52 protein-coding genes and 1 riboswitch (2 of these 53 only partly in view) are annotated in these 57,671 nt (G+C 55.4%); of the genes, 19 read left to right on the top strand and 33 right to left on the bottom strand.

Features of this window, described 5'->3' with window-relative positions; all coding sequences use genetic code 11:
* Positions 1-222 precede the first annotated feature (222 nt).
* The 4 genes from lpdA to pdhR all read right to left on the bottom strand — a co-directional run bounded on the left by lpdA (position 223) and on the right by pdhR (position 7,287).
* Complete coding sequence (lpdA, locus tag IM265_RS05600) at positions 223-1,647, bottom strand: dihydrolipoyl dehydrogenase (RefSeq protein ID WP_023332094.1); 1,425 nt, start codon at positions 1,645-1,647, stop codon at positions 223-225.
* Positions 1,648-1,822: 175 nt separating this feature from the next.
* Entirely contained in the window at positions 1,823-3,721 is a 1,899-nt protein-coding gene (gene aceF / locus IM265_RS05605) for a pyruvate dehydrogenase complex dihydrolipoyllysine-residue acetyltransferase (RefSeq protein WP_136486631.1), read from the bottom strand.
* Positions 3,722-3,735: 14 nt separating this feature from the next.
* Complete coding sequence (gene aceE, locus IM265_RS05610; protein ID WP_008501959.1) at positions 3,736-6,399, bottom strand: pyruvate dehydrogenase (acetyl-transferring), homodimeric type; 2,664 nt, start codon at positions 6,397-6,399, stop codon at positions 3,736-3,738.
* A gap of 123 nt (positions 6,400-6,522) precedes the next feature.
* Positions 6,523-7,287, bottom strand: a complete 765-nt coding sequence (gene pdhR / locus IM265_RS05615) for a pyruvate dehydrogenase complex transcriptional repressor PdhR (protein WP_006173806.1) — start codon at positions 7,285-7,287, stop codon at positions 6,523-6,525.
* A 263-nt stretch (positions 7,288-7,550) separates the two neighbouring features.
* Between pdhR and IM265_RS05620 the strand changes: the two genes are divergently transcribed.
* From IM265_RS05620 to IM265_RS05635, 4 genes are all read left to right on the top strand, one after another.
* Complete coding sequence (locus IM265_RS05620) at positions 7,551-7,778, top strand: hypothetical protein (RefSeq protein WP_193030304.1); 228 nt, start codon at positions 7,551-7,553, stop codon at positions 7,776-7,778.
* A gap of 46 nt (positions 7,779-7,824) precedes the next feature.
* Positions 7,825-9,195 carry an aromatic amino acid transporter AroP gene (gene aroP / locus IM265_RS05625; RefSeq protein WP_028015528.1) on the top strand — a complete coding sequence of 457 codons (1,371 nt, stop codon included), beginning with the start codon at positions 7,825-7,827 and terminating at the stop codon, positions 9,193-9,195.
* Between the two features lie 164 nt (positions 9,196-9,359).
* Entirely contained in the window at positions 9,360-10,757 is a 1,398-nt protein-coding gene (locus tag IM265_RS05630; RefSeq protein ID WP_136431061.1) for a glycoside-pentoside-hexuronide (GPH):cation symporter, read from the top strand.
* Between the two features lie 10 nt (positions 10,758-10,767).
* Positions 10,768-11,718 carry a family 43 glycosylhydrolase gene (locus IM265_RS05635; RefSeq protein WP_028015526.1) on the top strand — a complete coding sequence of 317 codons (951 nt, stop codon included), beginning with the start codon at positions 10,768-10,770 and terminating at the stop codon, positions 11,716-11,718.
* Between the two features lie 18 nt (positions 11,719-11,736).
* Here the strand turns inward: IM265_RS05635 and ampE are convergent, their stop codons facing one another.
* Positions 11,737-12,591: a beta-lactamase regulator AmpE gene (gene ampE / locus IM265_RS05640; RefSeq protein ID WP_041911235.1), complete on the bottom strand. Its 855-nt coding sequence runs from the start codon at positions 12,589-12,591 to the stop codon at positions 11,737-11,739.
* Positions 12,592-12,600: 9 nt separating this feature from the next.
* Complete coding sequence (gene ampD / locus IM265_RS05645; RefSeq protein ID WP_193030254.1) at positions 12,601-13,152, bottom strand: 1,6-anhydro-N-acetylmuramyl-L-alanine amidase AmpD; 552 nt, start codon at positions 13,150-13,152, stop codon at positions 12,601-12,603.
* An 87-nt stretch (positions 13,153-13,239) separates the two neighbouring features.
* On the opposite strand from ampD, the gene nadC reads away from it, so the two are divergent.
* From nadC to hofC, 4 genes are all read left to right on the top strand, one after another.
* Positions 13,240-14,133 (top strand): carboxylating nicotinate-nucleotide diphosphorylase, encoded by an 894-nt coding sequence (nadC, locus tag IM265_RS05650; protein ID WP_193030252.1) that lies wholly within the window; start codon positions 13,240-13,242, stop codon positions 14,131-14,133.
* A 174-nt stretch (positions 14,134-14,307) separates the two neighbouring features.
* Positions 14,308-14,745, top strand: a complete 438-nt coding sequence (gene ppdD / locus IM265_RS05655) for a prepilin peptidase-dependent pilin (RefSeq protein WP_193030250.1) — start codon at positions 14,308-14,310, stop codon at positions 14,743-14,745.
* A 10-nt stretch (positions 14,746-14,755) separates the two neighbouring features.
* Positions 14,756-16,138 (top strand): type II secretion system protein GspE, encoded by a 1,383-nt coding sequence (gene gspE, locus IM265_RS05660; protein WP_193030248.1) that lies wholly within the window; start codon positions 14,756-14,758, stop codon positions 16,136-16,138.
* The gene (hofC, locus tag IM265_RS05665; protein ID WP_193030246.1) at positions 16,128-17,312 is read left to right on the top strand and encodes a protein transport protein HofC; all 1,185 of its coding nucleotides are present in this window, start codon (positions 16,128-16,130) and stop codon (positions 17,310-17,312) included. Before gspE ends, hofC begins: the two co-directional genes overlap by 11 nt.
* 41 nt (positions 17,313-17,353) lie before the next feature.
* Here the strand turns inward: hofC and IM265_RS05670 are convergent, their stop codons facing one another.
* Positions 17,354-18,397, bottom strand: a complete 1,044-nt coding sequence (locus IM265_RS05670) for a GMP reductase (RefSeq protein WP_028015519.1) — start codon at positions 18,395-18,397, stop codon at positions 17,354-17,356.
* 228 nt (positions 18,398-18,625) lie between these two features.
* On the opposite strand from IM265_RS05670, the gene coaE reads away from it, so the two are divergent.
* From coaE to yacG, 3 genes are read left to right on the top strand one after another with little or no spacing between them, the layout of a single operon-like run.
* A complete protein-coding gene (coaE, locus tag IM265_RS05675; protein WP_028015518.1) occupies positions 18,626-19,246 on the top strand; it encodes a dephospho-CoA kinase in 621 nt (206 codons plus the stop codon).
* On the top strand, positions 19,246-19,989 hold the full coding sequence (gene zapD, locus IM265_RS05680) for a cell division protein ZapD (RefSeq protein ID WP_028015517.1): 744 nt from the start codon (positions 19,246-19,248) through the stop codon (positions 19,987-19,989). Before coaE ends, zapD begins: the two co-directional genes overlap by 1 nt.
* Positions 19,990-19,998: 9 nt before the next feature.
* A complete protein-coding gene (gene yacG, locus IM265_RS05685; RefSeq protein ID WP_028015516.1) occupies positions 19,999-20,193 on the top strand; it encodes a DNA gyrase inhibitor YacG in 195 nt (64 codons plus the stop codon).
* 34 nt (positions 20,194-20,227) lie between these two features.
* Here the strand turns inward: yacG and mutT are convergent, their stop codons facing one another.
* The 23 genes from mutT to leuO form a co-directional block, all read right to left on the bottom strand.
* The gene (gene mutT / locus IM265_RS05690) at positions 20,228-20,620 is read right to left on the bottom strand and encodes an 8-oxo-dGTP diphosphatase MutT (RefSeq protein WP_028015515.1); all 393 of its coding nucleotides are present in this window, start codon (positions 20,618-20,620) and stop codon (positions 20,228-20,230) included.
* A gap of 57 nt (positions 20,621-20,677) precedes the next feature.
* Positions 20,678-23,383 (bottom strand): preprotein translocase subunit SecA, encoded by a 2,706-nt coding sequence (gene secA / locus IM265_RS05695; RefSeq protein ID WP_049137746.1) that lies wholly within the window; start codon positions 23,381-23,383, stop codon positions 20,678-20,680.
* A gap of 58 nt (positions 23,384-23,441) precedes the next feature.
* Positions 23,442-23,945 (bottom strand): secA translation cis-regulator SecM, encoded by a 504-nt coding sequence (gene secM / locus IM265_RS05700; protein ID WP_028015513.1) that lies wholly within the window; start codon positions 23,943-23,945, stop codon positions 23,442-23,444.
* Between the two features lie 280 nt (positions 23,946-24,225).
* Positions 24,226-25,143: a UDP-3-O-acyl-N-acetylglucosamine deacetylase gene (gene lpxC, locus IM265_RS05705; protein WP_006810110.1), complete on the bottom strand. Its 918-nt coding sequence runs from the start codon at positions 25,141-25,143 to the stop codon at positions 24,226-24,228.
* A 101-nt stretch (positions 25,144-25,244) separates the two neighbouring features.
* Complete coding sequence (gene ftsZ, locus IM265_RS05710) at positions 25,245-26,396, bottom strand: cell division protein FtsZ (protein ID WP_008501978.1); 1,152 nt, start codon at positions 26,394-26,396, stop codon at positions 25,245-25,247.
* Between the two features lie 63 nt (positions 26,397-26,459).
* Positions 26,460-27,716 carry a cell division protein FtsA gene (gene ftsA, locus IM265_RS05715; RefSeq protein ID WP_006173845.1) on the bottom strand — a complete coding sequence of 419 codons (1,257 nt, stop codon included), beginning with the start codon at positions 27,714-27,716 and terminating at the stop codon, positions 26,460-26,462.
* Positions 27,713-28,555, bottom strand: coding sequence for a cell division protein FtsQ (ftsQ, locus tag IM265_RS05720; RefSeq protein WP_045259458.1), 843 nt, complete (start codon positions 28,553-28,555; stop codon positions 27,713-27,715). The genes ftsA and ftsQ overlap by 4 nt, the downstream gene beginning before the upstream one ends.
* Position 28,556: 1 nt before the next feature.
* Positions 28,557-29,477, bottom strand: a complete 921-nt coding sequence (locus tag IM265_RS05725; protein ID WP_041911244.1) for a D-alanine--D-alanine ligase — start codon at positions 29,475-29,477, stop codon at positions 28,557-28,559.
* Complete coding sequence (gene murC / locus IM265_RS05730) at positions 29,470-30,945, bottom strand: UDP-N-acetylmuramate--L-alanine ligase (protein WP_028015510.1); 1,476 nt, start codon at positions 30,943-30,945, stop codon at positions 29,470-29,472. The genes IM265_RS05725 and murC overlap by 8 nt, the downstream gene beginning before the upstream one ends.
* 56 nt (positions 30,946-31,001) lie before the next feature.
* Positions 31,002-32,066: an undecaprenyldiphospho-muramoylpentapeptide beta-N-acetylglucosaminyltransferase gene (murG, locus tag IM265_RS05735; protein WP_193030244.1), complete on the bottom strand. Its 1,065-nt coding sequence runs from the start codon at positions 32,064-32,066 to the stop codon at positions 31,002-31,004.
* Positions 32,063-33,307, bottom strand: a complete 1,245-nt coding sequence (gene ftsW, locus IM265_RS05740; RefSeq protein WP_028015508.1) for a cell division protein FtsW — start codon at positions 33,305-33,307, stop codon at positions 32,063-32,065. Before ftsW ends, murG begins: the two co-directional genes overlap by 4 nt.
* Positions 33,307-34,623: a UDP-N-acetylmuramoyl-L-alanine--D-glutamate ligase gene (murD, locus tag IM265_RS05745; protein WP_028015507.1), complete on the bottom strand. Its 1,317-nt coding sequence runs from the start codon at positions 34,621-34,623 to the stop codon at positions 33,307-33,309. The genes ftsW and murD overlap by 1 nt, the downstream gene beginning before the upstream one ends.
* A gap of 2 nt (positions 34,624-34,625) precedes the next feature.
* On the bottom strand, positions 34,626-35,708 hold the full coding sequence (gene mraY / locus IM265_RS05750; RefSeq protein WP_008501985.1) for a phospho-N-acetylmuramoyl-pentapeptide-transferase: 1,083 nt from the start codon (positions 35,706-35,708) through the stop codon (positions 34,626-34,628).
* Entirely contained in the window at positions 35,702-37,060 is a 1,359-nt protein-coding gene (murF, locus tag IM265_RS05755; RefSeq protein WP_193030242.1) for a UDP-N-acetylmuramoyl-tripeptide--D-alanyl-D-alanine ligase, read from the bottom strand. Before murF ends, mraY begins: the two co-directional genes overlap by 7 nt.
* Complete coding sequence (murE, locus tag IM265_RS05760) at positions 37,057-38,544, bottom strand: UDP-N-acetylmuramoyl-L-alanyl-D-glutamate--2,6-diaminopimelate ligase (protein ID WP_193030240.1); 1,488 nt, start codon at positions 38,542-38,544, stop codon at positions 37,057-37,059. The genes murF and murE overlap by 4 nt, the downstream gene beginning before the upstream one ends.
* Complete coding sequence (locus IM265_RS05765; RefSeq protein WP_028015504.1) at positions 38,531-40,297, bottom strand: peptidoglycan glycosyltransferase FtsI; 1,767 nt, start codon at positions 40,295-40,297, stop codon at positions 38,531-38,533. Before IM265_RS05765 ends, murE begins: the two co-directional genes overlap by 14 nt.
* A gap of 15 nt (positions 40,298-40,312) precedes the next feature.
* Positions 40,313-40,678 carry a cell division protein FtsL gene (ftsL, locus tag IM265_RS05770; protein WP_006173860.1) on the bottom strand — a complete coding sequence of 122 codons (366 nt, stop codon included), beginning with the start codon at positions 40,676-40,678 and terminating at the stop codon, positions 40,313-40,315.
* Entirely contained in the window at positions 40,675-41,616 is a 942-nt protein-coding gene (gene rsmH / locus IM265_RS05775; protein ID WP_028015503.1) for a 16S rRNA (cytosine(1402)-N(4))-methyltransferase RsmH, read from the bottom strand. Before rsmH ends, ftsL begins: the two co-directional genes overlap by 4 nt.
* Positions 41,617-41,618: 2 nt before the next feature.
* A complete protein-coding gene (gene mraZ, locus IM265_RS05780) occupies positions 41,619-42,077 on the bottom strand; it encodes a division/cell wall cluster transcriptional repressor MraZ (RefSeq protein ID WP_014882537.1) in 459 nt (152 codons plus the stop codon).
* A gap of 599 nt (positions 42,078-42,676) precedes the next feature.
* Positions 42,677-43,684, bottom strand: coding sequence for a catabolite repressor/activator (gene cra, locus IM265_RS05785; RefSeq protein WP_014168621.1), 1,008 nt, complete (start codon positions 43,682-43,684; stop codon positions 42,677-42,679).
* 179 nt (positions 43,685-43,863) lie between these two features.
* Positions 43,864-44,355, bottom strand: a complete 492-nt coding sequence (gene ilvN / locus IM265_RS05790) for an acetolactate synthase small subunit (protein ID WP_045259452.1) — start codon at positions 44,353-44,355, stop codon at positions 43,864-43,866.
* Between the two features lies 1 nt (position 44,356).
* Positions 44,357-46,081 (bottom strand): acetolactate synthase 3 large subunit, encoded by a 1,725-nt coding sequence (gene ilvI / locus IM265_RS05795; protein ID WP_048960678.1) that lies wholly within the window; start codon positions 46,079-46,081, stop codon positions 44,357-44,359.
* A 380-nt stretch (positions 46,082-46,461) separates the two neighbouring features.
* A complete protein-coding gene (leuO, locus tag IM265_RS05800) occupies positions 46,462-47,406 on the bottom strand; it encodes a transcriptional regulator LeuO (protein ID WP_041911249.1) in 945 nt (314 codons plus the stop codon).
* Between the two features lie 608 nt (positions 47,407-48,014).
* Between leuO and leuL the strand changes: the two genes are divergently transcribed.
* The 5 genes from leuL to leuD all read left to right on the top strand — a co-directional run bounded on the left by leuL (position 48,015) and on the right by leuD (position 52,874).
* Positions 48,015-48,101 (top strand): leu operon leader peptide, encoded by an 87-nt coding sequence (gene leuL / locus IM265_RS22185; protein ID WP_071993742.1) that lies wholly within the window; start codon positions 48,015-48,017, stop codon positions 48,099-48,101.
* 91 nt (positions 48,102-48,192) lie between these two features.
* Positions 48,193-49,764 carry a 2-isopropylmalate synthase gene (gene leuA / locus IM265_RS05810; RefSeq protein WP_193030238.1) on the top strand — a complete coding sequence of 524 codons (1,572 nt, stop codon included), beginning with the start codon at positions 48,193-48,195 and terminating at the stop codon, positions 49,762-49,764.
* Positions 49,764-50,855 (top strand): 3-isopropylmalate dehydrogenase, encoded by a 1,092-nt coding sequence (gene leuB, locus IM265_RS05815; protein WP_014882533.1) that lies wholly within the window; start codon positions 49,764-49,766, stop codon positions 50,853-50,855. Before leuA ends, leuB begins: the two co-directional genes overlap by 1 nt.
* A gap of 2 nt (positions 50,856-50,857) precedes the next feature.
* A complete protein-coding gene (gene leuC / locus IM265_RS05820; RefSeq protein WP_028015498.1) occupies positions 50,858-52,258 on the top strand; it encodes a 3-isopropylmalate dehydratase large subunit in 1,401 nt (466 codons plus the stop codon).
* 10 nt (positions 52,259-52,268) lie between these two features.
* Positions 52,269-52,874, top strand: a complete 606-nt coding sequence (leuD, locus tag IM265_RS05825) for a 3-isopropylmalate dehydratase small subunit (RefSeq protein ID WP_028015497.1) — start codon at positions 52,269-52,271, stop codon at positions 52,872-52,874.
* A 92-nt stretch (positions 52,875-52,966) separates the two neighbouring features.
* On the opposite strand, the gene IM265_RS05830 is transcribed toward leuD, so the two are convergent.
* From IM265_RS05830 to sgrT, 3 genes are all read right to left on the bottom strand, one after another.
* Positions 52,967-53,119 carry a Hok/Gef family protein gene (locus IM265_RS05830; RefSeq protein WP_010427008.1) on the bottom strand — a complete coding sequence of 51 codons (153 nt, stop codon included), beginning with the start codon at positions 53,117-53,119 and terminating at the stop codon, positions 52,967-52,969.
* A gap of 216 nt (positions 53,120-53,335) precedes the next feature.
* Positions 53,336-54,514, bottom strand: coding sequence for a sugar efflux transporter (locus IM265_RS05835; protein ID WP_028015496.1), 1,179 nt, complete (start codon positions 54,512-54,514; stop codon positions 53,336-53,338).
* Between the two features lie 120 nt (positions 54,515-54,634).
* On the bottom strand, positions 54,635-54,787 hold the full coding sequence (sgrT, locus tag IM265_RS05840; RefSeq protein WP_045631150.1) for a glucose uptake inhibitor SgrT: 153 nt from the start codon (positions 54,785-54,787) through the stop codon (positions 54,635-54,637).
* Positions 54,788-54,875: 88 nt separating this feature from the next.
* Between sgrT and sgrR the strand changes: the two genes are divergently transcribed.
* Positions 54,876-56,531 carry an HTH-type transcriptional regulator SgrR gene (sgrR, locus tag IM265_RS05845; protein WP_193030236.1) on the top strand — a complete coding sequence of 552 codons (1,656 nt, stop codon included), beginning with the start codon at positions 54,876-54,878 and terminating at the stop codon, positions 56,529-56,531.
* 36 nt (positions 56,532-56,567) lie between these two features.
* A riboswitch (TPP riboswitch) is annotated at positions 56,568-56,668 on the top strand.
* Between the two features lie 31 nt (positions 56,669-56,699).
* Positions 56,700-57,671, top strand: partial view of a thiamine ABC transporter substrate binding subunit gene (gene thiB, locus IM265_RS05850; protein ID WP_193030234.1) — the 5' portion only. It continues 12 nt past the right edge of the window; the window shows 972 of its 984 coding nt (coding positions 1-972); the start codon lies at positions 56,700-56,702; its stop codon lies off the right edge, out of view.
* Positions 57,659-57,671: the 5' end (the start) of a thiamine/thiamine pyrophosphate ABC transporter permease ThiP gene (thiP, locus tag IM265_RS05855; RefSeq protein ID WP_193030232.1), read on the top strand. It continues 1,598 nt past the right edge of the window; 13 of the gene's 1,611 nt are visible here — the first part of the coding sequence; the start codon lies at positions 57,659-57,661; the stop codon falls past the right edge of the window. Before thiB ends, thiP begins: the two co-directional genes overlap by 25 nt.

Genomic DNA, 57,671 nt, shown 5'->3' on the forward strand with positions numbered 1-57,671 from the left:
CCCTTTAAATATTATGTCAAACCGCTAAATCAATTTTTAGAATATTTTTCAAAAAGATATTGATATGAATTTTATATAATAATAATAAATATTGAACTCTAAAACATTTACCTAACAAATAACCGTTAAATGAAGCGCTGAATATTTAATTATATATTAATAACTAAGAATAAAATTAAAAAAAACGCCTCCGAAGGAGGCGCTTAGCAATCACAACAAAACTTATTTCTTCTTCGCTTTCGCGTTTGGCAGGTCGGTAATGCTACCTTCAAACACTTCAGCCGCCAGGCCCACGGACTCGTGCAGAGTCGGGTGCGCGTGGATGGTCAGCGCGATGTCTTCCGCGTCACAGCCCATTTCGATAGCCAGACCGATTTCACCCAGCAGCTCACCGCCGTTGGTACCGACAATCGCACCACCGATTACGCGGTGAGTCTCTTTGTCGAAGATCAGTTTGGTCATACCGTCTGCGCAGTCGGAAGCGATAGCACGGCCAGAAGCAGCCCACGGGAAGGTGGCGGTTTCGTAGCTGATGCCTTTCTCTTTCGCTTCTTTCTCGGTCAGACCGACCCATGCAACTTCTGGCTCGGTGTACGCGATAGATGGGATCACTTTCGGATCGAAGTAGTGCTTCATGCCGGCGATAACTTCAGCGGCAACGTGACCTTCGTGAACGCCTTTGTGCGCCAGCATTGGCTGACCGACGATGTCGCCGATAGCAAAGATGTGCGGCACGTTGGTGCGCAGCTGTTTGTCAACGCGGATGAAGCCACGGTCGTCCACTTCCACGCCAGCTTTGCCCGCGTCGAGATTTTTACCGTTCGGTACACGACCGATAGCCACCAGCACGGCGTCGTAACGCTGTGGTTCGGATGGGGCTTTTTTGCCTTCCATGGAAACGTAAATACCGTCTTCTTTCGCTTCAACGGCAGTCACTTTGGTTTCCAGCATCAGGTTAAACTTCTTGCTGATGCGCTTGGTGAAGACTTTAACGATGTCTTTGTCAGCAGCCGGGATAACCTGGTCGAACATTTCAACCACGTCAATGTCTGAACCCAGCGCATGGTACACGGTACCCATTTCCAGACCGATGATACCACCGCCCATAACCAGCAGACGCTTAGGAACGGTTTTCAGCTCCAGGGCATCAGTGGAATCCCACACGCGTGGATCTTCATGTGGAATGAATGGCAGTTCGATTGGGCGAGAGCCTGCCGCGATGATCGCGTTGTCGAAGTTGATAACGGTTTTGCCGTTTTCGCCTTCCACTTCCAGGGTGTTCGCACCGGTGAATTTACCCAGACCGTTAACCACTTTGACCTTACGGCCTTTCGCCATACCCGCCAGACCGCCGGTCAGCTGAGTGATAACTTTCTCTTTCCAGGTACGGATTTTGTCGATATCGGTTTTTGGCTCGCCGAAGACGATACCGTGTTCAGCCAGCGCTTTGGCTTCTTCGATAACTTTCGCTACGTGCAGCAGCGCTTTAGAAGGGATACAGCCGACGTTCAGACAAACACCGCCGAGGGTGCTGTAACGCTCTACGATGACGGTTTCCAGACCTAAATCCGCTGCACGAAATGCTGCGGAGTAACCTGCCGGGCCTGCCCCAAGTACTACGACCTGAGTTTTGATTTCTGTGCTCATCATGACCTCTTAGTTTATACCCGTCGTCCACCGGGTCGTTCTATCCGCCCGCAGTTTACAAAATTGTTAACAATTTTGAAACAACAAACGGCTCACGAATTGTCGCTTTCACCAATAACCTCATAAACACCATGAGATTATCAGAAAAAAGCCGGCCGACTGGCCGGCTTTTCGATTACATCACCAGGCGGCGAATGTCGCTCAGCATGTTGTTGATGATGGTGATGAAACGCGCACCATCAGCCCCGTCGATCACGCGGTGGTCGAAGGACAGAGAGATTGGCATCATCAGACGCGGCACGAACTCTTTGCCATTCCACACCGGCTCCATCGCGGACTTGGACACACCGAGGATAGCCACTTCCGGCGCGTTCACAATCGGCGCGAAGTGGGTGGTACCCAGGCCGCCGATGCTGGAGATCGTGAAGCAGCCGCCCTGCATTTCGCCGGCAGTCAGCTTACCATCACGCGCTTTCTTGGAGATGGTGGTCAGTTCACGGGACAGCTCGGTAATGCTCTTCTTGTTCACGTCTTTGAAGACCGGAACAACCAGACCATTTGGCGTATCAACCGCAACACCGATGTTGATGTATTTCTTCAGCGTCAGCTTCTGGCCGTCTTCGGACAGGGAGCTGTTGAAGCGTGGCATCTGTTCCAGAGCCGCAGCAACCGCCTTCATGATGAAGACCACTGGGGTGAATTTCACGTCCAGCTTACGCTTCTCGGCTTCGGCGTTCTGCTGTTTACGGAACGCTTCCAGATCGGTGATATCGGTCTTATCGAAGTGCGTAACGTGCGGGATCATCACCCAGTTACGGCTCAGGTTAGCACCCGAGATTTTCTGGATACGGCCCAGTTCAACTTCTTCGATCTCGCCGAACTTGCTGAAGTCCACTTTCGGCCATGGCAGCATGCCCGGGATACCGCCGCCAGCGGCTGCCGCAGGTGCAGCTTCGGCGCGTTTCACCGCGTCTTTCACGTAGGCCTGAACGTCTTCGCGCAGGATACGACCCTTACGGCCGGTACCTTTCACTTTCGCCAGGTTCACACCGAACTCGCGCGCCAGGCGACGAATCAGCGGAGTCGCGTGGACGTAAGCGTCGTTTTCAGCGAACTCTGATTTTTCTGCTTTTGCAGCAGGGGCAGCGGCAGGTTTAGCAGCCTGAGCCGGTGCAGCAGCCGGTGCTGGAGCAGCCGCGGCAGCCGGAGCTGCGGCAGGCGCAGCGCCTTCCACTTCGAAGACCATGATCAGGGAGCCGGTAGACACTTTGTCGCCAGTGCTGATTTTGATCTCTTTAACGGTACCGGCGAACGGCGCAGGCACTTCCATGGAAGCCTTGTCGCCTTCAACGGTGATCAGTGACTGTTCAGCGGCAACTTTGTCGCCCACTTTTACCATCACTTCGGTGACTTCAACTTCGTCACCGCCGATGTCCGGTACGTTAACGTCTTTCGCACCGCCAGCAGCGGCTGGTGCAGCGGCCGGAGCCGGAGCAGCGGCCTGTGCAGGCGCGGCAGCAGGTGCAGCACCCGCCACTTCGAAGATCATGATAAGCGACCCGGTAGACACTTTGTCGCCGGTGTTGATCTTGATCTCTTTTACTGTACCGGCGAATGGCGCTGGTACTTCCATAGAGGCTTTGTCGCCTTCTACGGTGATCAGTGACTGCTCGGCCGCAACGGTATCGCCCACTTTCACCAGGATTTCAGTGACTTCAACTTCGTCACCGCCGATGTCAGGCACGTTCACTTCTTTCGCTGCCGCGGCAGCTGCTGGAGCAGCGGCGGCCGGAGCGGCTTCTTTCTTCTCTTCCTGCGCAGGTGCAGCTGCTGCTGCACCGTCGGCGGAATCGAAAATCATGATCAGTTTGCCAGTCTCGGTTTTATCGCCAACGGAGACTTTGATCTCCTTAACGATGCCAGCCTGAGGAGACGGGACTTCCATAGAGGCTTTATCGCCTTCTACGGTGATCAGCGACTGTTCAGCTTCAACTTTGTCGCCCACTTTGACCAGGATCTCGGTGATTTCAACTTCATCAGCCCCGATGTCCGGCACTTTGATTTCGATAGCCATTATTCTTTTACCTCTTACGCCAGACGCGGGTTAACTTTTTCTGCATCGATGTTGAATTTGGTAATTGCGTCCGCAACCACTTTCTTATCGATTTCGCCACGTTTAGCCAGTTCGCCCAGTGCTGCTACAACCACGTAAGAAGCATCAACTTCGAAGTGGTGACGCAGGTTTTCGCGGCTGTCAGAACGACCGAAGCCATCAGTACCCAGAACGCGATAATCATCAGCTGGAACGTAAGTACGAACCTGCTCAGCGAACAGTTTCATATAGTCAGTGGACGCCACCGCTGGCGCGTCGTTCATCACCTGAGCGATGTACGGAACGCGTGGGGTTTCCAGTGGGTGCAGCATGTTCCAGCGCTCACAATCCTGGCCATCACGCGCCAGTTCGGTGAAGGAAGTCACAGAGTACACGTCGGAACCCACGCCGTAGTCTTTCGCCAGGATCTGCGCTGCTTCACGAACGTGACGCAGGATAGAACCGGAGCCCAGCAGCTGAACTTTACCTTTGCTACCTTCAATGGTTTCGAGTTTGTAGATACCTTTACGGATACCTTCCTCGGCACCTGCTGGCATTGCCGGCATGTGGTAGTTTTCGTTCAGGGTGGTGATGTAGTAGTAAATGTTCTCTTGCGCTTCACCGTACATGCGCTGCAGACCGTCATGCATGATGACAGCAACTTCGTACGCGTAAGACGGGTCGTAAGAGATACAGTTAGGAATAGTCAGAGACTGAATGTGGCTGTGGCCATCTTCGTGCTGCAGACCTTCACCGTTCAGGGTCGTACGACCTGAAGTACCACCGATCAGGAAGCCGCGAGCCTGCTGGTCGCCTGCCTGCCAGCACAGGTCACCGATACGCTGGAACCCGAACATGGAGTAGTAGATGTAGAACGGAATCATCGGCAGGTTGTTGGTGCTGTATGAAGTCGCAGCAGCCAGCCAGGATGCGCCTGCGCCCAGCTCGTTGATACCTTCCTGCAGAATCTGACCTTTCTCGTCTTCTTTGTAGTATGCAACCTGCTCACGGTCCTGCGGGGTGTACTGCTGGCCGTTCGGGCTGTAAATACCGATCTGACGGAACAGACCTTCCATACCGAAAGTACGCGCTTCGTCGGCGATGATTGGCACCAGACGATCTTTGATCGACTTGTTCTTCAGCATCACGTTCAGGGCACGAACGAAAGCGATAGTGGTAGAGATCTCTTTGTTCTGCTCTTCCAGCAGCTGAGAGAAGTCTTCCAGCGCTGGCAGTTCCAGCTTCTCGGTGAAGTTAGGCTGACGAGCTGGCAGGTAGCCTTTCAGCGCCTGACGACGTTCGTGCAGGTACTTGTGCTCTTCAGAGCCTTCCGGGAAGGTGATGTAAGACAGGTTTTCTACCTGCTCATCGGTCACTGGAACGTTGAAACGGTCGCGGATATAGCGCACGCCGTCCATGTTCATTTTCTTAACCTGGTGAGCGATGTTTTTACCTTCTGCGGTATCACCCATGCCGTAACCTTTGATGGTGTGGGCCAGGATTACAGTCGCTTTACCTTTGGTTTCACGCGCTTTTTTCAGTGCAGCGTAAATTTTCTTCGGATCGTGACCACCGCGGTTCAGGGCCCAGATCTGCTCGTCAGTCCAGTCGGCAACCAGCGCTGCGGTTTCTGGATATTTACCGAAGAAGTGCTCACGCACGTAGGCACCGTCTTTGGATTTGAAGGTCTGGTAGTCGCCGTCAACGGTTTCGTTCATCAGCTGGATCAGTTTACCGCTGGTGTCTTTACGCAGCAGTTCGTCCCAACGGGAACCCCACATGACTTTGATCACGTTCCAGCCAGCACCTGCGAAGATGCCTTCCAGTTCGTTGATGATCTTGCCGTTACCGGTTACCGGACCATCCAGACGCTGCAGGTTACAGTTGATGATGAAGCACAGGTTGTCCAGCTTCTCACGGGTTGCGATGGTGATCGCACCTTTAGATTCTGGCTCATCCATTTCGCCGTCGCCCAGGAAGGCGTAAACGGTCTGCTCAGAGGTGTCTTTCAGACCACGGTGTTCCAGATACTTCAGGAATTTAGCCTGGTAGATCGCACCGATTGGGCCCAGACCCATAGATACGGTCGGGAACTGCCAGAATTCAGGCATCAGTTTAGGGTGCGGATAAGAAGACAGACCTTTACCGTGAACTTCCTGACGGAAGTTGTTCATCTGCTCTTCAGTCAGACGACCTTCCAGGAATGCACGTGCATAGATGCCCGGAGAGATGTGGCCCTGGAAGTACACCAGATCGCCGCCGTCTTTCTCGTTCGCTGCACGGAAGAAGTGGTTGAAGCACACTTCGTAAACGGTCGCAGAAGACTGGAAGGACGCCATGTGGCCACCCAGTTCCAGGTCTTTCTTGGACGCGCGCAGAACGGTCATGATGGCGTTCCAGCGGATTGCAGAACGGATACGACGTTCCAGATCCAGATTGCCCGGGTATTCCGGTTCGTCTTCAACGGCAATCGTGTTTACGTAGTTGCTAGCCCCTGCACCTGAAGCAACCTTCACGCCGCCTTTGCGGGCTTCAGAAAGCAGCTGATCAATCAGATACTGAGCGCGCTCAACACCTTCTTCACGGATGACCGATTCGATCGCCTGTAGCCAGTCGCGAGTTTCGATCGGATCCACGTCATTTTGGAGACGTTCTGACATGGGGGTATTCCTTATCTATCTAATACGTTGATTTGTCTGGAACCTGTCCCATTGTGCTCTTGGGCAAGAACACAATAAGACAGGTTCTGCGTTTAGTTGCCGCGCTCTAAAAGTACCTGGCGCTTAATCCTTTCGTTGCTGTATGCGGCGTAATGAACGTTCGCGACGCGATTGTTCACGGCTGCGGTCCAGCAAGATTTCCTCAATGAAAGCCAGGTGACGGTGCGACGCTTCGCGCGCCTGCTCCGGCTCCCCGGCCATTATCGCCTCGAATACTCGGGTGCGATGGTTGCTTACCAGCGGGAGCATCTCCCGACGGGCATACAACAATTCAAAATTCTGACGAACGTTCTGGGCCAGCATCGGCTCCATGCAGCGTAGCAGATGGAGGAGCACCACGTTGTGTGCCGCTTCGGTGACGGCGATTTGATACTGGACAACGGCGCTGGACTCGGCGTCTAAATCGCCGGACTGCTGTGCCCGTTCAATGGCCTGATGCAGTTCGCGGATACGCACGCGATCTTCATCAGTGCTGCGAAGGGCGGCGTAATAGGCCGCAATACCTTCAAGCGCGTGACGGGTCTCAAGCAGGTCAAACTGGGATTCTGGGTGGTCAGAGAGAAGTTCTACCAGCGGATCGCTGAAGCTCTGCCACAGGCTGTTTTGCACAAAGGTTCCGCCGCCCTGGCGACGAAGCAGCAAGCCCTTTGCTTCGAGGCGTTGAATCGCCTCACGCAGAGAGGGACGTGAAACGTCGAACTGTTTTGCCAGCTCGCGTTCTGGCGGAAGTTTCTCACCCGGGCGCAGAGTCCCTTCGAGGATTAAAAACTCCAGCTGCTGCTCAATCACATCAGATAGTTTTGGTTGGCGAATTTTGCTGTAGGCCATATTCCCTGTCTTACGCCTTTTTGCCCGGAGTCAATTGGTCTTACCAATTTCTAGTTCGTATCGCTAAAGTAACAAAGTATTCACCTTCTGTCCATATTGGTTTTGATTGAAATCAGTAAACCCTGCACATTTTAACAACCTTACAGAAATAACGTTTCAGAAATGTAACTTTGCACAAATGAGTTGATTACTCCCAAAGAGGGAGTTTTAACCATAATGAAACGAGGGTTTTTGCAATCTGAAGCGATTCAACATGGCAAATAATGAAAATTCGCCCACTTAAGAAGCATTTCTATTCTATAGGTTGGATTAGGAAGAATAAGCGGGCCGATTTACAAATGCTTTCTTTTTATTCAAGTCGTCAGCATCCCTTCATAAAGCAGGTGCATTCGCAGGCGCTTACCACTATTCTGGCGCTTACGGAAGTCATCTCCGCTTTTTTCGGTTTGTTTAACCGTAAAGAAATAAATACAGAATATGGACTTTCATAATTACACACGCACAGCGTGAACATAACAACCACACACGAGGTTTCAAATGGAAGCTCAACAGCACGGCGATCAGCTAAAGCGCGGACTTAAAAACCGCCATATACAGCTCATCGCACTGGGCGGTGCGATTGGTACCGGCCTGTTTCTGGGCAGCGCATCCGTTATCCAGTCAGCCGGTCCGGGTATTATTTTGGGTTATGCGATTGCGGGTTTCATTGCTTTTCTGATCATGCGCCAGCTTGGCGAAATGGTCGTTGAAGAGCCGGTCGCAGGCTCGTTCAGCCACTTTGCCTATAAATACTGGGGCAGCTTTGCGGGCTTCGCCTCCGGCTGGAACTACTGGGTGCTGTACGTTCTGGTTGCTATGGCCGAGCTGACCGCCGTCGGGAAGTACATTCAGTTCTGGTATCCGGAGATCCCCACCTGGGCGTCTGCTGCAGCCTTCTTCGTGATTATCAACGCCATTAACCTGACCAACGTAAAAGTATTCGGCGAGATGGAGTTCTGGTTTGCCATTATCAAAGTCATTGCCGTTGTGGCGATGATCATCTTCGGTGGCTGGCTGCTGTTCAGCGGCAACGGCGGCCCGCAGGCTACCGTGCGTAACCTCTGGGAACAGGGCGGCTTCCTGCCTCACGGCATGACCGGTCTGGTGATGATGATGGCGATCATCATGTTCTCCTTCGGCGGCCTGGAGCTGGTGGGTATTACCGCCGCCGAAGCCGATAACCCGGAGCAAAGCATTCCGAAAGCCACAAATCAGGTTATCTACCGTATTCTGATCTTCTATGTGGGCTCACTGGCCGTGCTGCTCTCCCTGTTGCCGTGGACGCGCGTGACCGCTGACACCAGCCCGTTTGTTCTCATCTTCCACGAGCTGGGCGATACCTTTGTCGCCAACGCCCTGAACATCGTGGTGCTGACCGCAGCGCTCTCCGTTTACAACAGCTGCGTATACTGCAACAGCCGTATGCTGTTCGGCCTGGCCCAGCAGGGCAACGCGCCGAAGATGCTGCTCAACGTGGATAAACGCGGCGTGCCGGTGAATACCATCATTGTTTCAGCCATCGTGACCGCGCTGTGCGTGCTGATTAACTACATGGCACCGGAATCGGCGTTTGGCCTGCTGATGGCGCTGGTAGTCTCCGCTCTGGTTATCAACTGGGCGATGATCAGCCTGGCGCACATGAAGTTCCGCCGCGCGAAACAGCAGCAGGGCGTCACCACGCGCTTCCCTGCCCTGCTCTATCCGCTGGGTAACTGGATTTGCCTGCTGTTTATGGCGGCCGTGCTGGTGATCATGCTGATCACGCCGGGCATGGCGATTTCCGTCTACCTGATCCCGGTCTGGATTGCGATCCTTGGCGTTGGCTATCTCTTCAGCCAGAAAAGCCGTAATGCCATGAAGGCGCACTAAACCTCTCGCCGCGGCACCTGTTTTTGCGGGTGCCGCGCGTTGTTACCTCCTTCACACTTTCACGCCAACAGCACATTTATCCATATCACCGCCCTGATACTGCAACGCATATATTCCTTTGCCAGCGAATAATTCTCCCCATACCGTAAACCGGAGAGCTGTCGATGGATAACAACAAACTGTCAGTAAAAGAAAAGATCGGCTATGGGATGGGCGACGCGGGATGCAACATCATCTTCGGCGCCATCATGCTGTTTGTTAACTATTTCTATACGGATATTTTTGGCCTGGCGCCTGCGCTGGTCGGCGTGCTGCTGCTGTCCGTCCGCGTGATTGACGCCGTAACGGACCCGATCATGGGGGCGATTGCCGACCGTACCCGCAGTAAATATGGCCGGTTTCGTCCATGGCTGCTGTGGATTGCGTTCCCCTACGCGCTGTTCAGCATTCTGATGTTCACCACCCCGGAGTGGAGCTATAACAGCAAAGTTATCTATGCGTTTGTCACCTACTTCCTGCTCTCGTTAACCTATACGGCCATCAACATCCCTTACTGCTCGTTAGGTGGAGTGATCACCAACGATCCAAAAGAGCGCGTGGCCTGCCAGTCGTATCGCTTCGTGCTGGTCGGCATCGCCACGCTGCTGCTCTCCTTAACGCTGCTGCCGATGGCCGACTGGTTTGGCGGGGATAACAAAGCCAAAGGCTACCAGATGGCGATGACCGTCCTGGCACTGATTGGTACCTGTATGTTCCTGTTCTGCTTCGCCACCGTGCGCGAGCGCGTGCGTCCGGCAGTGCAAACCAACGACGAACTGAAAAACGACCTGAAAGACGTGTGGAAAAACGACCAGTGGGTGCGCATTTTGCTGCTGACGCTGTGCAACGTCTGCCCGGGCTTTATCCGCATGGCGGCGACCATGTATTACGTCACCTGGGTGATGGGCCAGAGCACCCACTTCGCCACGCTGTTTATCAGCCTGGGCGTTGTCGGCATGATGCTTGGCAGCGTGCTGGCAAAAGTGCTGACCGACCGCTGGTGTAAGCTGAAGGTCTTCTTCTGGACCAATATCGTGCTGGCGATTTTCTCCTGCGCCTTTTATTTCTTCGACCCGAAAGCCACCGTTACCATCGTGGTGCTCTACTTCCTGCTGAACATCCTGCACCAGATCCCGTCTCCGCTGCACTGGTCGCTGATGGCCGATGTGGACGACTACGGCGAGTGGAAAACCGGGAAACGCATCACCGGGATCAGTTTCTCGGGTAACATCTTCTTCCTGAAGCTGGGCCTGGCGATTGCCGGTGCAATGGTCGGCTTCCTGCTCTCCTGGTACGGTTATGACGCGGGCGCAAAAGCGCAAAGCGCGGACGCCATCAACGGGATCGTGCTGCTCTTTACCGTCATTCCGGGCATTGGATACTTAATTACCGCTGGGGTGGTACGTCTGCTGAAGGTGGACCGCGAAACCATGAAGCAGATCCAGGCCGATCTGGAAAAGCGCCGTACCAACTACCGCGAACTGAACGACTATCAGGAACTCAAAGCCGCTGAGACTAAATAAGGAAAGCCGCATGCATAACTGGCCAAACCCGTTTATCGAACAACGCGCCGACCCGTACATTTTACGCCATGAGGGACAGTACTATTTTATTGCCTCCGTGCCGCAGTACGACAGGCTGGCGATCCGCCGCGCGGACTCGCTGGAAGGACTACGCGACGCTGAAGAGGTGGTGGTCTGGCGCAAACCCGAGACCGGCCCGATGAGCCAGCTAATCTGGGCGCCAGAACTGCACCACATTGACGGAAAGTGGTACATCTATTTTGCCGCGACGCACACCCAGGCGCTCGACGCGCTCGGGATGTTCCAGCACCGCATGTTTGCGATTGAGTGTGCGGACCGCGATCCGCTCAGCGGTACCTGGATCGAGAAAGGGCAAATCAACACCCCGTTCGACACCTTCGCCCTGGACGCCACCACCTTTGTTCATCAGGGCAAACGCTGGTACCTGTGGGCGCAAAAAGCCCCGGATATTTCCGGCAACTCTAACCTCTATCTGTGTGAAATGGAGAACCCGTGGACGCTGAAAGGCGAGCCGGTGATGCTCAGCAAGCCAGAATACGACTGGGAATGCCGTGGTTTCTGGGTCAACGAAGGTCCGGCGGTGCTGGTTCACGGCGATAAGCTGTTTATCAGCTACTCCGCCAGCGCCACCGATGAGAACTACTGCATGGGATTACTGTGGATAGACCTGAACGCCGATCCGCAAAACCCGGCAAACTGGCACAAATCCCCTCGCCCGGTTTTCGTCACCAGCTACGAGAACCGCCAGTACGGGCCAGGCCACAACAGCTTTACGCAAACGCCGGAAGGGGAAGATGTATTGGTATACCACGCAAGAAATTACACCGAAATTGAAGGCGATCCGCTTTACGATCCGAACCGTCATACTCGCCTGAAGCTTGTCCGCTGGGACGAAAACGGGATGCCTGATTTCGGCATCCCGCCTGCGGATACGTTATAGCGTCTGCGGCGCGCTGGGTTACACCAGCGTGCCGTAAATCGTCAGCAGCGCCACAATCACCACCACCACAAACGAGGTTTTCTTCGCCATGGAGACGGCGGCTTTTGGCGTTTCGATCTTGTCGGTATGCGGTTCGCGCGCCAGCGAGAACTGCGCCAGGCGCGTCAACACCTGGTACTGGGACGTATGGCGGTCCCCAAGAGAAGCGAACCATGCGGGCAGCGCTTTTTCACCGTGGCCAATTAAGGCGTACACCACGCCCACCAGACGCACCGGAAGCCAGTCGAGCACGTGCAGGATGGCATCAATGCCGGACAGCAAACGCTCATGCGGCGTCAGATAACGGGCAAGCCAGGTCTGCCAGGCGCGCAGGAACGAATAGCCCATCAGCAGTACCGGCCCCCAGGGGCCGCCCACCACAAACCAGAACAGCGGAGCAAGGTAGTAGCGGAAGTTAATCCACAGCAGCGCGTTTTGCAGCTCGCGCAGGAACTCGCGCTCGTCGCAGTCCGGCGGCACGCCGTGGATCATCGTCAGCTCGCTCGCCATCGCGCCGCGCGCGTGGGCATCGTCACGGGAGGCGGCTTTCAGGTAGGCGTGATAGTGCAAACGCACCTTGCCCGCACCAATGCACAGCACGCCGAGCAGGATCCACACCACCAGCAGCGGCACGTTGAAAAAGAGTCCGTACAGCGAGCGCAGCAGCAGGAAGGTAATCAGCATGACGCCCGCCATCATCAGCAGCGTGCGCAGCATGGAAAAGTGCTTGATGCGGCGGAATAACACCTCCAGCCGGTGATCCAGTTGCCAGTGCTCGCCGAGCTTGAACAGGCGTTCAGCGATGATAACCAGCAGCATGGTAAACAACGTCATGGTATCTCCTTATTCTGACGACGCGGCAAGCATGGCGCGAAACCGCGGCCAGTCAAATGCCGGGCCGGGATCGGTTTTTCTCGCCGGAGCGATATCGCTGTGCCCGGTAATATTGTCGGCGATTGCCGGGTAGAGTCCGATAAGCGTGTGGGTAATAGCAACCAGCTGCTGATACTGGGCATCGGTGTAGGGGGTAGTATCCGTGCCTTCCAGCTCAATCCCAATCGAGAAATCGTTGCACCGGTCGCGCCCGTCATACATCGATACCCCGGCATGCCAGGCGCGCTTATCAAAAGGAACATACTGAACCACCTCACCATCACGGCGAATCAGGCAGTGAGCCGACACGCGCAGATGCGCAATCTCAGCGAAGAAGGGATGAGCATTGGGATCTATCGTTCCCGTGAATAACGCATCGATCCACGGGCCGCCAAACTCACCCGGCGGGAGGCTAATATTATGAACCACCAGCAGTGTGGGCTTTTCATCCTCCGGGCGGCAGTCGTGGTGCGGCGAGGGCACATGCCGCACATCCACCAGCCATCCGTTTTCTAACAACATGCTGGAACTCCTTCTGTATGGTGCAATGACTCGGTTCAGAGTAGCATGTTTCAATATTATGATTCGTTACCAATTTGGAGTTTTATCATGCCGCCTCGCCGCTACAACCCCGACCACCGACGTGAAGCGCTTCTGGAACGTATTAATATGGATATTCCGGCAAGCGTCGCCCATGCGTTGAAAGAAGACCTGGGGGGTGACGTTAACGCCGATAAAGATATTACCGCACAATTGTTGCCAAAAGAGACACGCTCGCACGCGGTCATTATCACCCGTGAGGAGGGCGTTTTCTGCGGCAAGCGTTGGGTTGAAGAGATCTTTACTCAGCTGGCGGGTGACGATGTACAGGTGACATGGCACGTTGATGATGGTGATGCGGTGACCGCCAATCAGCCGCTGTTCGAGCTGGACGGTCCTTCCCGCGTATTACTGACCGGCGAGCGTACCGCGCTCAATTTTGTCCAAACGCTCTCTGGCGTCGCCAGTGAAGTGCGCCGCTACGTTGACCTGCTGGCCGGCACCCGTACCCAACTGCTGGATACCCGCAAAACGCTGCCGGGCCTGCGCACTGCGCTGAAGTACGCGGTGCTCTGCGGCGGCGGCGCAAACCATCGTCTGGGCCTGTCCGATGCTTTCCTGATTAAAGAGAACCACATTATTGCTTCTGGCTCCGTGCGTCAGGCGGTGGAAAAGGCCTTCTGGCTGCATCCGGATGTGCCGGTTGAGGTGGAAGTTGAAAGCCTGGAAGAGCTGGAGCAGGCGATCAAGGCCGGGGCCGATATCATCATGCTCGATAACTTCGAGACGGAGCAGATGCGCGAGGCGGTGAAACTGACCAACGGCCGGGCCCAGCTTGAAGTGTCCGGAAACGTCACTTTCGAGACGATCCGTGAGTTTGCCGAAACCGGCGTGGATTACATCTCCGTTGGCGCGCTGACCAAGCACGTTCGCGCCCTCGATCTCTCAATGCGCTTCAAATAACGCACGCTCCCCTCTCTGCCCGGAGAGGGGAATTTCAGCCTCGCTCGCAAATCCATTATCCTTCTCTGCAACACGGAATGAATTCTCTGAAGCTCCTTTCTCGTTCTCTTTTTTGCCCCTCGTTTCTGCCCTGTCCCGCTGACAAAGTAGCGCCACTTTGCATAAGGAGCAGATATGGACAGACAACAAGGATTCACACTCATTGAGCTGATGGTGGTCATTGGCATCATTGCGATTCTGAGCGCCATCGGCGTTCCCGCCTATCAGAACTACCTGCGTAAAGCAGCCCTCACCGATATGCTGCAAACTTTCGTTCCCTATCGCACTGCCATTGAGCTTTGCGCGCTCGATCGCGGCGGCGTGGAGAGCTGCGATGCCGGCAGTAACGGTATTCCCTCTCCTGCCACGACGCGTTACGTTTCAGAAATGAGCGTGGCGAAAGGGATCGTGACCTTAACAGGCCAGGAGAGCCTGAACGGGCTGACGGTAACCATGACGCCGCAGTGGAGCAACGGCAACGGTATGACGGGCTGGACGCGTGACTGCAATATCAGTACTGACAGCGCGCTTAAGCAGGCCTGCGAAGACGTCTTCCGCTTCGACACTAACTAAGGAGCGGATAATGAACACCGATCAACTCGTGGCGCTTTGTTTTCGCCACCATGCCCTGCTGCTCACCAGCGACAGCGACATGATTAGCATCGCCGTCGTGGGAACCCCCGCGCCTGAACTGATGGAGGCCCTGCGCTTCGCGACCCAGAAGCGGATTGATATCGAATGCTGGAGCGCTGAACGCATGGAAAAGCACCGGCAGTTAACCGCGCAATCGCATCTGCCCGTCGTTTCGCAACCCCACTCCGCGGTGGACATCCTCAACCACACGCTGCAGCAGGCAGTAAACCAGCGCGCGTCTGACATCCATATCGAACCAATGGAGCACGCGTGCCAAATCCGCTTACGTATCGACGGGGTACTTTATCCGCAGCCTCTCCTTTCCGCCGCGCTGGCGACGATGCTCAGCGCTCGGTTAAAAGTGCTGGGTAATCTGGATATTGCGGAACGGCGCTTGCCGCAGGACGGTCAGTTTACGATTGAGCTGACAAACGAGCCGGTCTCGTTTCGTATCGCCACGCTTCCCTGCAACGGCGGTGAGAAAATTGTGCTGCGTTTGCTACATCAGGTTCAGCAGGCGCTGGAGCCGAACGCGCTTGGCATGAGCGCTAAACAGCTGGCCTGTTTTAATGAGGTACTCCACCAGCCTCAGGGGCTAATTCTGGTCACCGGCCCGACGGGCAGCGGCAAAACCGTAACGCTCTACAGCGCGCTGCAGGCGCGTAACACCCCTGACGTCAACATCTGCAGCGTGGAGGATCCCATCGAGATCCCGCTTGCGGGGTTAAATCAGACGCAGGTTAACCCCCGCGCGGGCTTAACATTCCAGAGCGTACTGAGAGCGCTGCTCCGTCAGGATCCGGACATCATTATGGTAGGGGAAATTCGCGATGGTGAAACGGCAGAAATCGCCATTAAAGCCGCGCAGACCGGGCATCTGGTATTGTCGACGCTGCACACCAACTCGACGACGGAAACCCTCATTCGTCTGGAGCAGATGGGCGTGGCGCGCTGGATGATCTCTTCAGCTCTTTCGATGGTGATTGCCCAGCGGCTGGTTCGGCGCCTTTGCCCGCACTGCCGACAGAAAACAGGGGAGCATACGGACCTGCCGCGCTCGGTTTGGCCGCGGCAACTTCCTCGCTGGCAGCCTGCAGGCTGCGATCGTTGTTATCATGGTTTTTACGGGCGCGTGGCCATTTTTGAAGTACTTGCGATCGATAATCCCCTGCGCCTGGCTATTGCCAGCGGGGCAGGCACCGAGGTGATTGAAGCCAGCGCCCGACAGGCTGGACTCATCTCGCTGTTTGAACACGGCTGCATGGCCGTTGAACAAGGGATGACCACGCTTGAAGAGTTAGTGCGTGTTCTGGGTATGCCCGATGACTGCTAATCAACTCTGGCGCTGGCGAGCAATCTCCGCTGAAGGAGAACCCCGAAACGGGGTACTCTGGGCCACCGACCGCAACGCAGCCTTCACCAGGCTGATGCGTAACGACCTCCATCCTCTGGCCCTGACCCGATGCGCTCAAAGGCACCGCTGGCGTCCACATCACTGCTACGAGATGTTTCGTCAGCTCGCAACGCTTCTGCAGGCCGGGCTGCCGCTCGCGCATAGTCTGCAAATGCTGGCAGACCAACATCCAGTAGAACCGTGGCGGGGGCTACTGCAAAACGTTGCCGATGAACTCAGTGAAGGCTGTCCTTTTTCTGAGGCGCTCAAACGGTGGCCAGCGGTCTTTAGCCCACTGCATATCTCAATGGTGAAAACCGGAGAGCTAACGGGGAAGCTTGAAGCGTGCTGCCGAGAGCTTGCAGAGCAGCAAAAAGCGCAGCAGCAGCTCAGCGCGAAGGTGAAAAAAGCGCTGCGCTACCCGGCGATCGTCCTGACGCTGGCCGTGCTCGTCGTGCTGGCAATGGTCACCCTGGTTTTGCCCGAATTTGCCGCGATCTACAAAACCTTTAATACCCCGCTTCCGGCGCTGACGCAAATTGTTATGGGGATAGCCGCGTTTATGCAGTCATATGCCCTTGCGCTGTTCGCGATGCTGCTTGTTCCCGTAACCGCAGCCTGGCCTCTGCGACACCATCCTCGCTGGCAGCGTATTCTGCTGAGTTTTCCCGTAATGGGAGCGCTGGCGAGAGGGCAAAAGCTGGGGCAGATCTTCACCGTGCTGTCGCTCACGCAGCAGGCGGGCATTGCATTCTTACAGGGGCTTGAAAGTGCAGAAGAGACTGTTGAAAGCCGGTACTGGCAGGGAATACTCCGCAGCATACGCGAGAACATTGAAAAAGGTCTCCCCGTCTGGTCGTCCTTTCAGAAGGCGGCAATGTTTACCCCGCTCTGTATTCAGCTTTTACGAACCGGCGAGATGTCAGGTTCGCTGGACGTCATGCTGGCAAACCTTGCTCGCCATCACACGGAACAGACCTTTCAACGTGCAGACAACCTGGCGGCGCTTCTGGAGCCACTGCTCCTGGTTGTTACGGGGGTTATCATCGGCACGCTGGTGGTGGCAATGTATCTGCCGATTTTCCATCTGGGTGATGCGATGAGCGCGGGGTAGTGCAGTAGCGCTGGCGCACAAGCATGCGCCAGCGAAAGCCATTACAGGCTATTGAAAACGCGGTTTTCCTGCTCCTGAACGCGAATAAACGTTGTGCGTTTCGTCAGCTCTTTCAGGCGGGATGCACCCACGTAGGTACAGGCTGAACGCAGGCCGCCCAGGATGTCGCGCGCGGTGTTTTCAACCGGGCCGCGCAGAGGCAGCTTCACGGTTTTGCCTTCTGCCGCACGGTATTTAGCCACGCCACCGACGTGGCGGGTCATCGCGGATTCAGAGCTCATACCGTAGAACAGCATGAATTTCTCGCCGTTCTCTTCCACCACGGTGCCGCCGCTCTCTTCGTGGCCTGCCAGCATACCGCCGAGCATGACGAAGTCCGCGCCGCCGCCAAAGGCCTTTGCGACATCGCCCGGCATGGTGCAACCGCCGTCGCTGATGATCTGGCCGCCCAGGCCGTGCGCCGCGTCGGCACATTCAATGACCGCGGAAAGCTGCGGATAACCAACTCCGGTCTTGACGCGCGTGGTGCATACGGAGCCCGGGCCAATGCCCACTTTCACGATGTCGGCACCGGAGAGGATCAGCTCTTCACACATTTCACCGGTCACCACGTTACCCGCGATGATAGTTTTGGTCGGCCAGGCTTCGCGCGCCTTGCTGACGAACTGCACGAAGTGCTCGGAGTAACCGTTCGCCACATCAATACAAACGAAGCTAAGCGCCGGGTTGGCATTCAGGATCTGTTTGGTTTTCTCGAAATCGGCGTCGGAAGTACCGGTGGAAACCATCACGTGCTTCACCACGTCAGCAGAGGCGGACGCAACAAACGCATTCCACTCTTCAGGAGTGTAGTGCTTGTGGACTGCAGTAAGAATATCGAACTGAGCCAGCGCCGTTGCCATCTCAAAGGTACCGACTGTATCCATGTTGGCAGCAATGATTGGCACGCCAGACCACGTCTGACCGGAGTGTTTAAAGGTGAATTGACGTTCGAGTTCAACGTCTGAGCGACTTTTCAGTGTAGAGCGTTTAGGGCGGATAAGAACGTCTTTGAAACCTAACTTCAGATCTTCTTCGATACGCATGTGCGGATTCCTGGGGTTAGAGGCAAATATGTTAAAAGCACAACTCCAGTGACGCTATCATACGCACTAATACCTGCTCCGCAAGACTGCGAAATTCTCTTTTTTTACGCTACAATCCTATAAATTTACCTGGTAAAAAGCCGGTAAAGAGAATCAAACAATTACTGTCGCACGTTTGTTTTTTAAGCAACTGATTTCCATAATGAATAATTCCCAGGATTTGATTTAATGGGGTATATCGTCGCAGTAACCGGCGGCATCGGTAGTGGCAAAAGTACCGTTGCGGACGCGTTTTCTCGTCTCGGCATCGCGATTATTGATGCTGATATTATTGCCCGTCAGGTGGTAGAGCCCAATACACCCGCGCTAAAGGCCATCGCCGACCATTTCGGTCAGGCAATCATCAATGCCGATGGCACACTGAACCGCCGTCAGCTTCGCGAATATATTTTTTCCGATTCTGCGGAAAAAGCCTGGCTTAATGCCCTGCTCCACCCCATTATCCACCAGGAAACTCAGCGTCAGATAGCCGCAGCCCGCTCGCCCTATGTCCTGTGGGTGGTTCCGCTCCTGGTAGAAAATCAGCTGCATAAGAAAGCTAATCGGGTATTGGTGATTGATGTCACACCCGAGACGCAAATCCAGCGAACCATGACGCGCGACCACGTCTCGCGTGAACATGCTGAACAAATTCTTGCCGCTCAGGCCACTCGCGCTCAGCGCCTTGCCGTTGCGGATGATGTTATTGATAATAACGGCGCACCAGATGCCATTGCATCGGATGTTGCCCGCCTGCACGAGCAGTATCTAACCTTCGCCGCGCAGGCCGTTGCACAGGAAAAACCATAATGTCGACTCACATCCTTTTTGAGCACCCGCTTAATGAAAAAATGCGTACCTGGCTGCGCATTGAATTTCTCATCCAACAGCTTTCACAACATCTGCCTGTTAACGATCATGCCACGGCGTTGCACTTCTTTCGCAACGTAGGCGATCTGCTGGATGTGATTGAACGTGGCGATGTCCGCACGGAGCTGTTGAAAGAGCTGGAGCGCCAGCAGCGTAAATTACAGGCCTGGGCCGAAGTACCGGGCGTGGATCAAAGTCGAATTGACGCCTTACGCCAGCAGTTGAAAAACAGCAGCACGACGCTGATGGCCGCGCCGCGCGTTGGGCAATATTTACGAGAAGACCGTTTGATAGCGCTGGTGCGCCAGCGCCTGAGCATACCGGGCGGTTGCTGTAGCTTTGATCTGCCAACGCTGCATATGTGGCTGCATATGCCGCAGGAACAGCGCGATCGCCAGGTAAACAGCTGGCTGGGTAGCCTGGAGCCGATGAATCAGACGCTATCGCTGATCCTCGATCTTGTGCGTAACTCTGCCCCGTTCCGCAAGCAAACCAGTCTCAACGGTTTTTATCAGGACAACGGCGACGACGCCGATCTTCTGCGTCTAAATTTGTCGCTTGGCGAGCAGCTTTATCCGCAAATTTCCGGGCATAAAAGCCGTTTCGCGATCCGCTTTATGCCGCTGGACAGTGAAAATGGCACCGTGCCGGAACGCCTCGATTTTGAACTGGCCTGTTGTTAAGGAGTGCAAATGTCTGACGTCACCACCGTAAACTGCCCAACCTGTGGGAAAACTGTCGTCTGGGGAGAAGTGAGTCCGTTTCGCCCGTTCTGCTGCAAGCGCTGTCAGCTCATTGATCTGGGCGAATGGGCGGCGGAAGAGAAACGAATTCCGAGCGAAGGCGACCTCTCGGATAGCGATGACTGGAGCGAAAGCCAGCAGTAACGTTCAAAGCCTGCTGGCGATTCGTTCGGCAGGCCTACATGTTTGTCGCTAAGCGGCGGATCACAGGCTCATTGGCTGGCGGGAATTTGTCGGCATCACTGACCTGAAGTTCAACCCAGTTACCCGGCTGTCCCTCTTTTCCCCAGGGTTCACCTTCCCAGCTTTCCACCAGCCAGAACCACAGCGTGATGTGCCTGTCGGGAAACTGATACTCCAGCTTATCGAACAGCGTGGCGCCAAGCGGGGTAATCCCCACCTCTTCCTGCAGCTCACGCACCAGCGCCTCTTCCGGCGTTTCTCCTGATTCGATTTTCCCGCCCGGAAACTCCCACTTGTTCGCCATATGGGCGTCAGCAGCGCGCTGAGTGATGAAGATTTGGTTTTGCGGGTTGCGAATAATCCCGACGGCAATTTGCAGTATTTTCATAGCGTCACTTCCATAAAAAAGGCGCAGATATCTGCGCCTTTTCAGTTAGTTATGTTCTTAGCTCAGGCGGCCGTGGCACGCCTTGTATTTTTTACCGGAACCACACGGGCACGGATCGTTACGACCGACTTTACGATCGCCGGTCTGCGCGGCGATCGCTGCTGCGGCTTCGCTTTCGTCAGTCTGGTGGCTCAGCTGCTGCATCTGCGCCAGACGCTCAGCTTCTTCACGGCGCTGCTGCTCCATCGCTTCCACTTCTTCCGGCATGCGCACCTGAACCTTGCTCAGGGTGCTGATCACTTCGTACTTCAGTGACTCCAGCATAGAGGCAAACATTGAGAAGGATTCACGCTTGTATTCCTGCTTCGGATCTTTCTGCGCATAGCCGCGCAGGTGGATACCCTGACGCAGGTAGTCCATCGCCGCCAGGTGCTCTTTCCACAGGGAGTCCAGCGTCTGCAGCATCACGCCTTTTTCGAAGTGACGCATCATCTCAGCGCCAACCACTTCTTCCTTACGCTTATAAACCTCCAGCGCGGTTTCAAAGATACGTTCGCGCAGGGTCTCTTCATGCAGCTCAGGCTCTTTGTCCAGCCACTCTTTGATTGGCAGATCGAGATCGAAGTCGTTTTTCAGACGTTCCTGCAGGCCTTCAACGTCCCACATCTCTTCCAGAGACTGCGGTGGAATATGCGCGTCGATGGTGGCTTTGAACACATCTTCGCGGATGCTGTTGATGGTTTCGCTCACGTCGGACACGTCCAGCAGTTCGTTACGCTGGGTGTAGATCGCGCGACGCTGATCGTTGGCCACGTCATCATATTCCAGCAGCTGCTTACGAATATCGAAGTTGCGGCTTTCCACTTTACGCTGGGCGTTAGCGATCGCTTTAGTCACCCATGGGTGCTCAATGGCTTCACCAGGCTTCATGCCCAGCTTACGCATCATGCCGGACACGCGGTCGGAGGCGAAAATACGCATCAGCGCATCTTCCATAGACAGGTAGAAGCGGGAAGAACCGGCATCACCCTGACGGCCCGCACGGCCGCGCAGCTGGTTGTCGATACGACGAGATTCGTGACGCTCGGTACCGATGATGTGCAGACCACCGGATGCCAGCACCGCGTCGTGACGCACCTGCCAGTCGGCTTTGATCTGCTCGATCTGCTCTGGCGTTGGGTTTTCCAGCTCAGCGACTTCAGCCTGCCAGCTACCGCCGAGCATAATATCGGTACCACGACCCGCCATGTTGGTGGCGATGGTCACGGCTCCCGGATAGCCCGCCTGAGCAACAATGTCCGCTTCTTTAGCGTGGAACTTGGCGTTCAGAACGTTGTGCTTGATGCCTGCTTTGGTCAGCTCATTAGAAACCACCTCGGATTTCTCGATGGAGATGGTCCCCACCAGAACCGGCTGACCATTGGCAGTACGGTCGCGAATATCTTCGATGATCGCCTGAATTTTTTCCGCTTCGGTCATGTACACCAGGTCCGGCATATCCTTACGGATCATCGGACGGTTGGTTGGCACCACCACGGTATCCAGCTTGTAGATGGAGCTGAATTCAAACGCTTCGGTATCTGCGGTACCGGTCATCCCCGCCAGCTTCTCATACAGACGGAAGTAGTTCTGGAAGGTGATGGATGCCAGCGTCTGGTTTTCGTTCTGGATATCCACGCCTTCTTTCGCTTCAACGGCCTGATGCAGACCATCAGACCAGCGACGACCCTGCATGGTACGGCCGGTGTGTTCATCGACAATGATGACTTCGCCGTCTTTCACGATGTAGTCAACGTCGCGGGTGAACAGCGCGTGGGCGCGCAGCGCGGCGGTCACGTGGTGCATCAGCATGATGTTGCTCGGAGAGTACAGAGACTCACCTTCTTCCATAATGCCTTCAGCCACCAGCAGCTCTTCGATTTTCACCAGACCGCGTTCGGTCAGGTTCACCTGGCGCGCTTTTTCATCTACGGAGAAGTGGCCTTCACCCTGGAAGGTATCGGAGTCTTCTTTCTCCTGACGCAGCAGGTGTGGAATGATTTTGTCGACTTTACGGTACATGTCAGAGCTGTCTTCGGCCGGGCCGGAGATGATCAGCGGGGTACGCGCTTCATCGATCAGAATGGAGTCAACCTCATCCACCAGCGCATAGTGCAGCTTACGCTGGACGCGCTCTTCCGGGCTGAACGCCATGTTGTCGCGCAGGTAGTCGAAGCCGTATTCGTTGTTGGTTCCGTAGGTGATGTCTGCGTTGTAGGCTTCGCGCTTGGCGGGTGCCGGCAGTCCGGACATGTTGATGCCGACGGTCATGCCGAGGAATTCGAACAGCGGACGGTTGTTTTCGGCATCACGCTGGGCCAGATAGTCGTTGACGGTAACGACGTGAACGCCTTTACCGGTCAGTGCATTCAGGTAAGCCGGCAACGTTGCGGTCAGGGTTTTACCTTCACCGGTACGCATTTCCGCGATGCAGCGTTCGTTAAGCACCATACCGCCCAGCAATTGAACGTCGAAGTGACGCATGCCGAACACACGTTTACTCGCTTCACGCACAACGGCGAAAGCTTCCGGGATCAGGCTCTCTAAGGTTTCGCCTTTTTCCAGGCGTGCGCGGAACTCCGCGGTTTTCGCCTTCAGCTCATCATCAGAGAGCTTCTCCATCGCCGGTTCCATACCGTTGATGATGTTTACAGCTTTGCGCATACGGCGCAGGGTACGATCGTTACGACTACCAAAAACTTTGGTTAATAATTTGATTAGCATAATAAATTCTCAAACGCCCCAGACGGGCAGATAAATTAAGGTATTGAAAAAGGTTAATTTAGCTGAGGCGTTGAGGCCCGGCACGGATGCCGTGAACCTGGCTAATCCAGGTTGAAACAGAGAATGATACAGGAGGAACAAACCAGGTTTGCGCCGTCTGACTCACGGTCACGGGCGGCTGGTTATCCTGCGTCAGAAGCGCATTAAGCGTATCGAGCAGGGCAAGATGCTGAGCCTGAACCGGCAGCGATTCTTCAGCAACAGGCATCGTCTGCGGCGCCATCGCGAACGACAGATGACGAATAACCGTGCGGATGGCGTGCTGCTGCCAGTAATCAACGGAGAAATTAGGACGACGGCTGGCTTCAAGCCACGCGAGATTAGTAAAGTTAACCCGCGTCGAGAGATCGTGTTTAGTTGTCGTGGAACGTGCTGGCGTCGCCGCTTCCGCACTGTTGCTGAGCGCAGGCAAGCCGAAACTCGCCGCGACCATCCCTAATAAGAGATGCGGCCAGAAGTAACGTCTGCCAAATTGTCGCCAGCGCGTCAGTATTCCGCTCACTTGCTCCACCACAATCGCCCGCCAGTGCAGGCTGAGTTCAATTATTCTTTTTTAGCGCCCAGATATTACCACTAAAGCCAATACGCAGCAGCAGGAATGACACCTTGCAGCAGGTAAAAACGGTCAATAATGCAGCGAACACACCGTTATTCGGCACCCGACAATGGCCAGGGAGTAGAGGGGCAAATCAAAGAAGGGCAGAAATAAAAACGACTGGCTTCCCTGGTCGGAGAGAGTACCAGGTGAACCAGTCGCTTTTCTTACGATACGGCGTTAACCGTTACGCCAGGACCATAGTCGGTGCTTTGAACGCCAGCGGCAGTTCCGCTTCGTCTTCAAAGGTCACATATTCCCAGGCTTCCTGTTTTGCCAGGACGGCCTGCAACAATTTGTTGTTCAGTGCATGACCGGATTTGAACGCGGTAAATGCACCAATGATGTTGTGACCACACATGAACAGGTCGCCGATCGCATCCAGCATTTTGTGACGAACGAATTCATCTTCAAAACGCAGGCCGTCTTCGTTCAGTACGCGATAATCGTCAACAACGATGGCACAATCGAAGCTGCCGCCCAGGCACAGGCCGCGGGACTGCAGATATTCGATATCACGCATGAAGCCAAACGTACGTGCGCGGCTGATCTGGCGCATAAACGCATCAGCAGAGAAGTTCATCGCGTAGCGCTGGGTGCTGGAATCAATCGCCGGATGGTTAAAGTCGATGGTAAAGTCCAACGAGAAACCATTGTACGGTTTGAATTCAGCCCACTTGTCGCCATCTTCGACGCGAACGGTCTCTTTGATGCGAACAAATTTCTTCGCACAGTTCAGTTCTTCGATGCCGGCATCCAGCAACAGATAAACGAACGGCGCAGCACTACCATCCATAATCGGGATTTCTGGCGCATCGACTTCAACAATAATGTTGTCGATACCCAGACCCGCCAGGGCGGCGTTCAGGTGCTCTACGGTAGAAATCCGCACGTCATGCTCGTTCACCAGACAAGTACAGAGCATTGTATCACGCACAGATTTGGCATCGGCCGGAAAATCTACCGGTGGATTCAAGTCGGTGCGACGATAGATGACCCCGGTATTGGCCGGCGCAGGGCGTAACGTCAGTGTGACTTTCTTGCCGGTATGTAAACCGACACCCGTCGCCTGAACGATACGTTTAAGTGTCCTTTGTTTGATCATCGTATAATCTCGCCAAATTAACTATCCAACCGAGAGTGTATATCACTAACGGTGGGCCAGTTTAGCACAAAGAGCGCAAATCCCCAAATTCCAGCCAATTCTTAGTCAGCTTGCTTACGCAGGAACGCCGGGATGTCCAGATAATCTGGCTCTTTTGCCGTTTGCGGCGTTGGGTCGTTCACCACTTTCGCGGCCGGTTTTTGCTCCTGAGTCAGAGGAGACATACCGTGCTGCTGGTAACGATCCATTACCGGTTGCTGAGTCTGCTTGTTGGTCACGAGGGTGATCTCAGGACGCTTGTCCATACCGATACCGGTCGCAACAACGGTAACACGCAGCTCGTCGTTCATTTCCGGGTCAAGGGAAGTACCAATTACCACGGTCGCGTTGTCAGAAGCGAACGCGCGGATGGTATTACCCACGGTTTCGAACTCATCCAGACGCAGGTCAAAGCCAGCGGTAATGTTGACCAGCACGCCGCGCGCACCGGACAGATCGATATCTTCCAGCAGTGGAGAAGAGATCGCCATTTCAGCCGCTTCTTCCGCACGGTCTTCGCCGCTCGCCACGCCAGAGCCCATCATCGCGTAGCCCATTTCGGACATCACGGTGCGAACGTCTGCAAAGTCAACGTTCATCAGGCCAGGACGGGTAATCAGTTCTGCGATACCCTGGACCGCGCCTTTCAGCACGTCGTTTGCTGCGCCGAAGGCGTCCAGCAGGGAGATACCACGACCCAGAACTTTCAGCAGCTTGTCGTTCGGGATGGTGATCAGCGAGTCCACATGCTTGGACAGCTCGGTGATACCCTGTTCCGCGAAGGCCATACGCTTTTTGCCTTCGAAGTTGAAAGGCTTGGTCACGACAGCAACGGTCAGGATACCTAAATCTTTAGCTACTTCAGCGACAACAGGTGCTGCACCGGTACCGGTACCGCCGCCCATGCCTGCTGCAATGAAGACCATGTCCGCACCTTCCAGTGCAGCACGCAGGGCTTCACGATCTTCTTCGGCCGCGTTGCGACCGACTTCCGGGTTAGCCCCAGCGCCCAGCCCTTTGGTGATGCCACCGCCGATCTGGATAGTCTGGCCTACTGCCGTTTTACGCAGTGCCTGCGCATCGGTGTTAACTGCGAAGAATTCAACACCTTCAATGCGTTCACGCACCATATGCTCTACGGCGTTACCGCCGCCGCCACCGACGCCGATGACTTTAATCACCGCGTCGTTGGTCAGTTCCATAGGTTCAAACATAATTTCTCTCTCCGTTGTGCCTGTCGCCCGAGACCGCTAATTCTCTCCGGTCTCTTTAAAAAATTAAAACTCTTTTCGCAGCCAGTTGTTCAGTCGTTTGACCCACGACCCCACTGAGACGCGTTTTTCCACTTCCGCTTCACCACTGAGATGAGATTCCTTCCCGTAGTGAAGCAGGCCCACAGCCGTTGAATAGTACGGCTCCTGAGCATAATCCGTTAAACCGGTAATATTCAGCGGCGCACCAATACGCACCTGCGTATGGAACACGCGCTGAGCGCAGGCCGCAAGACCTTCAATTTGCGCTGCACCGCCGGTTAATACAATCCCCGCCGCAAGATGATGCTTAACACCCTGCTGACGAAGCTGTTCCTGAAGCTGTAAAATCTCTTCGTTGACCAGGTTGAGCAGCTCGGTATAGCGCGGCTCAATTACCTCTGCCAACGTCTGGCGCTGCAGGCTACGCGGCGGACGGCCACCCACGCTCGGCACCTCAACGCTCTCATCTTTACCAACGATAGACCCCAGCGCACAGCCGTGGCGTACTTTAATCGCTTCTGCATCGCTCGGTGGCGTACCAAAAGCGTAAGCAATATCGCTGGTCACAACGTTCCCTGCGTAAGGGATCACTTTGGTGTGGCGCAGCGCACCGCCGGTATACACGGCCATGTCCATTGTACCACCACCGATATCCACCACACAGACACCCAGTTCACGTTCGTCTTCGGTCAGCACGGAATAACTTGCCGCCAGACCGGCGAAAATAAGTTGGTCAACTTTCAGGCCACAACGTTCAACGGCTTTTACGATGTTCTTCGCCATATCGTTGTGACATGTGATCAGGTGCACTTTTGCCTGCATACGCACGCCAGACAGACCAACCGGGTTCTTGATCCCTTCCTGGTAGTCAATCGCATATTCCTGCGGGATCACGTGCAGCACGCGATGCTCATCGCGAACGCGCACGGACTTCGCCGTATGCACAACGTTTTCAACGTCTTCCTGCGTCACTTCTTCTTCAGAAATCGGCACCATACCGATTTCGTTCTGGCAACTAATGTGCTTGCCAGAAAGGGCCAGATAGACAGAAGAAATCTGGCAATCTGCCATTAATTCAGCCTGGTCGATGGCGCGCTGTACGCATTTCACCACCGACTCAAGGTCGTTTACCCCACCTTTATCCATACCACGGGACGGGCAACTGCCCACGCCAATGATATTGACCATACCGTCGGGCAGAACTTCCCCTACTAAAGCGGCAACCTTCGCGGTGCCAATCTCCAGTCCAACTACCAGTTTTCTGTCCGTCGCCTTGATCATTGTTGTTCTGCCTGTACCTGTGCCTGATTCTGTTGCTGATTAGGTTCCTCGACCGGAGCCGGCTCCCAACCGACTGCTGCGCCTGAGTCATAGCGCAAATCAACGTAGCTTATCCGTTTGCCGTCCGCCTGCGCCTGCTGTTGTAAAACCGGGTAAAGTTCTACAAAACGCGCAAGACGTTTCATTGTGTCGCCGCGTCCCAGGTTGAGCTTAATGCCGTTCGTCAACGTCAGCTGCCAGGAGCGGCGCGCCGTCATCGCAGCATCTTTTAACGTAAACCTGTCCTTCGCCAGCACCTGCCCCATTTCACGAAAACCCTGCAATACTTCGTTTTCGCTGCCTTCAGGGCCATACAACATCGGTAAATTTTGCTTGTTGACACGATCGCTCGGGACGCTGAAGGAATTTCCATCTACGTCAACCATGTGCTGATCATTCCAACGCGCAATGGGCACATATTCAACCAGATGAATCTTCAATTCATCAGGCCATTGTTTTCTGACACTCGCCTGTTTTATCCATGGCAGACGTTCAATCTGGCTCTGGATAATATTGACGTCCTGCGTCATAAAGGTGCCGGGCGATCCCAGCGCCAGAATAGACTGGCGAATATCATCGTTACGCGTGTAGTGACGCTCGCCGGTCACCACCAGCTTTGACAGCGGCAACCGCTGTGCGTCTTCCATCCAGCCCAGCACCATCCAGCCGCTGATAAACACGGTGCACAGCACCCCGAGCAGGAAAATTATCCCTGCAAGACGCGTTCCATTACTCCGGCGTGAAGAAGTGTATTCTTCTTCGTCATCGCGGTTGCGCGTGTTCAATGCAGCCTGAGACATATCAGCCCGCCTGGTCCAGAATACGTACGACTAACTGCGAGAAGCTCATTCCCGCCTGACGCGCCGCCATCGGCACAAGGCTGTGGCTGGTCATTCCCGGTGAGGTATTGGCTTCCAGCAGATAAAACTGCCCGTCATTGTCCTGCATCACATCAATGCGTCCCCAGCCGCTGCAGCCCAAAACATTCCAGGCTTTAAGCACCAGGGACTGTAATTCGGCTTCGCGCTCTGCTTCAAGACCACAAGGGCAGAAATATTGCGTCTCATCAGAGAGATACTTCGCCTCATAATCATAGAAGACTCCGGCGGGTTGGATGCGAATTGACGGTAAAATTTCTTCGCCAAGCATCGCGACGGTAAATTCCGGCCCGCTGAGCCATTTTTCAATCAGAACTTCTTCATCATGTTGAAATGCCAGCGCTAAAGCAGATGTTAAATCTTCAGCTTTATCGACCTTTGACATCCCGACGCTCGACCCTTCCCTGCTCGGCTTTACAATAACCGGTAAGCCCAGTGCCGCAATGCGTGTATTAACGCTGTCCGACAGGCCCAATTCAAATTCGCCGCGCGTCAGCGCCACCCACGGCGCAACGGGTAAACCCGCTCCCTGCCAGAGTAACTTACTGCGCAGTTTATCCATAGAGATGGCGGATGCCATCACGCCGCTGCCGGTGTAAGGCAGGCCGATCAGCTCCAGAAGCCCTTGCAGGGTTCCGTCTTCACCGCCACGACCATGTAACGCGATAAAGACCTTATCGAAGCCCATCGCTTTTAATTGCGTCACGTCGACCTCTTTTGGATCGACAATATGTGCGTTTACGCCGCCTTCACGCAGGCCCGCCAGCACGGCAGCGCCGGAATTCAGAGAAACCTCGCGCTCGGCGGAGTTGCCGCCAGAGAGGACTGCAATCTTATCAGCCATGATGCTCATCCTCCTGGGTTTGCGGCTTCAGTTTGATTTCAGCTAAGGTACGGGCGATCTTGCCGATATTTCCCGCACCCTGAATCAGGATGAGATCGTTACCGGTCAGGACCGGTGCCAGAATCTCCGCCACCTGTGCCGGGTCAGAAACCAGAATAGGGTCAACTTTACCGCGCCCGCGGATGGTACGACACAGGGAACGGCTGTCTGCGCCTGGAATTGGCGTTTCGCCGGCGGCGTAAACATCCAGCATCAGCAGGGTATCCACCTGTGACAGCACGCTGGCGAAATCGTCATACAGATCGCGGGTACGCGTGAAGCGGTGCGGCTGGAAGATCATCACCAGATTCTTCTCCGGCCAGCCCGCGCGTGCGGCTTTGATGGTCGCGTCCACTTCCGTCGGATGGTGACCGTAGTCGTCCACCAGCATCGCGGTACCTGGCTTACCATTCACCGCATCCAGCGGGAACTCGCCGAGGAAGTCGAAGCGACGCCCCGTCCCCTGGAAGCTTTCCAGCGCACGCAGGATCGCCTCATCATCAATGCCTTCTTCCGTCGCAACAGCCACTGCCGCTGCGGCGTTAAGTGCGTTATGGCGCCCTGGCGCATTCAGCGTGACGTGCAGCAGCTCTTTGTCCTGACGCGCCAGAGTGAAATGCCCCTGCGCACCAATCTGTTTGTACTCTTCCACGCGGACGTCAGCGTCTTCGCTGAAGCCGTAGGTGGTGATTTGACGACCGACGCGCGGCAGCAGCTCGCGGATCACCGGGTCGTCCACGCACATCACCGCGCGGCCATAAAACGGCAGGTTGTGCAGGAAGTTGATGAAGGTCTGCTTTAAGTTTTCGAAGTCGCCCTGGTAGGTATCCATATGGTCAGCTTCGATATTGGTGACAATCGCCACCATCGGCTGCAGGTGCAGGAACGACGCGTCGCTCTCATCCGCTTCCGCAATCAGATAACGGCTGTGGCCCAGACGCGCATGCACGCCTGCGGCTTTCACCAGACCGCCATTGACAAACGTCGGATCGAGACCCGCTTCCGCATAAATGCTGGAAACCATCGCCGTGGTCGTGGTTTTACCGTGGGTACCGGCAATCGCAATGCCGTGACGGAACCGCATCAGTTCCGCCAGCATTTCTGCGCGGCGGATCACCGGAATGCGCGCTTCGTGCGCAGCAACGATTTCCGGATTGTCAGAGGAGATGGCGCTCGATACCACCACCACGCTTGCATCGCGCACGTTTTCCGGGCGATGGTTGAAATAGATAGTCGCCCCAAGCGACGCCAGCTGCTGCGTGACAGGGTTTGGCGCCAGGTCAGACCCGCTGATCTGATAGCCTTCGTTAGCTAACACTTCGGCAATACCGCCCATGCCGGCACCACCGATGCCAACAAAGTGAATGTGCCGGACGCGACGCATCTCGGGCACGATTGAACGCAGTTTTGCCAGTTGTTGTGTATTCATTCTCTAAACGCCATCGACTACTTAAAATTCGTGCAGCGCAACACGCGCTGCGAGGGTTAAGCCTGGGCTGCCAGGCTCACTTCTTTTGCCACCCGTTCTGTCGCATCCGGGATAGAGGCAGCGCGCGCGCGCTGCGCCATCTCCAGCAGTGCGTCTCTGTTCCAGCCCGCCAGGGTGGTGGCGACCGCATCGGCGGTAAAGTGTGGCTGCTCAAAAATTTTCGCCGCGCCGGCTTTCTCAAGCGGCAGCGCGTTCCAGTACTGCTGTCGGTCTTTGTGCTGGAACGGCACGAACAGCGCTGGCAAGCCGGCGGCGGCGATTTCGCTCACCGTCAGCGCGCCAGAGCGGCAGACCACGACATCGGCCCAGGCATAGGCTGCGGCCATATCGTCAATAAATTCCGTCACTTTATGCTGCGGCTGGCCTTCATCAGCGTACGCCTGCTCAACGGTCTGCTGAGCGCCTTTACCGCTTTGGTGCCAGATAGTCACGGCATCATCCAGCTTTGCCGCCACCTGCGGCATTGTCTGATTCAGAATGCGCGCACCCTGAGAACCACCAACGACCAAAACACGAACCGGGCCTTCACGTCCCGCCAGGCGGGCATCCGGTAGAGGCAGCGCCAGCACGTCGACGCGCACCGGGTTACCCACCACGTCCGCTTTCGGAAACGCGCCGGGAAACGCCTGCATCACTTTGGTGGCGATTTTCGCCAGCCACTTGTTGGTCAGACCGGCAATACCGTTCTGCTCGTGCAGAACAACGGGAATGCCTAATGACCACGCGGCCAGCCCGCCGGGACCAGAAACATAGCCGCCCATACCCAGCACCACATCGGGCTTAAAGCGCTTCATGATGGTGCGCGCCTGACGCCAGGCGTTAAAAATACGCACCGGCGCCAGCAGCATGGCCTTGAGGCCTTTGCCTCGCAGGCCGGAAATACGAATAAAGTCGATCTCAATACCGTGCTTCGGTACCAGGTCGGCTTCCATGCGGTCTGCGGTTCCCAGCCAGCGTACCTGCCAGCCCTGCTCTATTAAATGGTGCGCAACCGCCAGCCCCGGGAACACGTGTCCACCGGTACCACCTGCCATCACCATTAACCGCTTCGGTTGATTCATCGTGAACCTCGTGTAAACGCCTGGGCTTTCTCCAGACGCGTCTCATAATCTATGCGTAACAAAAACATAATGGCCGTCGACATGATCAACAGGCTCGAACCACCATAGCTGATCAGCGGCAACGTCAGACCTTTGGTCGGCAGCATACCCGCTGCGGCCCCGACGTTAACCAGTGCCTGGAAGCTAAACCAGATACCAATTGAGCAGGCTAAGAAGCCTGAGAAGCGGTGATCGATCTCCAGCGCTTTTCGGCCAATCGACATGGCGCGGAAAGCGACGAAGAATACCATTAAAAGCGCTAATACCACACCGATATAACCCAGTTCTTCCCCAATAATGGAGAAGATAAAGTCGGTGTGCGCCTCCGGTAAATACTCCAGTTTCTGCACCGAGTTGCCCAGGCCTTGCCCCCAGACTTCACCGCGGCCAAACGCCATCAGCGACTGCGTCAGCTGGTAACCGCTACCGAACGGATCTTCCCACGGGTTCCAGAACGAGGTCACGCGGCGGATACGGTAAGGCTCGGCGAGGATCAGCAGCACCACCGCTGAAATCCCCATCCCGATGATGGCGATGAACTGCCACAGCTTGGCCCCTGCCAGGAACAGCATCGCCAGCGTGGTGACAAACAGTACGACAACGGTCCCGAGGTCAGGCTGCGCCAGCAGCAGGATCGCCAGCACCAGAATGACGCCCATCGGCTTTAAGAAGCCGCGAAGGTTGTTACGCACCTCATCGACTTTTCGCACCAGGTAGTTTGCCAGGTAGCAGAATAACGAAAGCTTGGTGAACTCCGCAGGCTGAATACGCAGCGGGCCGAAGGCGATCCAGCGTGATGCCCCGTTAACGGAGCTCCCGACAACCAGCACGATCAGCAGCATGATAATGGAGGCGATCAGCATCGCGGTACTGTGGCGCTGCCAGAACGCCATCGGCAGACGAAGCGTTACCAGCGCCAGGCAGAACGCCAGAATGATGTACAGCCCGTCACGCTTGGCGAACAGGAAGGGATCGTTCGCCAGACGCTGTCCAACGGGCATAGAGGCTGAGGTCACCATGATAAAGCCGATCGCCGCCAGCCCCAGCGTCAGCCAGAACAGGGTGCGGTCGTACATAATCAGGCTATCGGAATCTTTATCCCGTGAAGCCATCACCCAGCCTTTCAGCGCCGCAAACAGCCACACCAGAATTCCAAATCCTGGCAGGCGCGGCATTTTCAGGCGAGGGAGAGATAAACGCATCAGCCTAACTCCTTCGCAAGGCGGGTAAAGACATCGCCACGCTGTTCGAAATTCTTAAACTGATCGAGGCTGGCGCACGCCGGGGAGAGCAAAACCATGTCGCCAGGCTGCACGCGCGGGGCAATCAGGCGCATCGCCTGTTCCATCGTTTCAGTTTGCTCAGCAACTTCCGGGCGTAGTTCAGCCAGCTCGCTGCCGTCACGGCCAAAGCAGTACAGGCGGATGTTATCGCCGGTGAGGTACTGTTTCAGGGAGGAGAAATCAGCAGATTTGCCGTCGCCACCCAACAGAAGATGCAGGGTGCCGTCAACGTGCAGACCGTTCAGCGCGGCCTCTGTGCTTCCCACGTTGGTCGCTTTGGAGTCGTTAATCCAGCGCACGCCGTTATGCTCCAGCGCCAGCTGGAAACGGTGTGCCAGGCCGGAAAACGTGGTCAACGCTTTCAGGCTGGAAGAGCGCGGCAGCCCTACGGCATCTGCCAGCGCCAGCGCCGCCAGGGCATTGGTATAGTTGTGCTGGCCGGAAAGCTTCATCTCCTTCACGTTCAGCACCTTTTCACCTTTCACGCGCAGCCAGGTTTCGCCCAGCTGGCGGTTCAGATGATAATCACCCATGGTGATACCAAAGCTGATGCAGCGCTCGTCCGCGCCGCGCACCGGCATGGTCAGCGCGTCGTCGGCGTTAACCACGCAAACTTTGGCATTTTCGTAAACACGCAGCTTGGCCGCGCGATACTGCTGCAGACCAAACGGATACCGATCCATATGATCTTCCGTCACGTTGAGGATCGTTGCCGCCGCCGCATGCAGGCTGGAGGTGGTTTCAAGCTGGAAGCTGGAAAGTTCCAGAACGTACAGCTCGCAGCCTTTGTCCAGCAGCATCAGCGCGGGCAGACCGATATTGCCGCCTACCCCTACGTTCATGCCCGCGGCTTTCGCCATTTCACCCACCAGGGTAGTGACGGTGCTTTTGCCGTTAGAACCGGTGATCGCAATAACCGGCGCCTGCGCTTCGCGGCAGAACAGCTCGATATCGCCGACAATCTCAACGCCCGCATCCGCAGCAGCGCTCAGTGAAGGGTGCGCCAGCGCCATACCCGGGCTGGCGACAATCAGATCGGCTGCCAGCAGCCAGTCATCATTCAGACCACCAAGGTGGCGTTCAACCTGTTCCGGCAGCTTGTCCAGACCCGGCGGAGAGACACGCGTATCCATCACGCGCGGCGTCACGCCGCGCGCAAGGAAAAAGTCCACGCAGGAGAGGCCAGTGAGGCCTAACCCGATGATAACGACTTTTTTACCCTGGTAATCTGCCATGATTAACGTACCTTCAGCGTTGCCAGGCCAATCAGCACCAGCATCAGCGAAATAATCCAGAAGCGCACAATCACGCGCGGCTCCGGCCAGCCTTTCAGTTCATAGTGGTGGTGGATCGGCGCCATACGGAAGATGCGCTGACCGCGCAGCTTGAAGGAGCCGACCTGCAAAATCACCGACAGGGTTTCAACCACAAACACGCCGCCCATGATCACCAGCAGGAACTCCTGACGCAGCAGCACGGCGATAATGCCGAGCGCACCGCCCAAAGCCAGAGAACCGACGTCACCCATAAAGACCTGCGCCGGATAGGTGTTGAACCAGAGGAAGCCCAGCCCCGCGCCGACTATCGCCGTACAGACGATCACCAGCTCACCCGCGTGACGCAGATAAGGAATGTGCAGGTAGTTCGCAAAGTTCATGTTACCGGTCGCCCACGCCACCAGCGCAAAACCAGCCGCCACGAAGACGGTTGGCATAATCGCCAGACCATCCAGGCCATCGGTCAGGTTAACGGCGTTACCGGTACCAACAATTACAAAGTAGGCCAGCAGGATGTAGAACAGCCCCAGCTGCGGCATCACGTCTTTAAAGAAGGGCACCACCAGCTCGGTGGCGGGCGTATCTTTTCCTGCCAGATACAGCGCGAAGGCGACGCCCAGCGCAATCACTGACATCCAGAAATACTTCCAGCGGGCAATCAGGCCCTTCGTGTCTTTGCGGACGACTTTACGGTAATCATCCACAAACCCGATAATGCCGTAGCCCACCAGTACGGTCAGCACGCACCAGACGTACGGGTTAGACGGATAGGCCCACAGCAGTACGGAAACGACGATCGCGGTCAGGATCATGATCCCGCCCATCGTCGGCGTACCGCGCTTGCTGAAGTGCGACTCCGGACCGTCGTTACGTACGACCTGGCCGAAAGAGAGTTTTTGCAGACGGGCAATCATGCGCGGGCCCATCCACAATGAGATGAACAGCGCAGTCAGCAGGCTGACGATGGCGCGAAACGTCAGATACGAAAAGACGTTAAAGCCTGAATAATATTTGACCAAATGTTCGGCCAGCCAAACTAACATGTCCCGTTCTCCTGTAATGCGTGCACAACCTCTTCCATGGCGGCACTACGTGAACCTTTCACTAACACTGTCACAATTTGTTTTTCTGTAATTAATGCCTTAAGGCGCTCAATCAACGCGGCTTTGTCGGCAAAATGTTCGCCAACGCCGCTGGAATGGCTAATCGCCTGGCTCAGTTTTCCTGCGCTCAGCACGCAGTCCAGTCCCGCCGCTTTCGCCGCTTCACCCACCTGGGTATGACAGGCTTCGCTTTCATCGCCCAGCTCCGCCATGTCGCCAACCACCATGACGCGGTAGCCCGGCATTTCAGATAGCACCTGCACCGCCGCCGTCATTGAGCCGACGTTCGCGTTGTAGGAGTCATCAAGCAGCAATTTGTTTTCTGCAAGCGGGATCGGGTACAGGCGTCCCGGCACGGCTTTCAAATTCGCCAGCCCGGTTTTAATCGCCTCGTGTGACGCTCCCACCGCCGTCGACAAGGCCGCTGCCGCCAGCGCATTGGCGATGTTATGGCGTCCCGGCAGCGGTAACAGCACGTCTACGTCACCCGTTGGGGTAGCAAGCGTGAATTCCGTACCGTGCGACGTCACATGGATATTGGTCGCGGTAAAGTCACTGTTGGCCGCGTTCGGCGAGAAGCGCCAGGTTTTACGCGAGCCAATGATGCTCTGCCAGTTCAGCCAGTCGTTGTTGTCGGCATTGAGAATGGCAATGCCGTCAGCAGGCAGACCGGTGTAGATTTCGCCTTTCGCTTTTGCCACGCCTTCCAGCGAGCCAAAGCCTTCCAGATGTGCTGCCGCAAGGTTATTCACCAGCGCCGCTTCCGGGCGAGTCAGGCTCACGGTCCAGGCGATTTCGCCCTGGTGGTTTGCCCCTAACTCGATCACCGCAAACTCATGCTCTTTGGTCAGGCGAAGTAATGTCATCGGCACGCCGATGTCATTATTGAGGTTGCCTGCGGTATAAAGCGTATTACCGCACTGGCTGAGGATGGCCGCCGTCATCTCTTTCACTGACGTTTTGCCCGATGACCCGGTCAGCGCGACAACGCGAGCAGGCACCTGCTGACGAACCCAGGCGGCCAGTTCACCGAACGCGAGACGCGTATCGCTCACCACTATCTGCGGTAAATCGATATCCAGCCTGCGGCTGACCAGCAGCGCGCCAGCGCCGTTTTCTTTGGCCTGTCCGGCAAAATCATGCGCGTCAAAACGTTCGCCTTTCAGCGCCACAAACAGACAGCCCGCGGTCACTTTGCGGGTGTCGGTGGTGACCGCGTCAATGGTCTGATCCTGGCCCAGCAGCTCGCCGTGCAGTACCGCAGCGGCCTGGCTTAAGGTGATGCTAATCATGCGACGACTCCCAGCAGACGCGCTGCCGTTATGCGGTCGGAGTAGTCCAGACGACGATTGCCAACAATCTGATAGTCTTCATGACCTTTACCGGCCAGCAGAACGACATCATTTTCTTTTGCCTGCATGATGGTGTTTGTCACGGCTTCCGCGCGGCCTTCCACCACACGGGCGCGACCGGCGTCCAGCATACCCGCCAGAATGTCGTTGATGATGGCGCGCGGCTCTTCGGTACGCGGATTGTCATCGGTGACCACAGGAATGTCCGCGAACTGCTCCGCAATGGCGCCCATCAGGGGACGTTTACCTTTGTCGCGATCGCCACCGCAGCCGAAGACGCACCAGAGTTTACCGGTGCAGTGCAGGCGTGCCGCTTCCAGCGCTTTTTCCAGCGCATCCGGCGTGTGGGCATAATCGACAACCACGGTCGGTTTGCCCGGCGCGCTAAACACTTCCATACGGCCGCAAACCGGCTGGAGACGCGCTGACGTTTTCAGCAGTTCCGCCATCGGATAACCCAGCGCCAGCAGCGTTGCCAGCGCCAGCAGCAGGTTGCTGACGTTGAACGCCCCCATCAGGCGGCTTTCGATTTCACCGTCACCCCAGGAAGAGGCAAAGCGGATCGTGGCGCCACTGTCGTGATAGTTAACGTCAACGGCCTTCAGCCAGCGGCCGTGGCAGTTCGGATTGATATGGTCTTCCATCGACACCGCTACCGCGTCTGGGAGCTTCGCAAGCCAGCGGCGGCCCACTTCGTCGTCGGCGTTGATGATGGCCTGGCCGTAATGGTGAGTAGAGAACAACAGCCATTTGGCGGCTTCGTAGTGTTCCATATCACCATGATAATCAAGATGATCGCGGCTCAGGTTGGTGAACACTGAAGCAGCAAACTTCAGTGCCGCGACGCGGTGCTGTACCAGGCCGTGCGAAGAAACTTCCATCGCGGCAAAGGTTGCCCCCTGCCCTGCCAGACCGGCAAGCACGTGCTGTACGTCAACCGCAGAACCGGTGGTGTTTTCCGTCGGGCTCACTTTGCCCAGCAGGCCGTTACCCACGGTCCCCATCACCGCGCCGGTTTCACCCAGCAACTGAGCCCACTGCGCCATCAGCTGCGTGGTGGTGGTTTTTCCGTTCGTGCCCGTCACGCCAACCAGACGCAGCTGGTCGGAAGGTTCGTGATAAAAACGTCCTGCCAGTGCAGAGAGACGCTCATTCAACTGGCTGAGATAGATAACCGGCACCCCGTGCATTTCACGGATCTCACCGTCGGTTGCCTCGTCTTTAGCCTCAGCAATAATGGCAGCCACACCTTGCGCAATCGCCTGCGGGATATAACGACGCCCGTCCGCCTGATGACCAACCACCGCCACAAAAAGATCGCCAGAAGCAGCCACGCGGCTGTCCAGTACCATCTCTCGCAGTGCTCGCTCCGGTGCATTTGGCACCCACGGAGCGAGAAGGTCGCGCAAATTACGATCTGCCACCTGTACCCTCGCCTTGATTAATTACAAATTCACTTTTTTCGCCCGTCGCCAGCGCATCTGGTTCAACGTTCATGGTGCGTAACACGCCGCCCATGATGGCGCCAAACACAGGCGCGGAAACGGCGCCGCCGTAGTATTTACCCGCCTGTGGATCGTTAATCACGACCACCAGCGCAAAACGCGGATTGCTAGCAGGCGCAACGCCTGCGGTATAGGCAATGTATTTGTTGATGTAGCGGCCGTCTGGCCCCACCTTTTTCGCCGTACCGGTTTTAATGGCGATGCGATAGCCTTTGATGGCCGCCTTCACGCCGCCGCCGCCCGGCAGCGCCACGCTTTCCATCATGTGCACAACGGTACGAACGATGGATTCCGGGAAGATACGCTCGCCCGGAACCGGTGGATCAACTTTGGTGATGGACAGCGGGCGATAGACGCCGTAGCTGCCAATCGTTGCGTAGACTCGCGCTAACTGTAACGGTGTTACCATTAGCCCGTAGCCGAAAGAGAAGGTGGCCCTCTCTATGTCAGACCACCGTTGTTTTTGAGGATATAAGCCACTGCGTTCTCCGACCAACCCCAAATTGGTCGCCTTTCCAAGTCCAAAACGTGAGTAAGTCTCTACTAACGCTGAGGACGGCATCGCTAACGCCAGCTTTGAAACACCGACGTTACTCGACTTCTGTAACACCCCGGTCAGGGTCAATTCGCTGTAGCGCGCCACGTCTTTAATCTCGTGGCCGTTAATACGGTAAGGGATCGTGTTCAGGACCGTGTTTTCATTGACGATACCGCGCTGAAGCGCCGTCATCACCACCATCGGTTTCACCGTGGAGCCGGGTTCGAACACGTCGGTAATCGCCCGGTTACGCATCGCATCTTTTGCGGTGCCGGTAAAGTTGTTCGGGTTGTAGGAAGGACTGTTGGCCATGGCCAGCACTTCTCCGGTGCTGACATCCACCAGCACGGCGCTGCCGGATTCTGCCTTGTTAAACGCCACGGCGTTGTTCAGCTCGCGGTAGACCAGCGCCTGCAGGCGCTCGTCGATACTCAGAGCCAGGTTGTGCGCCGCCTGGCTGTCCGTAGAGGAGATATCTTCAATGACGCGCCCGTAGCGGTCCTTACGCACAATTCGCTCGCCAGGCTGGCCGGTGAGCCACTTATCGAAGCTTTTTTCAACGCCTTCAATCCCCTGGCTGTCGACGTTGGTGAAGCCGATGAGGTGAGCGGTTACTTCGCCGGACGGATAGTAACGACGGGATTCTTCGCGCAGATGAATGCCCGGCAGCTTCAGTTTTCGAATGTAGTCCGCCATGTCGGGGTTAACCTGGCGCGCCAGATAGATAAAACGCCCTTTCGGGTTCGCGTTGACGCGGGAGGCTAGCTGATCCAGCGGCATTTTGAGCGCATCTGAAAGCGCTTTCCAGCGGTTATCAAGCGTGATGCCACCGGCGTCGTGCAGCTCTTTCGGGTCGGCCCAAATCGCTTTCACCGGCACGCTCACCGCCAGCGGGCGACCTGAACGGTCAGTGATCATTCCGCGAGAAGTCGACACTTCCTGAACGCGAAGGGAGCGCATATCTCCCTGGCGTACCAGCATGTCAGGGGCGATGATTTGCAACCACGCCACGCGTCCCAGCAGGAAACCCAGCGCCAGTAAAATGCAGCCGCAAAGCAACGCAAAACGCCAACTGATGAAGTTGGCCTGTTCTTCCTGACGTTTTGGTTTAAGCGTTTTTGCCGCTGCTTTCATGCGTCGCGTGTTCCCTTATTTTTGTACTACGATATTTTCCTGGGAAGGATCAACATGCTGCAGTTGCAGCTTTTCCGTTGCGATCCGTTCAACCCGGCTGTGATCGCCGAGCGCGTTTTCTTCAAGGATCAGATTTCGCCATTCAATATCCAGCGCATCGCGTTCCAGCACCAGCTGCTCGCGTTGCGCAGTCAATAAACGTGTATGGTGAGCTGTGGTCACCACCGTAACTGCCGTAACAATGATGCAAATGAACAGGCAGAGTGGCAGTTTCCCGAATCGCAAAAGATCGTCGCCGATCACGCCAGGCAAGGCATGGCGCTCGTTGCTTCCTAACGATCCCTTAACTTTGCTTAGGGTTTCTGTCACTCTGCCGATCATGCGTTCGTCCTCTCTGCAACTCGCAGCACTGAACTACGGGCACGTGGATTCTCTGCCACCTCTTCTTCGCCCGGCATCAACTTGCCTAATGCTCGCAACTGACGGCCCCCCAGCTTCCTGAGTTGTTCTTCCGTCATCGGCAGCCCCGCTGGAACCTGAGGACCGCGGCTCTGTTCACGCATGAAGCGTTTTACAATGCGGTCTTCCAGCGAATGGAAGCTGATGATGGATAACCGCCCACCCGGGGCCAGCACGTCGAGCGAGCTTTTTAGCGCCAGCTCTATTTCCTCCAGTTCACTGTTTACCCAGATGCGAACCGCCTGGAAGGTACGGGTCGCGGGATGTTTGTGCTTATCCTTCACCGGCGTCGCCGCCGCAATCACTTCGGCCAGCTCTTTGGTGCGGGTCATTGGCTCAACGCGGTTGCGCTCAACGATGGCGCGCGCAATGCGCTTGCCAAAACGTTCTTCGCCGAAGGTTTTGATCACCCAGGCAATATCTGCTTCGTCAGCGGTCTGCAGCCATTCGGCGGCAGACTGGCCGCGCGTCGGGTCCATACGCATGTCCAGCGGACCGTCGCGCATAAAGGAGAAGCCGCGTTCTGCATCATCAAGCTGGGGTGAAGATACGCCAAGATCGAGAAGAATCCCGTCGATCTTGCCCGTGAGGTCGCGCTCGGCCACGTAATCCGCGAGCGCAGAAAAAGGTCCATGCACGATGGAAAAGCGTGGGTCATTGATGGTCTGTGCAACGGCAATCGCCTGCGGATCGCGATCGATTGCCAGCAGTCGCCCTTCCTCTCCAAGCTGGGAGAGGATCAAACGCGAGTGACCACCGCGACCAAACGTGCCATCAATGTAGATGCCATCCGGACGAATATTCAGGCCGTTCACGGCCTCGTCCAGTAACACCGTTTTATGTTTATAATTTTCCATCATATTTATAGAGACAAGTCCTGCAGCCTTTCCGATAAAGTTGCGGAATCAGACTGCTCAGCGTCGATATCTTCCTTGACCTGTTGATACCAGGTCGTTTCGTCCCACAGTTCAAACTTGTTGAACTGCCCGACCAGCATCACTTCTTTGGTCAGACCGGCATGTTGCCGCAGCACGGGCGCAATCAGTAATCGCCCGGCGCTATCCATCTGACACTCACTGGCATGTCCCAATAACAGCCGCTGCACGCGGCGCTCTTGCGGGTTCATGCTCGACAGTCGCGACAGCTTTTGCTCAATGATTTCCCATTCAGGTAAGGGGTAAAGCAGCAGGCAGGGGGAGTTGATGTCAATGGTGCAAACCATTTGACCCGAAGCATTCTCAATCAGCTGGTCGCGGTATCGGGTTGGGACCGATAAACGCCCTTTGCTGTCGAGATTGACTAACGTAGCTCCACGGAACATGCCAGTCTCACCCCTCCTCACCACTTTAACCCACAAATTCCCACCTAAAGGAGTTTACGGAGCGAGGGAAAAGCTTGTCAAGCCAGGACTCTCCCTGTAGAGACCCGAAAGCCCTCTATTTACAGAGATAAACAGTCCTGGTTAATAACTGCACAACTGGCGAGGCAAATTAACGTTATGAATATTTGTAAGAAAAAAACCGAATATGCACACTAGCGTTAAGGCTCACTCAATATCATCGCAGATAAATATAAAGTGTCAGTTTGCGACGCGGGCAGCATTTTATGACAGATTGTCAGGGGATAACAGCGCCAGATTCACTCAATCGGTCGGTGGAAGCGGCGGTTGCGTTGCTGGCCGGTCGGGGGGAAGGAAAAACGTCTGAATATTCATCGACCGAAGAGGGTTTGTAACAAAGTAATACAAAGAGAGGCTTTTAAAAATCGCTTCATGATTCTTTAAGGACCCTTTTAAACGGCAAAATGAATTAAGAAAAATAGTAGATTAGGATCTCTCAAGAATTATCCTAATTTCACTGCGGGAATTAACTCGGCGAATTATTCCAGTAAAAAGGGGCGGTTTTTCGCCGCCCCGTCATTTCATTTATGGCGGCTCAAAATTCCGCGATGATAGAGATTACGTTTGATACGCGTCAGACCCGGCTTCGGTTTGCGCGGCTCATCCAGGCTCGCCAGAACAATCTCCAGGACGCGTTCCGCTACATCTCGGTGACGCTGGGCCACCGCCAGCACCGGGCACTGAAGGAAATCGAGAAGCTCGTTATCCCCAAACGTGGCGATCGCCAGGTCAGAGGGAAGCTTGCCTTCACGACGCAAGGTGACATCCATTACCCCCTGCAGAAGGGCAAATGACGTGGTGAACAGCGCCTGAGGCATCGGGTGCGTCTCCAGCCATTTTTCGAACAGCTGCGCAGCGGCTTCGCGTTCATAGCTGTTGGCATAGAGATAGTGGACTTCACGCGGATCGTCTTTCCAGGCGGTTCTGAACCCTTGCTCACGCAGGAAGCTTACGGAAAGCTCGGGCAGCGCGCCAAGATATAGCACCGTTTCAGCGGGGAAGGTTCTCAGCTCAGCGGCAAGCATTTCCGCGTCATCCTGATCGGCACCCACTACGCTTGTGAAATGCTCACGATCGAGCGCGCGGTCCAGCGCCACGATGGGGAACGGATCGTTCGCCCAGCGCTGGTAAAACGGATGCTCCGGCGGTAAGGAGGTCGAGACGATGATGGCATCGACCTGACGCTGGAGCAGATGTTCAATGCAGCGCATCTCGTTATCGGGCTGGTCTTCAGAACAGGCTATCAGCAACTGGTAACCGCGCTGGCGGGCCTGACGTTCAAGATAGTTGGCGATACGGGTATAGCTGGTGTTTTCCAGATCCGGGATCACCAGACCAATAGAGCGGGTGCGCCCGGCACGCAGGCCGGCAGCGACAGCATTCGGATGGTAGTTATGCTCACGAACCACCGCCATAACTTTTTCAACGGTCTTATCGCTGACGCGGTACTGCTTTGCTTTGCCGTTAATCACATAGCTGGCCGTTGTTCGTGACACGCCGGCTAGCCGGGCGATTTCATCCAGTTTCACAATTGCCCCTTAAAAAAAGAAAAGAGTCCATGGCCCTGTCAAGGTTATGGTTAAATCTTTTAACATCTAAACGCAGAAAAGCCTTCGCGGCAACCGCTTTTATCTGCGTTGTCGGCTGATTACGCAAAAAAAAGCCCGGCTTTGGTGACCGGGCTGAAAGAGGCGAACCTTTTTAACAACTACCGCATGATTTTCTCGCCGCGTGACAGACCAACGATCCCCGATCTCGCCACCTCAACAATTTTTGCTACATCTCGCACAGATGCCAGGAAAGCGTCCAGCTTGTCACTGGTTCCGACCAGTTGAACCGTATAAAGAGAAGGCGTGACGTCGATGATCTGTCCGCGGAAGATATCCGCATTGCGTTTGACCTCTTCGCGCCCGTAACCGCTGGCCTGTATTTTGACCAGCATGACCTCACGCTCAACGTAAGCGCCCTGCCCCAGCTCGCTTACGCGCAGCACATCGACCAGCTTATGCAGCTGTTTCTCGATCTGCTCAATTACCTTGGCATCGCCAACGGTCTGAATCGTCATACGCGACAGCGTCGGATCGTCCGTTGGCGCCACGGTCAGGCTTTCAATGTTATAGCCACGCTGCGCAAAAAGCCCAATGACGCGCGACAGTGCGCCAGACTCGTTTTCCAGTAATACCGATAATATCCGGCGCATATCAGGTTCTCTCCGTTTTGCTTAACCACATCTCGTCCATACCGCCGCCGCGAATATGCATCGGATAAACGTGCTCGGTTCCATCAACGATGACATCCATAAAGACGAGGCGGTTGTTTTTAACGTGCTCAAGCGCTTCGGCGAGCTTCGTTTCCAGCTCAGCTGGATCGGTCACCCGCATCCCTATATGGCCGTAAGCTTCAGCAAGACGAACAAAATCCGGCAGCGATTTCATATATGACTGAGAGTGGCGGCCCGAGTAGATCATATCCTGCCACTGCTTCACCATACCGAGATAGCCGTTATTGAGGTTGAGCACCAGTACCGGCAGCTCATATTGCAGCGCGGTGGAAAGTTCCTGAATGTTCATCTGAATACTGCCGTCTCCGGTCACGCAGACGACGGTTTCATTTGGCAGCGCCAGCTTCACGCCCAGCGCGGCAGGCAGGCCAAAGCCCATCGTGCCTAAACCTCCCGAGTTGATCCAGTGACGCGGTTTATCAAACGGATAATAGAGGGCGGCAAACATTTGATGCTGGCCCACGTCAGAGGTCACATACGCGTCGCCTTTCGTCAGTCGCCATACCGTTTCGATGACCGCCTGCGGCTTAATATGCTCGCTTTGGGTGTCATATTTCAGACACTGCCGCGCGCGCCATTGCTCAATTTGCTGCCACCAGTCACGGATTTCATCCAGCGGTTGCGCTGTGTTTTCCAGCGCCAGCAGATCCAGCATTTGTTCAAGGACCTGTCGCGCGTCGCCGACGATAGGTACATCAGCAGACACCGTTTTTGAAATTGACGTCGGATCGATATCAATGTGCAGCACGGTGGCATTCGGGCAATACTTCGCCAGGTTGTTGGTAGTACGATCGTCAAAACGCACGCCGACGGCAAAGATGACGTCAGAATGATGCATCGTCATGTTGGCTTCATAGGTACCGTGCATACCCAACATGCCGAGCGCCTGACGGTGGGTAGCGGGAAACGCTCCGAGTCCCATCAGCGATGACGCAACAGGAAGATTGAGCTTTTCAACCAGTTCACGAAGCTGTGCCTCACACGCTGAATTGACGGCCCCGCCACCGACATAGACCACCGGTTTTTTAGCGGCCAGCAGCGTTTGCAGCGCGCGTTTGATCTGACCTTTGTGGCCCTGCGTTGTTGGGCTGTAAGAGCGCATGCTAACCGATTCCGGCCAGACATAAGGCAGCTTGTTTGCCGGGTTCAGGATATCTTTAGGGAGATCGACCACCACCGGCCCCGGGCGCCCGCTTGCCGCCAGCCAGAACGCCTTCTTCAGAATGCCAGGAATGTCTTCGGTTTGCTTGACAAGGAAGCTGTGCTTCACGACGGGACGCGAAATCCCGACCATGTCGCACTCCTGAAACGCATCATAGCCAATCAGTGATGTCGCGACCTGTCCGGAAAGGATCACCAGCGGAATAGAGTCCATGTACGCGGTCGCAATGCCGGTAATGGCGTTTGTTGCACCGGGCCCCGACGTGACCAGGACCACGCCCACTTCACCCGTCGCACGCGCCAGGCCATCGGCCATATGTACCGCCGCCTGCTCATGGCGTACCAGCACATGGTCAATACCCCCTACCGTATGCAGTGCGTCGTAAATATCGAGGACCGCGCCGCCAGGATAGCCGAACACTTGCTTTACGCCCTGATCGATCAGCGACCGGACGACCATTTCCGCGCCAGACAACATCTCCATGCTTTGCCTCCAGGCATTTTGTTATAGACGGACCGCCGAATTCATTTCCGCACCGTCTTGCGATCGGGATGAACCCGTCTTCTATTTTGCAGAGTGATACTTACCTTAACCGCTCGTTATGAGGCAGGCAATTCGCAAACCAGGAGAGAGAAGAGGCCGTGAAAGCAGAAAAAACAGACATTGTCAGAGGATATGGTTAATTCATCTGAAATTAGGGGATGAGATGATAAATCATCGCTGAAAAGCGCGGCGATGTAGAAAATCATCTATTTTTACGGACCTGGCAGGCGCCAGATAAAATACGTAACAGAACAAAATATTAATAAAAGAAACAAAACCAGGATAAATCACATGCAAAGATGCAATTTATCCTGACTCGATTACCGACGGCAGATGCTAATAAGTAGCTCTTCCATCCACTGATGTCCTTTATCCCGTCCAGCAGCTTCATGCCAGGAGAGATAGCAGGTGCGGCTATTTAGCTTGAGCGGCAGAGGCAAAATTTGCAGATTTAACGCGCCAGAGAACTCTTCTGCCAGCCAGCGTGGGGCAATTGCCACCAGCTGCGTCTGGGAAACGACGTTTAACACGCTGACCATGGCCATCCCCTGATAAGCCACGCTCGCCTGTTTCTCCGCAGTGTCGTACCAGGGCAGGCTAAAGGAGGCATATCTGTCGAGCGCAACAACGGCATGCTGTTCGCTATAAACGTCACTTTCTCGTAACGGCGCATTCAGTCGTGGATGTTTTTTGCTGGCAACCAGCACCATTTCATCTTTAAACAGCGGTACACAGGAAAATTCAGGACGGCGGAATTCTTCATAACCCAGGACGAATTCGATTTCCTGGTAACGTAACTGGTGTTCGGTGTTTTGATTTAAGGACGATTTAAAGACGAGATTAATATTAGGTGCGATCTCTTCAACTTTATTATAAATAATTGATGTCAGATAATTATCTAATGGACTGCAGACGCAGAGATGGAATACTCGCTCACTGCTTAAGGGTTCAAAGCCCGAGCCCGGCAGCTCATTTTGCACCAACTGCAGCGCCTGGCGGATGGAGCCGAAAAGCTGGAAAGCCCGCGCTGTAGGCTGGATCCCTCTTCCATAACGAACAAACAATTCGTCGTTGAACATAACCTTAAGCCTGGCAACGGCATTACTTACGGCAGGCTGTGACATCCCCAGGGCTTGTGCCGCACGCGTGATATTCTGCTCCTGCATGACAGCATCAAACACCGTCAGTAGATTAAGATCCACCGTGCGTAACTGTGGTTTAATTCCATCAGTAATCTGTGGTTGTTTAATATTATTTTCTGGCACTTCTGACTCCACTGTCACGCTACACTCCCTTCGCCAACGCACTGTAATAATTTCGAAAAATATGATTTACCATGCAGATACGACCAGCGAAAGAAAATTGTTTAAAAATCGGAATATATAAAGATTATCTAATAATGCTATAATACAAAACGGCACAAAGGATATGCTTAACTTTAGTGTTTGAATGAAACCATAAACCAAATCAATATACAATAACCATCCAGTTAAGGATGACTTAAGTATAATTAAACTGTTATCGACATTGAGCAGAATTAAGTTAACAATCTGTTATCAATGATTCTATATGAAGGGAGAAAAAGTTCTCTCAAAAAAGATAACTCGATGATAGTAAAACGGTTTAAAGAGAAAGCATTTGTGAGGACTGCGTCACCTGAAAAATACCCGTTATGTTTATTCGTTTCTGCAAAGGTTTTTTAAGTCCAAAAATAGACAATTAGTTAAGTTAAAAATCAAAAACCCAGCACAATAAGCTAAACAAAACACCCTCTCTGTTTAGCCTTCTGGGGCCGATTTTACCTTCAGGGGTTGACATGCACAGCCGTATCCAGTACCACTAAAAGCATATTGAATTTAACGGAGCACGATTCATGACACGCACCATTCGTTTCATCGGTCTACTACTACTAAACGCATCCACTGTGCGCGGTAGACTGGCGGGCGAAATTCAGCGTTGAATCGTCACCAGTAAGACTAAAAACCCGCGCCACTGCGCGGGTTTTTTTATGCTCGTAGCAAGGCGCCCTAAGACTGACAAGGACCTAACCCATGAGCCAGCAAGTCATTATTTTCGATACTACTTTACGTGACGGTGAACAGGCATTACAGGCAAGCCTGAGTGTAAAAGAGAAACTGCAGATTGCGCTGGCTCTGGAGCGTATGGGCGTCGACGTGATGGAGGTCGGTTTCCCCGTCTCCTCTCCGGGTGATTTTGAATCCGTACAGACTATCGCCCGCACCATTAAAAACAGCCGCGTGTGCGGTCTGGCGCGCTGCGTAGAGAAAGACATCGACGTTGCGGCTGAGTCGCTGAAGGTGGCCGAAGCCTTCCGTATTCATACCTTTATTGCAACCTCACCAATGCACATCGCAACCAAGTTGCGCAGCACGCTGGATGAGGTCATTGAACGCGCGATATACATGGTTAAGCGCGCACGCAACTACACCGATGACGTTGAATTCTCCTGTGAAGATGCGGGCCGTACGCCGATTGAAGACCTGGCGCGCGTAGTCGAAGCCGCCATCAACGCGGGCGCTAAAACCATCAACATCCCGGACACCGTCGGCTATACCATGCCGTTTGAGTTCTCCAACATCATTACCGGCCTGTATGAGCGCGTACCTAACATTGATAAAGCAATCATCTCAGTACATACCCATGATGATTTGGGCCTGGCCGTAGGCAATGCCATCGCTGCGGTGCACGCCGGTGCACGTCAGGTAGAAGGTGCAATGAACGGTATCGGTGAACGCGCGGGCAACTGTTCACTGGAAGAAGTGATCATGGCCATCAAGGTGCGCAAAGACATCATGAACGTGCACACCCGCATCAATCACAACGAAATCTGGCGCACCAGCCAGACCGTCAGCCAGATTTGCAACATGCCGATCCCGGCTAACAAGGCGATTGTTGGAACCGGCGCGTTCGCCCACTCCTCCGGTATTCACCAGGACGGCGTGCTGAAAAACCGTGAAAACTACGAAATCATGACTCCGGAATCCATCGGCCTGAACCAGGTTCAGCTGAACCTGACCTCCCGTTCCGGTCGTGCGGCAGTGAAACACCGGATGGAAGAGATGGGCTATCAGGACAGCGATTACAACATGGATCAGCTGTACGACGCGTTCCTGAAGCTGGCCGACAAGAAAGGCCAGGTATTCGATTACGACCTGGAAGCGCTGGCCTTCATCAACAAGCAGCAGGAAGAGCCAGAGCACTTCCGTCTGGACTACTTCAACGTGCAATCCGGCTCCAGCGACATCGCTACCGCCTCGGTCAAGCTGGCCTGCGGTGATGAAATCAAAGCGGAAGCCGCCAACGGTAACGGCCCTGTGGATGCCATCTATCAGGCGATCAACCGCGTTACCGAGTACGACGTAGAGCTGGTGAAATACGACCTGACGGCGAAAGGGCACGGTAAAGACGCGCTGGGTCAGGTGGATATAGTCGTCAACTATAATGGCCGCCGTTTCCACGGTGTGGGCCTGGCGACGGATATTGTCGAATCCTCCGCGAAAGCGATGGTGCACGTCCTGAACAACATCTGGCGCGCCGCTGAAGTCGAAAAAGAGTTGCAACGCAAAGCTCAGAATAAAGAGAACAACAAGGAAACCGTGTAATGTCGAAGAACTACCATATTGCTGTGTTGCCGGGTGACGGTATTGGTCCGGAAGTGATGGCACAGGCGCTGAAAGTACTGGAAGCCGTTCGCTCGCGTTTTGCGATGAAAATTACCACCAGCCACTACGACGTGGGCGGTATTGCGATTGATAACCACGGAACGCCATTGCCGAAAGCCACCGTTGAAGGCTGCGAAAATGCCGATGCCGTGCTGTTTGGCTCCGTCGGTGGCCCAAAATGGGAACACCTGCCGCCGGCAGAGCAGCCAGAGCGCGGCGCGCTCCTGCCGCTGCGTAAACATTTTAAACTGTTCAGTAACCTGCGTCCGGCTAAGCTGTATCAAGGGCTGGAAGAGTTTTGTCCGCTGCGCGCGGATATCGCGGCCAACGGTTTCGACATCCTGTGCGTGCGTGAGCTGACGGGCGGGATCTACTTCGGTCAGCCAAAAGGTCGCGAAGGCAGCGGTCAGCACGAGAAAGCGTTTGATACCGAGGTGTACCACCGTTTCGAAATTGAACGTATCGCCCATATCGCCTTTGAATCTGCACGCAAGCGCCGCCATAAGGTGACCTCTATTGATAAAGCGAACGTGCTGCAGTCGTCCATTTTGTGGCGCGAGATCGTCAGTGAAGTCGCTAAGCAGTACCCGGACGTTGAGCTGTCGCATATGTACATCGACAACGCGACCATGCAGCTGATTAAGGATCCGTCCCAGTTTGACGTGCTGCTCTGCTCCAACCTGTTCGGCGATATTTTGTCTGACGAGTGCGCGATGATCACCGGCTCTATGGGCATGCTGCCATCCGCCAGCCTGAATGAAGAAGGCTTTGGCCTGTACGAACCGGCGGGCGGTTCCGCGCCGGATATCGCAGGCAAGAACATTGCGAACCCGATTGCGCAGATCCTCTCCCTGGCCCTGCTGCTGCGCTACAGCCTCGATGCAGGTGACGCAGCAACCGCAATTGAAAACGCCATTAACCGGGCGTTAGAAGAAGGCGTCCGTACCGGTGACTTAGCGCGCGGCACGGCAGCAGTCAGTACTGATGAAATGGGCGACATCATTGCCCGCTATGTCGCTGAAGGGGTGTAATCATGGCCAAGACGTTATATGAAAAATTGTTTGATGCGCACGTTGTCTACGAGGCGCCAAACGAAACCCCGCTGCTGTACATTGACCGCCACCTGGTGCACGAAGTGACCTCTCCGCAGGCCTTCGACGGCCTGCGCGCGCACAAGCGTCCGGTGCGCCAGCCGGGTAAAACCTTTGCCACGATGGATCACAACGTCTCCACCCAGACCAAAGACATCAATGCTTCCGGCGAGATGGCGCGCATCCAGATGCAGGAGCTGATCAAGAACTGCAACGAATTTGGCGTGGAGCTGTACGATCTGAACCACCCGTATCAGGGCATCGTCCACGTGATGGGACCTGAGCAGGGTATTACGCTGCCGGGCATGACCATCGTCTGCGGCGACTCCCATACCGCGACCCACGGCGCGTTTGGCGCGCTGGCGTTCGGCATCGGCACATCGGAAGTTGAGCACGTTCTGGCGACGCAGACTCTGAAACAGGGCCGCGCCAAAACCATGAAGATTGAGGTGAAGGGCAAAGCCGCGCCGGGTATCACCGCGAAAGATATCGTGCTGGCGATTATCGGCAAAACCGGCAGCGCAGGCGGTACCGGTCACGTGGTGGAATTCTGCGGTGAAGCCATTCAGGCGCTGAGCATGGAAGGTCGCATGACCCTGTGCAATATGGCTATTGAGATGGGTGCTAAAGCAGGCCTGGTCGCACCGGACGAAACCACCTTCAACTATGTGAAAGGCCGTCTGCACGCGCCGAAAGGTCAGGATTTTGACGACGCGGTCGCGTACTGGAAAACCCTGAAAACTGACGACGGTGCCACCTTTGATACCGTTGTCACGCTGCAGGCGGAAGAGATTGCGCCGCAAGTCACCTGGGGTACCAATCCTGGCCAGGTCATCTCTGTCAACGACAGCATTCCTGACCCGGCTTCCTTCGCCGATCCGGTCGAACGCGCCAGCGCGGAAAAAGCGCTGGCCTATATGGGGCTGAAACCCGGCGTACCGCTGACCGACGTGAACATTGATAAGGTGTTCATCGGCTCCTGCACCAACTCCCGTATCGAGGATTTACGCGCGGCGGCAGAGATTGCCAAAGGCCGCAAAGTGGCGCCGGGCGTGCAGGCGCTGGTGGTTCCAGGCTCCGGTCCGGTGAAAGCCCAGGCGGAAGCGGAAGGACTGGATAAGATCTTTATCGAAGCAGGCTTCGAATGGCGTCTGCCGGGCTGCTCCATGTGTCTGGCGATGAACAACGACCGCCTGAATCCGGGCGAGCGCTGCGCCTCCACCAGCAACCGTAACTTTGAAGGCCGTCAGGGCCGGGGTGGACGCACCCACCTGGTCAGCCCGGCAATGGCCGCCGCTGCGGCAGTCACCGGCCATTTCGCCGATATTCGCAGCCTGAAATAAGGAGACAATCATGGCAGAGAAATTTACCCAACATACGGGCCGTGTTGTCCCGCTGGACGCCGCTAACGTCGATACGGACGCGATCATTCCGAAGCAGTTTTTGCAGAAAGTGACCCGCACTGGTTTTGGCGCACACTTGTTCAACGACTGGCGTTTTCTGGACGACAAAGGCGAAGTGCCAAACCCGGAGTTCGTCCTGAACTTCCCGGAATACAAAGGTGCATCCATTCTTCTGGCGCGGGAAAACTTCGGCTGCGGCTCCTCGCGTGAGCATGCGCCCTGGGCGCTGACCGACTACGGCTTTAAGGTGGTTATCGCCCCGAGCTTCGCGGATATCTTCTACGGCAACAGCTTCAACAACCAGTTGCTGCCGGTGACGCTGAGCGACGAGCAGGTCGATGAACTGTTCGCGCTGGTTAAGGCAAATCCGGGGATGGCGTTTGAGGTGGATCTGGAAGCGGAAGTGGTGAAAGCCGGGGATAAGACCTACAGCTTCAGCATTGATGCCTTCCGTCGCCACTGCATGTTGAACGGTCTGGACAGCATTGGCCTGACGCTCCAGCACGAGGACGCCATCTCAGCGTACGAGAAAAAACAGCCTGCGTTTATGGGCTAAATGCAATGGCCCGCACGGCGCGGGCCATTGATAAGGGGGCGTTGAGGCTCAACCACTCTGGAGAGGCGGGGACACTTCCCCCGCCAATACCGCTAACGTTTCGCTTCGTAAGCCAACACTGCCGCCAGCTCTGTTTTCTCCTGTCTGAAGTGCAACTCACACAGCGAATCACGCACCATCCAGGTGAAGATCAATAGCGTCGTACAGATCAGAAACAAACCTAACAGCAGAGTACGTTTTGGCATTCCAGCCTCCTTATTGCTTTTCGGCAATGAAGAGACTAACCTCGCAATGATCGTTGTGAAGTTTGTCTCCCCATCAGTTTTTTGATGTGGGACTCTCCACTGTTTGCCTCTTGCGAAAGCCTGAGGCAATCAGCCTCAAGCACCCGTCACGCACTCTATGCGCCTTCTCTGTATCTGTCAGAAAATCGTTTCATTTCGTGAAGCCGCCTTCCAGAATCAAACATCCTTGACCCGGCAGGTCAGCCCAAGCGTTACCACCGAAATCGCCGCAATCATCCAGTAAACCGAGGCATGACCATAACTTTGCGCCAGCGCGCCCTGAATCACTCCCGCCAGAATAACGCCCGTCGAAATACTGTTGGTAAAAAGCGTAGTCGCAGAGCCGGCGCGGCCGGGCATGAGATCCTGGAACCAGAGCATGCCGATCCCGGCAACGATGCCAATAAACACGGCATTAAACAGCTGCAGCGCCAGCAACGCTTCACGCGAATGGAAAAGGAGCAGCCCCGCGTAGAACAGCACCCCAGCCGCCACGGCAACGATCATCATTCGACGCTTTCCGAAGCGCTTAACGTAATACCCCGCCAGAATCATCGCCGGAATTTCCAACCCGGCGGCGGTCCCCATTAAGATCCCCGCAAGCTTGTCCGGTAGGCCTAGATCGCTGCTGATCCACAGCGGCATATCAATAATGTACATGGTGTTGCAGGTCCACATCAGCGTGGAGGCGATAAACAGCATCCGCACGTTTTTATCCTGCCAGCCGCTCACCTGAGTGATGGGCTTATCCGTCGTCTGCTCAACCCGGGCGACAGACGGCAGCGCAAAGGCAATCAGAGCCAGACTGATAATAAAAATGCCTGCCGCGATAGAAAACATGACCGTAAAGCCATAGTTCAGCGCCAGCATGAAGGCCAGCGGCGGGCCGATGACCCACGCCAGCGAGAGCTGTGCGCGCATCACCGAGCTGAACATCACTACCTCTCGCGCCGAGCTGTCGGCGTATTCACGGGCCAGCGCGAAGAGCTGCGGCATGGCGGTGTTCGCCAGAGAGGCCAGCAGCACGCCGCAGGTGATGAGCGTCAGGTAATGACGGTTAAAGGCAAAAAGCAGCGCGTTGCCCACGGCCATGGCGCAGCAAAAGAGGATCAGCCTGCGGCGATCGCCCTGGCTGTCGGATCGTTTCGCCAGCCCCAGGCTAACGAGGATCCCGGCAATTGCGTTAACGGTATAAAACAGGCCCACCCAAAACGGCTGCGCCCCCACCTCGCGGCTGAGAAACAGGCTCAGCGTCGGTGCCTGTAGCGCACCGGCCACGCCCATCATGAAGGCCACCAGCATAAAAGCAGCGTACACGCCATTCAGGCGGCGCCCCATCGTCATCAACCACAGCATGCGCAAGTCCTTGTGAAAGCGAATCGAAATTGGGTGAAAGAATAAACGAAAAAAGCCAGCAAAAACATTTTGCTGGCGGGTGATAAACACCAATACTCAGTCACACATGATCGAGGCGAGTTAGCGAGAAGAGGTCGGTTTCGTAACGTCCCACTGCATCAGATCTTCCAGGATTCTCAGCCGTTGCTCTGCACACTGGCGGGCCAGCCAGGACACTCCTTTTGTCGCTGAAAAGTACTGCTGATAAAACTGACGTGCGGTAGACCTCTTCATAATTTACCTCCTCACTTCATCAGGAAGCATTATTGGCTTAATATAGGGATTAATAAATTGCTGATTTTTTGTCAGGAGTTCCTCTTTTATGCCATCCGGTCGACTGCAACAACAATTCATTCGCCTGTGGCAGTGCTGCGAGGGTCAATCGCAGGAGACCACGCTTAACGAGCTGGCAGAACTCCTCAACTGCTCACGCCGCCATATGCGCACGTTACTCAACACTATGCAGCAGCAGGGCTGGCTAAGCTGGGAGGCCGAGGCGGGACGCGGCAAGCGCTCACGCTTGACCTTCCTGTATACCGGCCTGGCGCTGCAGCAGCAGCGGGCGGAGGACTTGCTGGAGCAGGACCGTATCGATCAGCTGGTCCAGCTGGTGGGCGACAAAGCCGCCGTGCGCCAGATGCTGGTCTCACACCTGGGACGCAGCTTTCGCCAGGGACGCCACATTCTGCGGGTGCTCTACTATCGTCCGATGAAAAACCTGTTGCCCGGCACGGCATTGCGACGTTCTGAAACCCACATGGCCCGGCAGATATTCAGCGGTCTGACGAAAATAAATGAGGAAAACGGGGAACTGGAAGCGGATATCGCCCACCACTGGCAGCAGCTTTCCCCCCTGCACTGGCGTTTCTTTTTACGCCCGGGCATTCACTTCCACCATGGACGCGAGCTGGAAATGCGCGACGTTATCGCCTCTTTAGAGCGTGCCCGCACGCTGCCGCTCTATTCGCATATCACGCGGATCCACTCCCCAACGGCCTGGACGCTGGACATTGAGCTGTCCCAGCCGGACAGATGGCTTCCGTGGCTGCTGGGCTACGTGCCCTCGATGATCCTGCCTGCCGAGTGGCGATCCCTGAACCATTTTTCCAGCCAGCCGATCGGTACAGGCCCCTACGCCGTTACGCGCAATAACAGCAATCAGTTGAAGATCCGCGCCTTTGATGACTATTTTGGCTATCGGGCGCTGATCGACGAAGTGAACGTCTGGGTGTTACCGGACCTCAACGAAGAGCTGAGTGCAGGCCTCACCCTGGAGGGGCCCACAACCAGCGAAAAGGCGTTCGAGAGTCGCCTGGAGGAGGGCTGCTACTATCTTCTTTTTGACAGCCGCAGCCATCGCGGGGCGAATCACGACGTCCGCAAGTGGATCAGCCATATTCTGGCCCCGGCGAACCTGATTTATCACGCTGAAGAGCAATACCAGACCTGGTGGTTTCCGGCCTATGGCCTGCTTCCGCGCTGGCACCATGCTCAGCCGGTACGCAGTGAAAAACCCGCCGGGCTGGAGACCATCACCCTCAGCTACTATCGCGATCACATTGAGCACCGGTTTATCGCGAGGATCATGAGCAAGCTGCTGGCGGCCGAAGGCGTGACGCTGGCGATACAGGAAGTCGATTATGATGAATGGCACCGCGGGGATGTCGTCAGCGATATCTGGCTCAACAGCGCGAACTTTACGCTGCCGCTTGATTTCTCGCTCTTTTCACACCTGTATGAAGTGCCTCTTATTCAGCACTGCATCAGCCGGGACTGGCAGCAGGACGCCGCGAAGTGGCGGGCAGGAGAGATGGATCTGGCCGCGTGGTGCCAGGAACTCCTGACCGGGCAGACGATCGTACCGTTGATCCACCACTGGCTGCTGATCCAGGGGCAGCGCAGCATGCGCGGCCTGCGGATGAACACCCTGGGCTGGTTTGATTTTAAATCCGCCTGGTTTGCGCCGCCGGAGCCATAACGCTTTCGTAATATTCACCAAATCATTACAATAGCGCCGTTCTCAACGGGGTGCTGCATCACAGATGTGCGCTGAGATAATACCCGTCGAACCTGATCCGGATAACGCCGGCGAAGGGATTTGAGGCTGTTTCTCAAAATCCTTTGCCACTCAACCCTGAGGTGCAAAGTGTTAAAAAACGTTCTTCCTCTGCTGGCGCTGGTTGCGCTGCCTGTTTTTGCTAAGCCTGTTCTGACGGTCTATACCTACGACTCCTTCTCCGCCGACTGGGGCCCCGGCCCGGTGGTTAAAAAAGCCTTTGAAGCCGACTGCAACTGCGAGCTGAAGTTCGTGGCGCTGGAAGATGGCGTGTCGCTGCTTAACCGCCTGCGCATGGAAGGGAAAAACAGCAAGGCCGACGTGGTGCTCGGGCTGGATAACAACCTGCTGGAAGCCGCCACGCAAACCAGACTGTTTGCCAAAAGCGGCGTAGCGGCAGATACCGTCAACGTGCCGGGCGGCTGGAAAAACGACACCTTCGTTCCCTTCGATTACGGCTACTTTGCGTTCGTCTACGATAAAAACAAGCTGAAGAACCCGCCGAAGAGCCTGAAAGAGCTGGTCGAAAGCGACGAGAAATGGCGCGTGATTTATGAAGATCCGCGCACCAGCACGCCGGGCCTGGGGCTGCTGCTGTGGATGCAGAAAGTCTACGGCGACAAAACGCCGGAGGCGTGGCAGAAGCTGGCTGCGAAAACCGTTACGGTCACTAAAGGCTGGAGCGAAGCCTACGGCCTGTTCCTGAAAGGCGAAAGCGATCTGGTGCTGAGCTACACCACCTCTCCGGCCTATCATATTATTGCCGAGAAGAAAGACAACTACGCGGCTGCGAATTTCGCTGAAGGTCACTACCTGCAGGTTGAAGTGGCTGCCCGCACCGCCGCCAGCAAACAGCCGGAACTGGCCGAAAAATTCCTGAAATTTATGGTCTCCCCGGCATTCCAGAACGCCATTCCGACGGGCAACTGGATGTACCCGGTTACCGACGCGGCGCTGCCGGCAGGCTTTGAGCAGCTGAACAAACCGCAGACCGCGCTGGAATTTACGCCGCAGCAGGTTGCCGCGCAGCGCGCCGCATGGATAAGCGAATGGCAACGCGCC

The sequence above is a fragment of the Enterobacter cloacae complex sp. P17RS genome, assembly GCF_014895885.1.
Lineage (GTDB): Bacteria > Pseudomonadota > Gammaproteobacteria > Enterobacterales > Enterobacteriaceae > Enterobacter > Enterobacter bugandensis.

What these genes read in the sequence shown, in the direction of transcription:
- lpdA (WP_023332094.1), bottom strand. Translation starts at nt 1,647, where the DNA reads ATGAGCACAGAAATCAAAACTCAGGTCGTAGTACTTGGGGCAGGCCCG.
- aceF (WP_136486631.1), bottom strand. Translation starts at nt 3,721, where the DNA reads ATGGCTATCGAAATCAAAGTGCCGGACATCGGGGCTGATGAAGTTGAA.
- aceE (WP_008501959.1), bottom strand. Translation starts at nt 6,399, where the DNA reads ATGTCAGAACGTCTCCAAAATGACGTGGATCCGATCGAAACTCGCGAC.
- pdhR (WP_006173806.1), bottom strand. Translation starts at nt 7,287, where the DNA reads ATGGCCTACAGCAAAATTCGCCAACCAAAACTATCTGATGTGATTGAG.
- IM265_RS05620 (WP_193030304.1), top strand. Translation starts at nt 7,551, where the DNA reads ATGAAAATTCGCCCACTTAAGAAGCATTTCTATTCTATAGGTTGGATT.
- aroP (WP_028015528.1), top strand. Translation starts at nt 7,825, where the DNA reads ATGGAAGCTCAACAGCACGGCGATCAGCTAAAGCGCGGACTTAAAAAC.
- IM265_RS05630 (WP_136431061.1), top strand. Translation starts at nt 9,360, where the DNA reads ATGGATAACAACAAACTGTCAGTAAAAGAAAAGATCGGCTATGGGATG.
- IM265_RS05635 (WP_028015526.1), top strand. Translation starts at nt 10,768, where the DNA reads ATGCATAACTGGCCAAACCCGTTTATCGAACAACGCGCCGACCCGTAC.
- ampE (WP_041911235.1), bottom strand. Translation starts at nt 12,591, where the DNA reads ATGACGTTGTTTACCATGCTGCTGGTTATCATCGCTGAACGCCTGTTC.
- ampD (WP_193030254.1), bottom strand. Translation starts at nt 13,152, where the DNA reads ATGTTGTTAGAAAACGGATGGCTGGTGGATGTGCGGCATGTGCCCTCG.
- nadC (WP_193030252.1), top strand. Translation starts at nt 13,240, where the DNA reads ATGCCGCCTCGCCGCTACAACCCCGACCACCGACGTGAAGCGCTTCTG.
- ppdD (WP_193030250.1), top strand. Translation starts at nt 14,308, where the DNA reads ATGGACAGACAACAAGGATTCACACTCATTGAGCTGATGGTGGTCATT.
- gspE (WP_193030248.1), top strand. Translation starts at nt 14,756, where the DNA reads ATGAACACCGATCAACTCGTGGCGCTTTGTTTTCGCCACCATGCCCTG.
- hofC (WP_193030246.1), top strand. Translation starts at nt 16,128, where the DNA reads ATGACTGCTAATCAACTCTGGCGCTGGCGAGCAATCTCCGCTGAAGGA.
- IM265_RS05670 (WP_028015519.1), bottom strand. Translation starts at nt 18,397, where the DNA reads ATGCGTATCGAAGAAGATCTGAAGTTAGGTTTCAAAGACGTTCTTATC.
- coaE (WP_028015518.1), top strand. Translation starts at nt 18,626, where the DNA reads ATGGGGTATATCGTCGCAGTAACCGGCGGCATCGGTAGTGGCAAAAGT.
- zapD (WP_028015517.1), top strand. Translation starts at nt 19,246, where the DNA reads ATGTCGACTCACATCCTTTTTGAGCACCCGCTTAATGAAAAAATGCGT.
- yacG (WP_028015516.1), top strand. Translation starts at nt 19,999, where the DNA reads ATGTCTGACGTCACCACCGTAAACTGCCCAACCTGTGGGAAAACTGTC.
- mutT (WP_028015515.1), bottom strand. Translation starts at nt 20,620, where the DNA reads ATGAAAATACTGCAAATTGCCGTCGGGATTATTCGCAACCCGCAAAAC.
- secA (WP_049137746.1), bottom strand. Translation starts at nt 23,383, where the DNA reads ATGCTAATCAAATTATTAACCAAAGTTTTTGGTAGTCGTAACGATCGT.
- lpxC (WP_006810110.1), bottom strand. Translation starts at nt 25,143, where the DNA reads ATGATCAAACAAAGGACACTTAAACGTATCGTTCAGGCGACGGGTGTC.
- ftsZ (WP_008501978.1), bottom strand. Translation starts at nt 26,396, where the DNA reads ATGTTTGAACCTATGGAACTGACCAACGACGCGGTGATTAAAGTCATC.
- ftsA (WP_006173845.1), bottom strand. Translation starts at nt 27,716, where the DNA reads ATGATCAAGGCGACGGACAGAAAACTGGTAGTTGGACTGGAGATTGGC.
- ftsQ (WP_045259458.1), bottom strand. Translation starts at nt 28,555, where the DNA reads ATGTCTCAGGCTGCATTGAACACGCGCAACCGCGATGACGAAGAAGAA.
- IM265_RS05725 (WP_041911244.1), bottom strand. Translation starts at nt 29,477, where the DNA reads ATGGCTGATAAGATTGCAGTCCTCTCTGGCGGCAACTCCGCCGAGCGC.
- murC (WP_028015510.1), bottom strand. Translation starts at nt 30,945, where the DNA reads ATGAATACACAACAACTGGCAAAACTGCGTTCAATCGTGCCCGAGATG.
- murG (WP_193030244.1), bottom strand. Translation starts at nt 32,066, where the DNA reads ATGAATCAACCGAAGCGGTTAATGGTGATGGCAGGTGGTACCGGTGGA.
- ftsW (WP_028015508.1), bottom strand. Translation starts at nt 33,307, where the DNA reads ATGCGTTTATCTCTCCCTCGCCTGAAAATGCCGCGCCTGCCAGGATTT.
- murD (WP_028015507.1), bottom strand. Translation starts at nt 34,623, where the DNA reads ATGGCAGATTACCAGGGTAAAAAAGTCGTTATCATCGGGTTAGGCCTC.
- mraY (WP_008501985.1), bottom strand. Translation starts at nt 35,708, where the DNA reads ATGTTAGTTTGGCTGGCCGAACATTTGGTCAAATATTATTCAGGCTTT.
- murF (WP_193030242.1), bottom strand. Translation starts at nt 37,060, where the DNA reads ATGATTAGCATCACCTTAAGCCAGGCCGCTGCGGTACTGCACGGCGAG.
- IM265_RS05765 (WP_028015504.1), bottom strand. Translation starts at nt 40,297, where the DNA reads ATGAAAGCAGCGGCAAAAACGCTTAAACCAAAACGTCAGGAAGAACAG.
- ftsL (WP_006173860.1), bottom strand. Translation starts at nt 40,678, where the DNA reads ATGATCGGCAGAGTGACAGAAACCCTAAGCAAAGTTAAGGGATCGTTA.
- rsmH (WP_028015503.1), bottom strand. Translation starts at nt 41,616, where the DNA reads ATGATGGAAAATTATAAACATAAAACGGTGTTACTGGACGAGGCCGTG.
- mraZ (WP_014882537.1), bottom strand. Translation starts at nt 42,077, where the DNA reads ATGTTCCGTGGAGCTACGTTAGTCAATCTCGACAGCAAAGGGCGTTTA.
- ilvN (WP_045259452.1), bottom strand. Translation starts at nt 44,355, where the DNA reads ATGCGCCGGATATTATCGGTATTACTGGAAAACGAGTCTGGCGCACTG.
- ilvI (WP_048960678.1), bottom strand. Translation starts at nt 46,081, where the DNA reads ATGGAGATGTTGTCTGGCGCGGAAATGGTCGTCCGGTCGCTGATCGAT.
- leuL (WP_071993742.1), top strand. Translation starts at nt 48,015, where the DNA reads ATGACACGCACCATTCGTTTCATCGGTCTACTACTACTAAACGCATCC.
- leuA (WP_193030238.1), top strand. Translation starts at nt 48,193, where the DNA reads ATGAGCCAGCAAGTCATTATTTTCGATACTACTTTACGTGACGGTGAA.
- leuB (WP_014882533.1), top strand. Translation starts at nt 49,764, where the DNA reads ATGTCGAAGAACTACCATATTGCTGTGTTGCCGGGTGACGGTATTGGT.
- leuC (WP_028015498.1), top strand. Translation starts at nt 50,858, where the DNA reads ATGGCCAAGACGTTATATGAAAAATTGTTTGATGCGCACGTTGTCTAC.
- leuD (WP_028015497.1), top strand. Translation starts at nt 52,269, where the DNA reads ATGGCAGAGAAATTTACCCAACATACGGGCCGTGTTGTCCCGCTGGAC.
- IM265_RS05830 (WP_010427008.1), bottom strand. Translation starts at nt 53,119, where the DNA reads ATGCCAAAACGTACTCTGCTGTTAGGTTTGTTTCTGATCTGTACGACG.
- IM265_RS05835 (WP_028015496.1), bottom strand. Translation starts at nt 54,514, where the DNA reads ATGCTGTGGTTGATGACGATGGGGCGCCGCCTGAATGGCGTGTACGCT.
- sgrT (WP_045631150.1), bottom strand. Translation starts at nt 54,787, where the DNA reads ATGAAGAGGTCTACCGCACGTCAGTTTTATCAGCAGTACTTTTCAGCG.
- sgrR (WP_193030236.1), top strand. Translation starts at nt 54,876, where the DNA reads ATGCCATCCGGTCGACTGCAACAACAATTCATTCGCCTGTGGCAGTGC.